This is a genomic window from Nocardia sp. NPDC050710, from assembly GCF_040654375.1.
Taxonomy (GTDB): Bacteria; Actinomycetota; Actinomycetes; order Mycobacteriales; family Mycobacteriaceae; genus Nocardia.
The window spans coordinates 57672-115342 of record NZ_JBFAHV010000018.1; the positions used below are offsets into that span (position 1 = coordinate 57672).

Below are 57671 nucleotides of genomic sequence, written 5' to 3' on the forward strand. Positions count from 1 at the left end.
CACACCCAGTTTGGGTGCCATCTGCAACAAGGGAAGGTAGACGCCCGGTCAACCTGAATTCCGCGGCCGCCGATCGCGCCGGGTCCGTTGTTCGTCGCTGATGCCTGTGAGCTGTCAGCCCAAGGGGTGACTGGTGAGGTCGCATATTCAACTGTTGCTGGCGCCGTCGACGTATCGATCGGGGTACGGCCGACGGCGTCCAGGGGAGCGGTCGAATTCTGGCCGATCCTTTCGGACTTCCCGGTGAGGTGGGGCAAGATCGCCGATGTGAGCCGCTACAGGGACAGTGGCTACGTGGCCTCGCCGCGGCGCTGCAGGTGCTGGGCATCGAACGCGGAGCCATGACCGCCGCCATCACCTGCCTGGTTGAGCAGATCCGTTCGACGGGGTGGCGCGCGCGCTGGAGTGGCTCGACAACCTCACCGACGAGCAGCATCGTCTGCGGATCGTCCAACGTCGGCGGAATCGGATCACCGAGAACCTGATTGCCGTTCGCGTTCGACGACTTATTCAGGTACCGGGCCCGAGCAGACCCTCGTTGAACGCGACCCGTTGCCACCGTGGCAGGTCATCTCAGCGGCCACCGGTTGGCTAGAACACAGTCGCTGGCGAGGGCGACCGAGACAACTGCCAGCGTCCGACTGTTGAAGCGGGCTGTTGCACGTGTCTACATGGGCAACGACCCGCGTGTTTACGCGGTCTTCGGCAGACTGGTCAGTGCTTTGATCGCGTCGCCGAGCGAGATGGGGTGATCGAGCTCCAGCGCCGCGAGACCCATCTCGAGTAGCTGTCGCATCAGCATGGATTGCGTGATGCCGCGAGCAGTCGCGGCATCCTTGATGCGCTTGTCCAGCTCTAGAGGCATCTTCAGCGAGCGAGACACCATGATGCCCTCAGGGCCTGGTGTCGGCGGCAGCTCAACTTCTTCGTCGCTGTACTGGAGGCGAGCGGCGAGAGCGGCCATGTCTTCGGGGGTGTCGGGCCAAACGTTTGTGCTCATCGCGTCTTCTCCCACTTGCTGAATTCCTGCAGTTGATCCGGCGTCATCTGCTGAACGGCTACGATCTGGTGGTCGAAGCCGGACAGTGCCCGGAGGGTCACGATCAGTGCCCGCCCTTCGTCGGTGCGACCCCAGATGGTCAACGCTGACAGGCCGGTCACAGGGTCGACGGCACGTCGGGGCCATCGACGCTCGGCGTAAAGCACCTCGATCACCTCGTGGCGCTCAACCCCAGCCAGTGCCAGGACGGTGAAAACGCCGAACCACCACTCGTAACTCACACCTCTGATCATACCTGTTGGGTACCACGCGGGTGGTACCCAACAGTCCGGACGACATCTGCCAGTGGCGCTAGCTCCCCGGGCAGCACTTCGTTGGGCTGAGCTGGCCCCAGTTCTACCAGGACCGCTCGCGATTTGTGGCGTGACTATCGGGGGTTCGCGTGGAGTCGGACGAGTCGTGGAGTTCCGCGAAATCTGGAACGACAACTCGCAGGTCCTCACTGGAACTGTAAGAGTCCTCCTGGCGCACGAGCGCTGACACACGCTTTTACGTCTAGGGCCGGATCGGGTGGGGTGATCAGGGTGGCGCCGAGTAGGTCGCGTAGCAGCGCCAGCGCCTCCTCGTCACTGGATTGGGGTGCGGGTTCTTGATCGTTGTGGCCGAGCTGATCGTCGTCGGGGTGATGGGGTGGGTCGTGTTCGAAGCGTGAGAGGGGTGGGCGTGAGAGTGATGAGTGATCAACCGCGCGGTTGTAGTCGGCGGTTTCGGCGTCGAGGTCGGCCAGAGTTGCGTAGCCGCTGATTTCGGAGGCGCTGTAGTTGGCGTTGATCAGGTCGACGAATGCCCAGAAGTCGGTCTGTTCGGCGTTGTGTCGTGTACGCCTGGCGGCTCGGCGATCGTCGGCGTCTGCGGTGATCTGTGGTAGTTGCCGCGGTGAGCGGCCGGTGCGGGATGCCCAGCCGTACCCGCGGTCGACGAGGTTGTTGTCTTCGAGTTTGCGCAGTGCCCGGTGCACGGTGCTGAGGCTGACCCGGGCGGCGGCCGCGAGCTGGTCGACCTTCACTGATTCTCCCGGGCCTGGCTCGATCGCGCGAAGGATCTCATAGCACCACCACGCTGCGAATCCCAGTGTGCTCCATACTGGATCGATGGGGTCGGGGTGGGCGGCGTAGGCTTCCCACTCTGCGGCATGTATTTCCCGCCCGTCCAGCCGTGGTGTCACCAGGCAGTATCGATCACCGGAATGGTCGCGGGCATTCCACGGCGCCAGAAACCGGATCGGACTGCCTTCGTCCTGTAGTCTCTGGAACTTTCGCAGCATCTTCAGCAGTGTGCCTTCACCGATGAGACCACCGGCCACACTGAGCCATCGTCCGCCGTTCGCGACTGATCGACCATCACCGAGCGAGATCCCGTAGGCCACCGACGTCACTGTCACCAGCGCCGACCACAACTCCGACTCACGAAAGTGACCGCTGAGCAGAACCCATTTTCTCGCCGCCGCAAGTTTCCAGCGAATGCCCCTAATCCCCCCTGTGTGCTTTTGTTCGGGTTTATGGGTGGATCGAGACGATTGTTGTCCGTCGGTGGTGAGTCGCTTCTTGGCGTGGGTGTATGCGCGGTCCCAATCGATGCTGAGTCGCTGCTTGCTGTCTCGGCGGTGGGCATAGCCCTGCCAGAACCCTGCCCAGTCGGGATCGTCCTTGGTGGCCCTGATACGGCTCAACCTCCACCCACGCACCGCGTGCTGCTCGAGCACACTGAGCCGCGCGTGGCTCGGGGTCCACGGTTTCCCCGCGGGGTCGACGAGATCAGGAGCATGTCCCGTGGCGAGAAACAGCGGCACCCACGGCCGCAGCGGCGCACCACTGGTGCAGGCAGCGGGCAGGCAGTCGTCCTCCGACGGGCCGGGCTCGAAGTCCGCACATGCGGTGAGCTCATCGCCGTTATGAACGGCCGGATCGGCGGTGCTCAGCCAACGCTGCGGGTCGATCAACGCCACCAACCGGGCGATCAGTCCCGGTGCCGACCGGGTCGTGAACACTTCGGCGGCGTCGGCGACACTCATCCCGACCAGGCGTCGGAAACCGCCGGACTTGCACCTCGCTCCCGGTGGAGTGATGCACCCCTTGTCGGGATTCATCATCGGCGCTGGGTCGAAGGTCACCAAGCGCTGCTTCAACAATTGCAGTAGCGGCTCGAGCCGATCCCTCCGAAACGTCTCACCGTGGGCCAGGGGGACCAGCACATGCATGCCGCCACGGGAGGACCGGTCGACAACAGCGACGCCACCACACTGATGGATCCAACCGAGGGCCTGGCTGACATCGTGCTCGACCGCAGCGGCCGCGGCGGCTTGCGCGGCGGGCGAGTCGTCGACCGGGCGCGGGTCGAAGTCGAGAACCAGTAGCGCGGTGCGCCGATCCTTCGCATAGATCGGCACCGCCGCCGGCACTTCCGGCAATGTCTTGCGGCTGAGCCGCGACCAGTTGTCGTACTTCCCGGTCTCGACGACATACAGGCGCATCGACTGACGCGCTGCGATGAAGGCTACAAGAGCACTCCACACCAATTGCGGGGCGTCGATAGGCCCGGCGCGATGGGCCTCGGCGAGCGACGGCAAGTCATTGGCAATCGGAACGCTCGTGGTAGCACGCAACGCCGGAGTGCCGAAGCTTGTGTCAGTGCCGGGCTGACCTGCAAAAAGGTGTGAAACGTATCCAGTAGCCGCGTGGCTTACTGGACCCACTTTTGGGTGTGCGCTATCGTGGGACGTGGCATTTGATGGCTGTCCTTTCGGCGGAGAGGACAGCGAGGGAGATGAGGTACGAACTCATCGACCACCACTTAGCAACAAGCCCCTCGACTTCCCAGGTCGAGGGGTCTTTTTTCTCTATGTGGCCCCGTCGCTGTCCCGCTGTTTAGTTGAAGTCAATCCCAGATCGTCAATCCGGGTTCGGCTCAGTGCCGTCCGTGGCTACTACCTCCTGGGGCATCGAAATTCGTCGTCGTGGTGCATGAGGTCAGGAGACCTTGGCCAAGACCTGCGTGTAATCCTCCGTAGGCCTTGTCAACTCCGTCTTCTCTATCAACTCGCCCTGACCGAGCGCGCCTTCAGCCTGGATCGACGCGGCGACCATGGCGAGCCTCTGAAGGACTCTGGGGTCAACCATTGCGACGATCTCCCGCTCGGTCAGTACCTCGATCAGGTCTGGCGATCCGGCCAGGTAGCAGACCAGATCGTTGACAACGGTGTTGTCATGGATATTCGGGCGACCAGTGGTGCGTCTTAGGTGCGCGACGATGCTCTTGTGAAGACGCAAGCGCTGTCTGTCGCCCTTGTACTCCATACCCATAGCGATTGACCTCCTGCTGCGGCTCTCGGCATCAACCTGGATCAGTCTGATGCCGAGACCCATCTTGGTCCAAGTTGGACCAGGATGCCGGGAGCGACACGCGAAGGTGGTCCAACTTCGCTGAATCTCAGTCGCGGGGTTCATGGAATGCACCTCACTGATCACAGCGAGCTCGGCGAACCAGACCGAAATGTGATCGGCCCTCCCACGAGACTGTGGTGCGGCCGTTGAGATGTGCGCGCGCTGGGCACCGCATCTCCGGCACAACAACGGTTTTGAATCCGTGGCGGGGATCGGTGTCTGAGGCCGCCTCGGGGATCGTCGGTTGATCTCGTGGACTCGGATGCCAAGCTGGTCTGCGGCGGTGCCTGCTGCGAACGCACGCCCAGGGACGGGGGTTCGGGAGACATGCAGGTATCGATGCTGCGGTTGGTTCGCGAGATCCGGTGCCACGCGTAATTCGTGTGCCAGTTCGAGCTGGCTGGCTCCGCGACGCGGAGTACCAATGATTCTGGCCACGACGAATATTGGTCTGTCGCGGCGGGTGGTCACGGCGAGCAGCCCTCGCACGCGTCTACGCTGGTAGGTGGTCAAATGCGCCCCCTATTCAGTTGGCCCAGTCCTATCCGGTTCCGTTTTTCGCTGGCGACGACGCCCTCGGTCCGTGACCCTGCGGTGCAGGTGGTTGCCGGGGTTGCCGAGTTCGACGGATGTGCGCCGCCCAGCATTCCGCGCGTGTGTCGATAGCTGGCCCCGCGTTGGAGTGTCCGATCGGCGGTGTTGCTGGTGGATCTCGCGATTGGGCTATCGAGTAGTAAGCATTCAAGGTGGTTGCGGCAGCGTCAACCGTTTGGATGCGTACATCTGGGGTGCGTTTTGCCTGGGAGGCACCCGGTTTGGGTGTCTGTTTGTCATCGTGCTGCTTCCAGTGCCGTGGAGGGGCGAGCACAGGTGTGGAGGCGGCGGAGATGGTCATGGCTGTGTGCCGATCTGGTACGGGCGCGATAGAGGGTATAGACGGTGAAGGGTCCAGGTGGGATGTGGTCGCGGTTTTGGCGGGCGCGGTAGCGGTCCCATCGGACGGTTTGTGCGTTCCAGATCGCGACGCTTCGGTTCTCGATCACTCGTTGTGGCGGGTCGGTGTGCCACAGGCGGTCGAATTGTGGTGAGCGTGCGCAGGTGTCGACGATTTCGCGGAATCGGACGGGGTCGGCGAGTGGGCGCATGATGCGAAGTTCGAAGAGCAGGACGTGAGCGCGGTCGAATCGGTCTTCGATGATGCGTGTCGATTCGTCGAGTAGCAGGCGTTCGATGAGGTTGAGGGGTCGTGCGGTGTCCGGTTCGGGTTTCAGCATGGGCAGGGTCCGGCACCATTCGTCGTTGGCAGCGGGAAGGTCGCGGTAGGGCAGCCCGTGTAGTGCGGCCGGCCCGCGGGAGTTCTCGAGGTAGTCGCGGTCGTCGTCGGTGATTTGCGGCCAGTCCGCAGTGGTGATCGGATGGAATTCGGGTGCGGCGAGTGCGGCGAGTACTTCGGCAACGTATCCGTCGACGTGGATGTTTCGGATGATCTTTTCGACTGATTCTTTCGAGGGTGTGCGTTGGTGGTTCTCCCATTTTTCGACGGCGGCTGGGTGTGCGTAGACGGCGGCTCCGAATTGCGTGCGGGTCATCTCTGCCTTGTCGCGAATCCAGCGAATGTAGTCGCCGATCCTCGATGGTTCCGGGCCGGTGTTGAGTGGAGGTGTGGCATATCGGTTTCTTGGCATCGGTTCCTCCTGCTGACGTTGCCATTGTTCAATTCCTCCCAGCACATCGCAGAATGTGACCTGAGCCGGTGGTTCGATGGTCCTGGTGGCGCGTAGCGCATTCCGGCGGACCCGTTGGTAGTCCCTTCGTTTCGTTGCCGCGGGGGCTGCGCGTTTGCGGCCCCTGGGGCCCGTAACTGACCCACTGTAGTGGGGGTTCAAGGGAATGGAGGCACCCAATCTGGGTGCCTGGTCAGCACACGCTTGACGCATCTACGGTGCGTGGACCGAGCCTGGGCTCTTGCAGCGCAAGGGCCGCTACCCCGGAGGCAGCGGGATCGACTTTCGTTGTCAGCGAAGGTATTTGCGTGTGCCATCCCAGCAGGCAGGGTTGGTCGGCCACTTCGGATTGGATAGTGGCGAGGTGCAGTTCGGGCGCTGGCGATAGAGGCGGCGGGCAGTCGGGACTTCGGCGACAGATGATCACCGCGGCGGGCGCCGGCTCGGCGTGACCGATGCGGCGCTTTCGACTGCTGCTGTGGGCGGGAGCCGGGCGTGGCGACGCTCGCGTTGCGAATCTTTTGCGATCGGCGTAACTGTTGTGAGGGCACCCAGGCGGGTGCCATTTTGGGAATTCGGGCACCCATGTGGGGTGGGGTATGTCCGGAGTTCATCCGAATAGGGTGGGTGGTGGCCGGAATTCATACAATTTGGGTGGATGGCAGGCGTTGACACCACACTGTTTGCTACCGAAGACTGCTAGTCAGTTCCAATCACTAATGCGGATCGGATGGTAGTTCACCGGTTTCGCGGCTGAATGTGCGGGGCTGATCGACCGGGGGCGGTGGGGAAGTCCACGCGGTGGGGCTTGCGTGAGCACTGTGTGTTCTGCGCGAGATCCGGGGCGTTATTCCTCACGTACCTGTCTTCGTCGGGATCGAAGGCAGTTCGACACGAACTAATGACGTGATTCGGCCTGCCCTGAATTTCTGGTGCGCGAAAGTCGCGTATCGGTTCTGAAAGGAACACGTTCTCATGGACATCCTCAGCCTGCTCTACACCGGAAGCTCGATCGCATCGAATGCGGTGTCGGTGGTGGTCAACGTCCTCAGTGTCCTGCGCTCGTTCGGCGTGCCGATCTGAGCCTGAGACCCAGGGCCCGGGCGCAATGGCGCGTCCGGCCCGCCCCGGTCGTCGCGTGGTGGTCGGCAGCTGGTCGGCAGCAGGTGTGCGGCGGCATTGCTGGGGTGATCGCCCCTTCCATTGATCCGGCGGGCGCTTGTCGGTGCGCGCCATTCGAACTTCGGTGAGGAATCTTTCCGTGCGAGATCTGTATGCCAGTTTCCAGCCGGTGCGCCAATTGCGGTGCGCGGCTCGTTGTTTCGCCGATGCCGAGGGTCGCGGCGGCCGGTCGGTGGGGGTGTGGTCGCGATGAGCAGGCATCGCCGAAGCCGTCGCAGTGCTCATGTGGGCGCTTGGGGTGCGGTGGCGGTGACCGCCGCGGCCGTGGTCGCGGCCGGGTCGGGTGCGGCTGCTGCCGAGGACGGCGCGGTCCCTCTGGCGGGGTGCCCGGGCCTTCTGGTGATCGGGGTGCAGGGCACCAGTGAGAGCTCACCGACGGCGAGCCCCACGCTCGATACCGGGATGCTGGGCACGATGTTCGGCCCGATGCTGTCTCGCGGGGTCGATATCGACCGGGTTTATATCGGGTATTCGGCGAGTTTCGGTGGCGCGGTGGGCACAGGGCCGGGGGTGCAGCCGTACGCGGATTCGACCGCGCAGGCGCGTGCTCGGCTGGATGCGACGGCCGCCGAGGCGATCGCGCAGTGTCCCGGCACGCAGTTGGCGGTCGCGGGCTTCAGCCAGGGCGCGGCTGTGGTGTCGGGCTTCGCACAGGATGTGGGCGCCGGACACGGTCCGGTGCCCGCGGACCGGATCGCGGGTGTGGCGCTGCTGAGTGATCCCACGCGCCCCTCCGGCGGCGAGCCCATTCCCGGACGTCCCGGGCAGGTGACACCGGATCCGGCGCCGGGCACCGACGGGACCACGACCTCGCAGGTGCGGTTGGCGCCCGTTCCGCCCAGCGGTGGAATCGCCGACACCGGAACCCATTTCGATGCGCTGGAGGGCCGCGTCGGGGAGTTCTGCGCGCCGCACGATCTGGCCTGTGATGCACCGGACAATGCCGCGGCACTGCAGGTGGCCGCCGGGGTGGCGGCGCAGGCGGATCTGCGTGATCCGATCACAGCGGTGGGTTCGCTGGCAGTGGCATGGCAGGCTGCCGCGAGCGAGGCCGGCAACGAGGTGATCCTCGCCGATGTCACCGTCGAGGCGGGCCAGGTCAATTACGTTCCGGGCAAGACGGTTTCGCAGCGGCTGGCCGAGGCCGCCGACCCGACGGCGGCCGATCCCGGGCCGCAGCAGGCTCAGGCGGCCGCGGACAAGACCGGTCAGGTGGTGGCCGCGATCGCGGCGGATCCGCTCGGGCAGATCCCGCGGCTGGTCGGCCAGATCGGTGCCGCGATCGGGGCGGAACTCGCGGCCAACGCCGACCTGTTCAACCCGGCGACGTTGATGCACTACGCGTCAGCAATCACCAGCCACACCAGCTACGGAGCCAGCGGGCAAACCGCGAACGCGGCCGACTGGTTCGCGGCGGTGTCACACGATCTGTCAGGGGAACGTCGATGAGCGCGCCCGGGTCCGACGATTCCACACACGACGAGCGGCTCATGTCCGCCAGCGATGCCGGTAGCGCCGATACGGGGCTCGCGCCGTCAGCGACGGCGGGTGGTGGGCGGTACGGGCTGATAACGGCCACGGCGTGCTCGGCGACATTTCTCTCGATTCTCGACGCCGCGGTCGTCAACTTGGCGTTCGGGCCGATCGCGGCGGAGCTTCCGGCGTCGGCGGGTGTGCTGACCTGGATCGTCAGCGCGTACGCGGTCACCTTCGCCGCCTGGTTGGCGGTGGCGGGCAGGCTGTCGGATGCGTTGGGGCATCGGGGTGTTCTGGTGGCGGGGATCGTCGGGTTTGCTGTCGCGTCCGGGGTGTGCGCGACTGCTCCCAGCGCCGGTGTGCTCATCGGCGCCCGCGCGGTGCAGGGAGTGGCGGCGGCGCTGCTGTTGCCTGCGGCCTTGGGGGCGTTGCTGGCGGCGACGCCGGCGCAGCGGCGCGGGAGTGCGATCGGTGCGTGGGCGGCGACCGGTGCGCTGGCCGCGGCTATCGGCCCGGCTGTCGGGGCGTTGCTGGTGCAGGCGTGGGGGTGGCGTGCGATCTTCGCGTTGAACCTGCCGGTGTGCGCGGTGCTGTTCACGATGGCGCTGGTGGCGGTCCCTGGCCGTGGCCGAGCTCGAGGCGAGGTGCCGGATCTGTGGGGGGCGGTGCTGCTTTCGGGCGGGATCGCCGCGGTGGTCGCGGCGGTGTCGGAGGGCCGGTCCTGGCCGGGGCCGCTGACGTGGATGATCCTGCTGATCGGGCTGTTCGCCATCGGGGTCGTGATTCTGCGCAGCTTTGTTCATCCGCAGCCCGCGGTCGAGGTGGAGTTGTGGCGGCAGCGTCGGTTCGCTGCGGCCAGTGCAGTCGCGTTCTTCCTAGGCGTGGGATTGTTCGGCTATTTGCTCAGCGTGCCTTTGCTTTTCACCGGCCCGTGGGGACTGTCGCTGCTCGGTGCGGCCGGGTGCGTCGGCTCGGCCGGGCTGGCAGCGATGGTCGCGGCGACGGTCGCGGGGCAGGTGGTCACCGAAGCCAACGCACGCTGGTGCTGTGCGGGCGGGATGCTGGCGATTACTGCCGGGTTCGGTGTGCTGTCGAGCGAGGTGTTCGGCGCGGGACGCGCGTGGGGAGCGTGGGCGGTCGTGGCGTTGCTGCTGGGCGCGGGGATGGGTTGTGCGATCACGGCGTTGTCGGTGATCACCGCGCAAGCCGCCGGAGCCAACGGGTACGTGGCGGCATTCGGCGCGAACACCACCGCTCGCCAGATCGGCGGCGCGGTCGGAATCGCCATTCTGGCGGCGGTATTGACCTCCTCGGTTTTCCTGGGCGACTTCCATGTGCTGTTTGCGATCCTGACCGGCGCGGCGCTGGTCGGCGCGGTGCTGGCAGCGGCATTGCTCGGCGAGGGCCGAGCGGCGGCTGCGGTGGCGGGCGCGCCGGATGAGCGGAGCGCTTCATGGTGAGTTGTGCCGCCACGAGCGGCCACCGGGCGGTGACGCGATGAGCGCAGCGCAGCGCACAAAGCGGGCGGGCGACACCGGCGCCAGGGTGAGCGTCGACCGGTCACAACAGGGAACGAAGGTGATGACTCACCGCGATAGCGGTACTGGGCAACGGGATTCGATGACGATGACGCTGCCGACGAACCACTGCGTGGTGAGGATCATCCACGGTCACCTGCTCTCTGCATGGAACGCGAACCCGGCGCCGGTGCGCGCCCGACAGTCGCCGAACCGGGGCGCGGTGGGGGTGTGGTGATGTCGGCGTCGCTGCAGGACCGGCTGGTGCGCACTGGCGACGGAATCCGGTTGGCGCATCTGGTGAGCGAGATGGCCGGGTCACGGCATCGACTCACACCGCAGCGCACCGCAAATGCGGCCGCGCCGCGTGCGAGCGCGCCGCACCCAGGTCTCGACCGTTCGTCACCGGTGCCCGCACCGCCGAAAGCAGCGGTCGAGGCCCCCGCATCCAACAACCATCACAGAGCACCGGGGGACCGATGAATCATCACGACAACCACTTCCACGGCCCAGGCTCGTACGGGGCAGGGCCCGCCGGTCGCCGGTGGGAGATGTACGGGCTGCCCGTCACCGGTTCGGCGGCCGATATTCGTGCGGCCGAGCAGATACTGGCCGACATCGAGCGCCGCGAATGGCGGCGCCCGGTACACGAGGGTCACCCTGCCCCGAATCTGGCGGGCACCGGTTTCGTGTTGACCCAGCTGGAGCGCGAGGTCACCGACCCGGCATCGGAATACCTGCTGTTGCGCACTGTGCTCGACGCGGTGAAAGCGATCGCACGCGCCCGCCGCGGCTGCGGCGAGCTGGCCCGTTCGCTACTGATCGGTGACCGGGTGCTGGCACCGTTGAACGCGGTATGCGCCGAGCTGCGCGCTCGCACCCAGCCACTGCCGCCCGATGACGGGGCGGAGGCGCGGTAGATGTCCACCGAGCCTGATTCCGTCGCAATCACTGCCGCGATCGCTGCCGCACGCGCGGTCGCCGATCCCGGACCCCGCCACGCCGGCCTGGTCATCGTCATGTATCGCGGCAGCCGCGTGGTAGCGGTGCTGCACCGATCGGTCGACCAGATCGACCTCGCTACAGCCGCCATAACCGCCGAAGGCGCCGACGCCGCGGTGCTGATCGTGGTCGGATCTGCCCGGGTGATCGGCCCGGTCCTGGCGCGGCTGCCCAGAGTCACCGAGCAGCTGCGCCAGGCCCAGGTGAGAGTCGCGGCCGCGGTGCAATGCCGCACGCTCGCCGACGGCTGCGCATTGGTGGACCTGTCGGACAACAATCCCCGCGACGGCATCGTCGCGCGGTCACAGACCAGGCAGCCTCCCCCGCATCGGCCACGCATCTCCGGGTTGCTCGGGCTGGCACGCATACGCGGTGGTGGTCGAGAGCGCGACGGGTCGGGAGACGGCAATGGATAAACCGCCGAGGACACCCCTGGCGGTGCGAGGGCGGGCGGATACGTGCCGAGCAATCGTGGAAGCCACCAGCGCTCTCACCGTGCTGCTGCCGACGTGGATCGCGGGATTGATTCTCGGTGCTGCGCCGATCGCAGAACCACCAGAGGCCGCCAGCAGCGTGCTGGTGCTACCGGTGGCTGGCGAGCCCGCCTCGACGGCGGTGTGTCCGCACCCTGACCAAGCACAGTGCCTGGCGTGGCTGGCCACGCGACTGGTCCTGGCAACCGATGGTGGTGGCGTGCAATGACTCCGGATGTAGCGATCCTGCTCGGGCTGGCGGCTGTGGCCCTGGCCGTCAACACCGCTATCGGCCTCACCGCCCCCCGCCCACGACCCAGTAAACCCGGTGGCGGGTCACCGCAGGGGGCCGCCGAGTTCGCGGCCGAGCAGGAGCGCTGATGCAGGCGATGATGCTCGAATCCGTCCTCACCGCGTGCATCGCGCTGGCAACCGTGGCCGCCAACGTCGGCGTCGTCATCGCTGGGCATCGGCCCCGCTGCATCCAGACACCATGCCCCAGCTGCCCGCCACGGCGGTGCGGTCGAGCCACGACCGCCTCGCGGGTAGGGCCTCCGAGCGCGGGAGGCCGGTGATGGTCATGATCGATCCAGCCACCACAACTCCCGAACCCGAACACCAGCCCGACCGCGTCAAGGAGCACCGCAGCTCACCGAGCCCCTGGGTGCTGGTGGAAACCTCCGGTGGACCAGGGAACCGATGGGTAGTCGCGGAAGGTGCGCAGCCGCGCCGCCACACCCGTCTCGAACGGACCCACCTCGCGGGCAGTAGCACAGTCGCCCAACACCTTCCGACCGCGATCGAGGCGGCGGTGACCAGCGCCGAGCCTCAGGTGCACACGGCGTATCCGCCCTCGGGTACCCGAATGCGGATCATGGTGGTGCCGGTGCTGGGGCCTGCCGACACGGTGCAAGCGGTGCAGATCTGGGCGGGCCCCCGCGCGCAGCCGGTGCCACCGCGGCCAGCGGTGGGCACGCTGCTGTGGACCACCCCCCGCAATGGAGTGGGTCTCACGTCCCCGGCGCTCGAGCGAATGCTCGACAGCGAGATGACCACCGCTACCTCCCGAACCTTGCCCGATCTGATGCGCCATTTCGAGCACATCGACGACCGGGCCGGGCTGCTGCGGCTCTTCGATGAATCCGTGCCGCCAGGGCTGTGGTCCGCGATGGCAGTGACCAGCGGGATCACCACCCGGGCGCGGCGGGCGTTGTTCATCTGCGCGCGCAGCACCGGTGTCGGTCGGGACCGGATGGTCAGCGCCGTCGTCACCGATGTCAGCGCGGGGCGGTCGGTGCCCGAACCGGCGATGGTGACCCGGCTGATACGCACGCTGCCGGTGCGTAGTCAGCACGCGATCGCACTGATCGATCTCAACACCGGGCTCGTGCACGAATGGGTGAACCCCGGTCCCGCGCCGCTGGATCGGTGGATGAGCGAGCTGCCAGCGGTGCACCCGGAGGATCTGCCCGACCTGGCCGGCACCCGTGCGCGGCTGCTCGGTGGCGCCCAGCATGCTCGCAGCAGCTGGCGGGTGCGGTTCGACCCCGACGCGGCGTGGACGGCGATCCACTCGAATTGGACGGTGCTGACCCGCGACAGCGCACCTCAGGCGATGCTCGACCTTCGTGTCGCTGTCCCGGCCAAGCGGGCCACGCCCCGCGACACCACCGTGGCCCCACCGCGTGAACCCGGCCCGCGATGACCAGTTCTGTAGTGCGCGCACCGCCGCAACACCGGCCCTCATCGCCGCGGCACACACCCTCGTGGTCTCCAAGAGTGTTGTCGCACAACAGTAATGGGGCAGCGGTGAAGGGCCTGAGGGCAAGGCTTTGCAGTTTCTTATCCGAATTCGATCACGAGCTGGAGTGGGTATCGACAGCGCGGCAAGTGAGGCACGATCACCATGGACACCGACCTGAAGGTCGCGATCATCGGTGCCGGTTTCGGTGGGCTCGGCATGGGTGTCGCACTCGCCAAGCAGGGCATCGACGAGTTCGTCATCTTCGATGAGGCAGACGAGCTCGGCGGCGTGTGGCGGGACAACACCTATCCGGGGTGTCGCTGCGATGTTCCGTCGCACTGGTATTCGTTCTCGTTCGCTCCCTACCGCGACCCGGTGGTGCGCTACCCGGATCAGTCTGCGATTCTGGCGTACCTGCAGCAGGTGGTCGACACCTTCGAGCTGCGTCCGCACCTGCGGTTGAGCACCACCATCGTCGAGGCTTCCTACCTCGACAGCAGCGGAACGTGGCGGTTGAGCACCGCGGCTGGTGAGCAGATCACCGCCGAGACCGTCGTTTTCGCTGTGGGCATGCTGCACAGGCCGCAGATCCCGGCGATCACGGGACTGGACAGTTTCCGAGGGCGGGCATTCCATTCCGCACGCTGGGACCACAGCGCCGAGCTGACCGGTCGCGACGTCGCGGTCATCGGCACCGGGGCCAGCGCGGCGCAGATCGTGCCCCAGATCGCCGCGACCGCACGCCGGGTCATGGTGTATCAACGCACCCCGACCTGGGTACTGCCGAAACCGCGCACGGATTTCGGCCCGGTGACACGGTGGGCGTTGACCCACATCCCCGGAATGCACGCCCTCTACCGTTGGGGCCTGTATCGCGGCGCGGATGCGGTGCTGGCACCGGTCATGGTGCGCGGCTGGTCGGCGCGACCGGCCGAATGGATAGCGCGGGCCCACTTGTACCGGCATATCCGCGACCAGGCATTGCGTGCGGTGCTGACCCCTGCCCATCGCATCGGGGCCAAAAGGATCCTGCTGTCGAACGACTATTACCCGGCGCTGAGCCGTGACAACGTCGAGCTGATCACCGCCCCGATCCACGCCGTTACCGAGCACGGCATCCGCACGGGCGATGGGATCCACCGCCGCGCCGATGTGCTGGTGTGGGCCACCGGTTTCCGCGCCAGTGAGTACCTCGTCCCGATCCGGGTTCGGGGGCGCGGCGGTCGGATGCTGCACCGGGAGTGGGCCGCCGGTGCCGAGGCGTTCTTGGGTACTGCGGTGCGGGGTTTCCCGAACATGTTCATCATCGCCGGGCCGAGCACCTTCAATTCGGGTGGCTCCAACATCGCGATCAAGGAAGCCCAAATCCGTTACGTCGTGGCAGCGATGCGGTGGCGTGAGCGATCCGGCGCGGCCGCGATCGAGGTCAGCGCGCAGGCGATGGACGCCTATCGGCGGTGGCTGAACCAGGCGCTGGCCCGCACCGTGTGGCCTGCGGGCGGACCCAGCTGGTACAAGAACGGCGCTGGCCGACTCATCAGTCCGTGGCCTTCGACCACAGCGGCCTTCGATCGCGCGGCCCGCCGCGATCCGTCCCTGGCGTTCGTGCCTGTCGCGGCCGCCGACCCTCCGCGTCGCAAGGCTGTCGCGCTGCCCGCTGCCCGCGAGACCCCCGACAGCGACCCGGTGCGCTGCCAGCGCGCCGCGTCCTGACAGGAGCTGCCGTAAAGCGCTTATCCAACAACGTATTTCAACTCACACCCGCGACTGGCTGCCGCAACCCCGAAACCGATCGTTACCGAATCGAGAATCACCATGACCACCACCGCCCACGATGGCCGATCTCTGCTCGCCTCGCTCCATACCACGGCCCGGCGCCCCGCTAGTGCCGCGCTGCGGCGCGCCCTGGGTGGCGACAACATCCCCGAACAACTGCGTGTACGCGAGGTTGTCGTCGGGCTGCACGACCTTCCAATGCCTGGGCGGTCGGCCGCCGACACCGCCTACCACGGGTATCAGTTGTTGCCCGAACTCGTGGCGGGGCTGGGTGGTTCAGCGCGCGCGATCGCCCGGGATATCCGGTTGCTGGCCGCGGTCTACGACGGAACCGCCTGCTATGCGCCCAGAGTGCTGCCGTTCTTGTCCCATTTCAACTTGGCTATCGAGACCGTCGAGCGCCTCGGCACCGGCACCGCATACCAGCAGCGGTGTCTCGATGAGCTCGACCGCGTTGACGCCGTCGGTGTGCTGGCCGCCACCGAACTCGGTGTCGGCACCAACATCCTCGACCTGGAAACCTTGGCGGTGTGGGACCCGCACGAGCGTGAGCTGACCCTGCACAGCCCGACCCCGCAGTCGGTGAAGCTGATGCCGAACTGCGCTGATCCTCGCGTCCCCAAGATCGTTGTCGTGGTAGCCCGCCTCAAAGCACAGGGCCGGGACGAGGGCGTGTGGCCGATCCTGGTGCGGCTGCGCGACAGCACCGGCCGTCTCGCCGAGGGCGTCGAGATGGTGACGCTGCCCGTCGACGGCTGCGGCCCGGAAATGGACCACGCAGCGTTCCGATTCGACGGTCTGCGGGTGCCCGCTGACGCGCTGCTGTGTGGACAGCTGGCTCGATTCGACGACGAGGGCCGGTTCGAGTGCGCGCTGAATCTGCACGCACGCTTCCACGCCGCCATCGGATCCTTGAACTCCGGGCGCGCCCTCTTTGCGGGCGCCGCGGCCGCCAGCGCCCGCGCCGGCTGGACCATCACGACCCGATACGCGATGCAGCGCCTCACTTCCGGGCAAATTCTGCTCGCCGACCGCGACGGCGTGCAGCGTGCCCTCGTCTCGGCGGCCGCGCGGCTGCACGCGGTTACGGCCCTGTCCAACCTCACCCGTACACGACTTGCCCAACACGACCCCACTGCGGCGGCGCTGTCGATGCTGGCCAAGCCACTGGCCTCGGAGGTCGCTCACGATGTGCTCGAAACCTGCCGCCGGTTGTGCGGTGCCCAGGGCATTTTGGGAGTCAACTGGATTTGCGACTACGTTCGGCGGGTCTCCGGGATCATCGTCGCCGAGGGCATCAACCCATCGTTGTGGGCGGCGGCGGGGCGGTTGCCGAAGCTGGTCGCCCAGGGGCGCGCCCCGCAGCACATGGACATCTCGGCGCTGCGCGTCCTCGATAACCCTCGGGCGCTGCCGTGGTGGAATCAGATGCTTTTCGGCCGCGAGCAGGCAATCGCTGCCGCCACAAAAGCCGCAACGCTGACCGGAGTGAAGGCCATCGGAGGCGACTCGGCGGCCACCGAACTCAGCACGGCAACCGCCGATCGGCTCGCCGCCGACGCACTCGCCAACTGCGCTTACGAGACCGCCGACCCGCGCGCACGAGCGATCCTGGCCGATCTGGCCGCGGTGTTCGCGTTGGAACGTATCGACGCACACGCACTGTGGTACACCGCCGCTCATCAGCTCTCGGCTGAACTTGCCGCGGACATCGATCACCAGCTCACGACCCGTTACGAACGTCTGGCCGAGAATCTGCCCACCATGGTCGATGCCTTCGACGTCCTGCGGCTGCCATGCCCGATCGACAGCGACGACTACGTCCAGGCCTGGATCGAGCTGTGGAAATGGGGCGAGAAGTTCCCTCCATCCACCGTCACGGAGACCCGATGACATCCCACCCGGACGCACGATTTCCCGTGCGCAGACACTCGATCCCCCGACACCGCTTCACCCTCGACCAGCGACACACCACCAGCGGCGACGAACGTAACCAGGATCACCGAACGTACTGGCGCGCAGTCGAAGACCGATGTTTGTCGGCATGCTCTGGGTTCTGGTCGGCCAGAGGGCAGCAGTGACAGCGACGTGGCGTGGGCTGTTTCCACTGTTGCTGGTCGTCGCAACGCTGGCCGGGTGTTCTTACACACGCAGCGCAACACCGACGCCCCCCAGCACAGCGTCAGCGGGCCCGGTGATGACATTCGGCGTGAAAGTTCCCGCAGGGGACGCGCAGAAGCTCCAGGTTGCCGACCAGGTGCGGACGGTGGATCCATGCGGCCTGTTCGACCGTGATCGGCTCGCCACCTACGGCCAGATCGCCTATGTCGGGCCCGAGAACAGTGTCGATGACTGCTCGATCGGGGTCATGCCGTCGGGCCGCCCCCGGTTGCTGGCCAGGGCCACGATCGCGTTGGCGGGTACCCCGCCCAGCCCAGAGGAGACCGACACCCGCCAGATCGCAGGCGAGACAGTCGTCATCGACCACATCCGCAACCGCGACACCAGCTGTACCTACAAGGTGCCGCTGCGGTTGCCGGCATCCGCGCCCACGAACAACGTGGCGATCCCCGATGTTGTCGAGGTCCCGGCGGTGCAGTATGCGATGGTTCAGGGATTCGGCTTTCCGACCTCCGCACTCAACTGCCAAGTCGCCACCGAGACCACCGCCGCCGTGATCTCCGCGCTGCGGGACAACCGAATCCCCCGCCGTGATCGGTCCGCGATCCAGGTGCCATTGACCAACCGCAGCCCGTGCGAGCTGACGGCCAAACTCCCTATCGGCTATGCGATTTCGAGTTTCGACGCCCAAACTCAGCCCTACACCTGCAGTTTCAAGGTCGACGGACTCGATGCGGGCCGCTACGGCACCACGATCACTGCCGATTTCCAGTTACGCGACGCGGCCCATGTCCTCGAGCCCCGGTTCGGGCAGCGGCTGGTCAGCGTCGAGGGGTACCCGGCGATCCGCGAAGAGACCTCGACGGAATCCTGCCTTGTGACTTTCCCCGTCGGCCCTGTCGTCGACTCCTACCTGCCCGGTACCCCCGCCAGCCAGTCCGAGATCGACGGCGCCCGCCACCAAGTGGTCGTTCGTCTGTACGCCAGTACCTGCCCAGTGGCTGATCGTCTGGCATCGATCGCCGCGGAATTGTTCGGAGCCAACCGATGACCCGGGCGGCCCTGACTCGTGCGATAGCCGTCGTCTTCAGCGCCACGGTGGTGATGCTTCTGGTGGCGGGTTGCGGTCAGGACATCGACGGCACTGCTGTGGCCACCGGGCGAGGCTACCGCGCGAACGTGACTCCGCAGCGTGCGCAGGACAGGCTGAGCGAACAGGATCAGGTGCGGCGTCTGGATCCATGCGGGTTCATCGATTCCGGTGCCATCAACGCGATTGGGCGACCCTGGTATGTCGGTGCGGCCCTGTCCCAAGACGAATGCGAGGTCCGATGGGACCGCAACACGACGCCCAACAGGATCGGATATATGACGATCGGGCTGTCGGTGACCGCCGACGGGACCGGGTCCAAATCAACGATTTCCGGGCGCACTGCCTACGAAAGCGACCACCTAGGAATGTGTTCGATACTGCTGCACTACGCAGGTGAGCGTGGATTCCACTACACCCTCCACGGGAGCGACGACGTCTCGAGCTGCCCCGAGCTGCGCACCATCGTGACGGCTTCGGCGCCCCTGCTCAGCACCAGGCCCATGCGGGAAGCATCGACGACGATGCCGAAAACCAAGGCATGGACGCTGGATCCGTGCGATGCCCTCAACGCTGCATATCCCTCCGATCAACGGTTCTACATGGTCGGTCTCGACCCGTTCTCGTGCGATTTCTGGCTCGGTACACGCGCCAACCCCGACGACTCCAACCGCAACACCATCACCTACTTCAATATCCAGCAAACCCAAGCCGCCTTCGTCCCGGACGGCGACCGGCGGTTGCAGATCGCCGGAATCAACGCAACCGAGCACACCGGATCCGGGAACTCGTGCACGATCACCGCATACGTCGGCGTGAGCAACCCGTTCCCCACCATCAACCACCGAGGAGACCCCGAACCCTGGATCGAAGTCCTCGAAGTCAGAAGCCACCAGGGCTGCGACGCTGCCCGCCGCCTCGCCGCGGATACGGTCAAGGCATACCAACGCGACTGACACCAAGGAAGGTTGATGCACCCACCCTGCTCCCACACGATGAGGACGGAGCGCAGTCGGCTCACCTGAGCCGACCCACGAAAGGCGGGACAGGCGCGACGAACTCGGCTCGACCCGCCGACTGCCAGGCGCCCGGGAGGATATGGCTACCACGTCTGCCAGGGCGCACAGCATGTCATCCAGCGCGATTTCCAAGATCCCCTGCCGATGACCGCGTTGAAAGTGAGTCGAGTTTCGCGCAGCCGCATCATCCCGGAAATCACGACAACTGAAGCGCGCAAAGAGTTAGCGCGCAGGGTGAAACCGTCACTGTGCGATATACGACGAATGCCTATCTCCGCTGACGGGTTCACCAGAATTCCGATTTGGCTGAGTCTCTTGCGGCGGTTTCGGCCAATTGCGTTGACTCGATGCTGCCCCCTCGGGGGGGTAAGGGGGCAGCATCGTTGCGGGATCCCTGGGTATTCCTCCACGGTCCGTGACCGGTGGGGAGGGTTCCCGCTCTCCACAGCAGAAAGGGGGGATTCTGCTGTGGTCAACGATCGCATCGCGGAATTGGCGTTGTCAATAAATGAGCGTCACCCGGATTGGGTGAATTCCTTGTTCCGTGTTCGATGCCGCGCGAAGGCACCCAGTCGGGGTGCCTTAAGGAACTATTGCGGGCCTATCGCTTTGCTTGCGAGAGACTATTTTCGCCAGCTGATCGAGGATCGTTGCAGTCCAGGCTATCTGGGCCTAGAGTTGCTGATGCGCCCTCTTTCGATGGGTTTCCCAGACCATGCTGGTGGCGGGTCTGGATGTAGCGTCGCTGGATGACTGGCCTTGGGGCCCATTATCGCGGTTCCGAATCGAATGCTTACATCCGGCACCCGCAGGGCCACGGTGTCAATTCCCTCCCGCAGGCCGGAGATGGACATCAGCGTCGATTCGGTATGGAAATCCGTTGGATGTCAACGGTCTTCATCGAAACGAGGGTCGGGAATGAATGAATCCGATAACAGTCCACAGCGGCGAGCGTGGCCCCTGCAAGCGGTGACGCCCGAGACCGACTGGGTGCGAGCGGAACTGCATGTGCGGGCCGCAGCGGTGGCGAGTTTGTCGGAGGCGGAGTTCATCCGGCGGCTGCGCACAGCCGGGATCGCGATGTGGGCGAGGGAATACACCGCGGACGGGTCGGCTAGTGGATTTGTCATCGAGACGCCGATCGGATCCGGCCGGACCCGCTGCGACGGCGAGATCGCCCCGGACCTGGCCTTGGGTGTGTTGCGGGAGCAATGGGAGCGCGGAGATCTCGCCCACACACAGGCGTTCGGTGAATGGAGAGGTCTGCACAGTCCCGGAGTCTTCGACCGCGATCGAATTCTGTTGTCGCACCCGGCGATGTGGTCGCGGATGTTCAGCGACGCGGGACGGTTCAACCAGGATCTACGGTCGGCTCCCGTACGTGCGGATAGCGAGTGGGGCTGGGCCGCTGCGCGATTGGCTGGCGCCTTCGCGGCGTGGTCGCTGCGAGTCGAGCCGCAGGCGGTGGGTCCGTTCGCGGCCGCCGCGCATGAGCTCGGCCGCTCGGCGCGGTCGTTGACCGCCGGAGCCGACGCCCTGGTGATCCGGCGGCGTCTGGTCCGCGCGAACCTCAGCCGCGTAGCGTTCGGCTTGGCGCAGCTCGACCACGACGACGCCGGCGATCCTGCCGACAGGTCGTTGTTGCTGGTGATCCAGCTGAGCGCCGGAGTGATCGCGATCGGCAAAGCCCATCGTCGCCGGGGCGAACTGAGTCGAGCGCAGGCCCTCGCGGAGGTTGGTGCGTCACTGCACGTGGTGTGCCGGGAACTGCACGCACGCACCCATACGTCGCCACCCGACCACGGTGCAGGTGGTCGCTGATGGTTCCGGCGCGCAAACACGGGGCGGTGACCTCGCGGCATCGACGGCCAGGCTCGCGGCGGCCGCTGCGCAGGCCCTCTCGCGCATGCCGCCGTGGTGTTGACCGCCAACACCTGCCGCAGGTCCCCGCCACTCAGAACGGCGGAGCGCTCGAACACCAACCGGCGCAGCACACGCCGGACCGGTCAGTACCGAACACAGCGAAAGAGGCATCTATGAATATACGACGGAGACCGATGTTGGCGTTCGCGGCGCTGCCGGTGATGGCGGTGCTGGTGGCCACCCCCGCAGCGCACGCCGATCAGCCGGGCTTGGAGTCGCCGGGTCAAGGCCACAGTCAGCCGGGATTGAGCACCAGCCCGCCGCCGCCTGCCGCATCGGCACCGGTGGACGTGCCAACGGTGGTGGACCTGATCCCGAATCCGCCGCGGCCCCAACCCAGTCAGCAGACCAAGCCCCAGCGCCTGGTTCAGCCTGCGGCACCGCAGCCGGAGGCCGAGCAGGAGCTGGAGGGACCCGAAGAGTCTGCCCCGGCGGGGCAATCGGTCGAGCAGGCCCCGGTCCCGCCGACGCGGACATTGCGTGTCGGCACAGAAACGGTGACCGTGCCCGACTGGGTGCCCCCGGAAGCGCAGGCGGTGGCGCAGGATCTGGCGGACAAGGCGGAGTGGTGGGCGGCCGCTGGCTTCGACGCGGTGGGCTTCTCGACCGATGAGTCCGACCGCAAGGCTGCGGCGACGATGGCCGGCGGGGTGGCCGGAATGGCGGTGGGCGCCAACGCGGGCGGCTTCGTCGGTGGAGTCGGCGGATGCTTCGCGGGTATGGCGGTTGGTGGCGTCGCGGGTGGAGTTATCGGCGGCGCTGTGTCGGGCGGACTGGCGGCGCCATTGGGTGCGTTCGTCGGTGGTCTCGGCGGCTGTGTGGCGGGTGCGGTGGTGGTGGGGGTGCCGTTGCTGGTTGCTGGTGGCGCGGTCGGCGCGACCGCTGGCGCGGCGGCGGGTGCGGCGTTGGGTGCCGGCACGAACCTGCCTGATGGCGAGCAGCCAGGGGAAGAACCAGACGCGCAGCAACCAGGTGGTGATCAGCACGCCGACGAGATCACCAGCGAGGGGGCAGCGGAGGAGACCCAGCCTGTAGCCGAGGAATGCTCGTGATGACCCGGGCCGCGCGAACGGTGGTGACGGTGTTGGCCGCCGCCACCGCCGCGGCCACCGTGATGACGCCGACAGCCGCGGTCGCCGCCCCGGGGCAGTCGGACTGCCCGGCGTTGTTGGCCATCGGGGTGCAAGGCCCCGGCCAGGCTGCCGCCGATGCCGCGAACACGACGGACTCGGGCTTGCTCGGTGAGGTGTTGCGGCCGCTGGCGGTCGGCATCGAGGAAGGCTCCGTGGACCGTGTGTATGTGCGCTTCCAACCTGAGCTGGCCGGGGTGAGCACGAGCAGCGGTTCAACACCCTATGACCAGAGCGTCGAGCGTGGTCTGGCCGCGCTGAATCAAACCGCGTCGGAGTTCCTGGCGCGCTGTCGATCCAGCAGTGTGGCGGTGGCCGGGTATTCCCATGGCGCACAGGTGGCGTCACTGTTCGCCCAGCAGGTCGGCCGCGGCGGCGGGATCGCGGCAGATCGGGTGGCGGCGGTGGCCCTGTTCGGCGACCCCACCCGTGCCCCGAACACCCCCGCGCTGCCGGGGGCTTCAGGCCAGGCTGTCCCGGACCCCGCGCCGGGCACCGCCGGAGAGGCGGTCAAGCAGCTCGTGGGGTTGGTTCAGCAACCGAACACCGGTGGCGGGATCTCCCCGAACCGCAACTCCACCACCGACTTCGGCCGTCTCGCGCGGCGGGTCGCGAGCTTCTGCGTGGCCGGGGATCTAGCGTGCGACACCCCCGAGAAGGCGCCGATTCTGACAGTGGTCTCCAACATCGTCGGCGCAGCCAACGACTCCGGCGGTGATCCGTTACGGGCACTGGCCTCGGTCTCCCAGGCGCTGGCGTTCACCGCCATCAAAACCGTCACCAACGTCGTCAACAACGACGTCAGCGGCAATTCCCTTGCCTCTTTGTCCCTTTCGTCACGCACGTCGCTGTCGGAGCGGCTCGCCGAGGCCAGCGACCCCCGCACCCCGTTGGACATCAACAACGTCCTCAAGGCCGTCATGAAGATCGGCACGATCGCGCTCAACGCGGTGGTCACGGTCGCCAAAGCGGTGATCACCCCGACGAACCTGGCCGAAATCGCCGCGGCCGGTCTGGCGAATCCCGCCGCCGGTCTCGCTGTGCTGGGTCAAAAACTGGTGGGCGCATTGCCGCAACTGGTGCCACCGGCGACCGCGTCGCGGTTGGTGGGCCAGGCCTTCCAGTCGGTGGTGTCGACCGTGACCGACAATTCCGGCCTGATCGACACCGCGACGTGGGTGCGCTACAGCGACGCGATCGCACGCCGCGGCTCCTATGTCTCGGACCCGGTCACCACGGGCGGGCAGTCGGCGGTGCGGTTCACCACCGACTGGTTCAGCGCCATCGCCCGCGACCTCGCCACCGCCACACCGGCGCCGTCGAGTCCGGCGAATCCCCCCGCCTCGAACACCCCGAGCCCATCGAACACGGGGTCTTCCACGACGACGGCACCGCCCCCGACCGCGACCCGATGACCGCTGCCCCGGGGCACCGCACAAGGGGAAGGAGAAGCGTTGAGCGACAACAGTAATCGCGACGTCGCACACGCCGACGTCGAGCTGCCGCCACCGGTCTGGGACGAGGACAGCTGGCAGGCGCTGACCGGATTCGAGACCCCCACCGGCGACCCAGACGCCGAGACAGGCCCCGAACCACACGGGTATGCCCTGTGGCTCGCGCACCCAGAGCCATCCGCCCCCGCCAATGACGTGTCTGGCGCTGGCGCGGGGGAAGCGCCGAAAGTTAGCCGGGCGCGGATGTTTGGGGCACGGTTGATCCTCGCGATCACGTGCGTGGCGATCATTGGGGGGCTGATCGGCCTGGCGGTGTGGCTGGTTCCGACCACGCAGTCCTCACCGCCTGCTCGGGTACCGGTCGCGGCGCCACCACCAAGCTCGGCGACGATCTCGACCTCGGTGCCTGCCACCGACCCGAGCTGGTGCCGGACCGAGAACGGCCCACAACGGATCAGCGGCAACGGAAAAGGATCGCCCGCGTCCGCGCCCGAGGTAATCCTCGCACTCGAATACGCCTACTACGTCGACCGCGCCGCCGACGCGGTGCGGCGGCTGCTCGCCCCGGACGGCCGATTCGGCGCCGACGCCGAGATCCAAGCCGGAATCGACGCAGTCCCCGCCGGGACCAAGCACTGTGTGTCGATCACCGCCGCAGGCATCGACCGGTGGGCGGTCGTCCTCACCGAGAAACGCCCCGACGGCTCGACGGTTGTCCACGCCCAGACCATCTCGACCACCCAGCGTGAGGACCGTGCGCTGATCGTCGCGGTCGAGACCGCATGAGAACCCGGCGATGAGCACCGTGACCGATACCGCCCACCGCGCGGACCACCCCCACCGCCCGGTGCCCATCCGCCCCCACAGAACGGCGACGCGGGGGGTCGTCGCCCCCGCGCCCGAGCAGCGTGCCCCGATCTGGGATCGTCCGGTCCCGGTACCCCGTCCCGGCGCCATCGACGCCCGCCCTCCGCTGCTGTGGTTGCTGGGCGCACACGGCGGAGCGGGCACGACAAGCCTGGAACGGCTGCTCGCCCCCGCCGCGGACTGCCATCGGCGCTGGCCGGCCCCGATCGGCGAGGAGTCCCCGTATGTGCTGCTCGTGGCCCGCGAGACCGCCATCGGACTCGCCGCCGCCGATGCACTGCTGCGCCAGCACCATGCCGGACTGGCCGGAGACAGCCTCGTCGTGGGCTTGGTAACCGTCGCCGCACGACCCGGTCGCCTGGCCGCCGAGATCCGCCGCGACCGCGACCTCTACAGCGGGCTGGTCGAGCACCTGTGGCGCGTCGACTGGCACGAGGCGTGGATGCTCACCACCCACGCGGAGCTGCCCGTATGGAACCCGGGCGACGCCGACCCGGACAAGAACAGTCGCGGCGACGAACTCGCCACGGCGCCAACAGATGTGCGCCACATCGGCCGAGATCTGGTCGAGGTAATCACCACTCTGCACAACACCCGCCACAGGAGCAAAGGAGAAAGATCATGAGCTGGCTACTCGCGGCGGCCGAACACACAATCGTGCTCGCGCAAACCGAGAACTACACCCCGGAAGCACCGCCCGGGGTCGAGGGCCTGAAGAAATTGGTCCGCTACTTGACGTGGTTCGTCCTGCTGTCGGGGGTGGCCGCGATCATCTTCGCCGGCGGCAAGTTCGCCTGGGAGAAATGGCAAGGCGGGATGCTCGAGAGCCCCAAGATGGTCGTCGGCGCGCTCATCGGCGGCATCGTCGCCACCAGCGCCGGAACGATCATGAACGAGATCATCAGGCCATAGTCGGCGCGCACCCATGCTCGAAACGATGCTCGCCTACAAGGAGCTGCCGGCCGAGGTCACCGAGCCGCTACAGCAGCTGTTCCGGTGGCTGCTGTGGCTGGTGGAGACCGGATTGATCGCGCGGCTGGCCTGGGTGGGCGGCCGCGCGGGCTGGGAATACTTCCGCCCGCCCCCGGGCCCGCCCGCCGCCCCCGCAGACGCGGTGCGGACGTTGGCGTCGTGGATCTTCGCCAGCGTCGCCTGGCCTTTGGCCGGTTCCCTGCTCATGAATCTGGCCTTCTGAACTCCCCGCGACACGAAAGGCGCTGGCAATGACAACGATTCGACATCCCTTGATAATTGTTCGTGCGGTCGCGGCAGTGGCAACCGCCGCTGCCGTGCTGGTGATGGGCCTGGCATGCGGCGGCGAAGAAGACATCCCGCACTCCGCACCCCCTCACGCTGCCGACCTGACAGCGGTCCCGGCGGGTGTGCGCTGGCAGGTCTATCAGGGTGTGCTGGTGCCGGGCGGCGAGGACGGCCCGGCCACGACCGGTTCGGCCGCGGCGACAGGTTTCCGGCAGACTCCGCCGGGCGCGGCATTGGCGGCCATCGTGCACACCATTCGGATGTCGCTGGCCCCCGATGCGGATTGGGTCGATATCGCCCGCTATGAGCTGGCCTTCGGGCCGGGCAAGGACGAGTGGGTGACCTCGCGCGGGCTGCTGTCGATCCAATCACCCGCCGATCCAGCCCAAGCGCCGCGCGTGCGCGGCTACACCATCACCGACTACAGCCCAACCCGCGCGGGTGTCGACATCTACACCAGCTTCCCGGACCAGTCGATCGCGGTGAACACCGCCACGGTGGTGTGGCTGGCCGGGGACTGGTGGCTGCAACTGCCCGATCCGACGTCGACCGACCCGGTCGTGCGCGTCGCGGCGACCATGGACGCCGCAGTGAAACTTGAGGCATCCCAATGACTTCCGGACCCTCGCAGGCACCGAGGCAGGACCGCGGCCGCGCCGGGATCGGGACGGTTGTGTCGGCCGCACTGCTCGTCGCAATCCTGCTCGGTGGCTCCATCGCGTTCGCGATCAACCGGACCAGCGACAACCAGGTCGCCCCGACGGCGCCGTCGACGGTGCCGGTCCCCACCTCTTCGGTGCCTGGCGGCGGGCAGGACGGCTTCGGCGTTCCGGAGGTCGACTTGTTCGGTCGCCGTGTGGACATTCCGACGAACCCTCACGGTCACCTGCGTGAGCAGCGTTCCCCGCAGAAGCGGGCCGGTGACAGCGACTGGCTCACTGCCACCCCGGCGGGGCTGCGTGAGGCGGGTGGCTGGCAGCGCGTCCACGGCGTGGTGGTGCCCTTCTCGACGTCGGATGGGCCGACCCGGCTGCACGACGGTGTCCCCGGCGGCTACGCCCGCACCCCGCAAGGCGCGGCGCTGGCCGCGGCGATGACGGTGTACCAGGTGGCCGCCCGCCCGGGCGATCGCGCGGTGCTGCGGGATCGGCTGGTGCTCACCGCCGCCGACCAGGCGCGATTCGACGAGGGCATCAAGACCGGCAAACTCCCACCCCAGCAACCGGAATGGGTCACCCGCACCTTGCTCGCCTACGACGCCTTCCGCATCGACAGCTACGCCGAGGACCTGGCGGTGGTGAAACTGGCTCTACGCGAGCAGGAATCCACGCAGACCCGGTCGTGGGTGACCGCAACGGTGCCCATGGTGTGGTCGGGCGGGGACTGGCGGTTGCGCGGCAGCGGAACCCAGCTGCCCAGTGCCGTCACCTTCGACCTGGCGGGGTGGACGACATGGTCATGATCCTGCTGCGGCGGCTGCTCGCGCTGGTCGCGGTAACGGTCGCGCTCATGCTCGGCGCCGGGGCCGCCGCACTCGCGCAACCCACCCAAACACCCACCCCCATAACCCCCGACCCGGGAACATCCACCAGCTACGGTTTCGACCAGACCTGCAACGACATCCATGACGGCCTGTCGCAGATCCCAGTGATCGGCGGGGCTGCAGGCGATTTCAGCTCCGCGGTCTGTAAAGCCGGCAATGCCGCCTCACATCCGGGCAGCGCCGCCGAAGCCACCAAATCGAAGCTGTGGGACTCCGCATTCGGGAAAGTCACCGAGACCCTCCTGGACGGTCTGGGTGATGCATTGTCGCTGAGCATGCTGTGGGTCCGACTGCCCAACGACCAACTGCTGAGCAGCGCAGGCCCCGACGCGGATCCCGAGCACACCCTGTGGGGGCGCGTGGATTCCTATACACGGCAACTGCAAACGTGGGTGCTGGCATTCTCGATCGTGATCTCGGCGTTGCGGATCGGGATCGCCCGGGCACAGGCCGCCGCCGAGCACGCTGAAGAGGCGTTCAAAATGCTGGCCCGCAGCACGATGACCACCTGGGTGGCCGGAACAGCGATCCTGGCCGGGGCCCGGATGACCGACAGACTGTCAGCGTGGATCATCGACGACGCCACCGACGGCAACGCCCGCGGTGCTGCCGAATTGCTGGTCAACACTCACCGTTTCGGGGTGTATGGGCCCGGGTTCATTTTCCTGGTCACCATCGTCGGGATCCTCGGCGCGCTGGCGATGACGGTGCTGACGATCATCCGGCAAGCGCTGCTGGTCGTCGCTGTCGGTGTCTACCCGTTGACCGCGGCGGCGTCGGGCACCACCGGCGGTAGACAGGCCTATCAGAAGCTCGGTGCCTGGATCATCGCGTTCCTGCTGTTCAAGCCCGTGGCGGCGCTGGTCTACATGATCGCTTTTGTCACCGCCGATCAAACCAACAGCGAGGCCAGCCAAGGGGAGGCCAGCAGCTTCGACAGCGCTCATCGTGCCCTGATCGGGGTCGTGCTGCTGTGCAGCGTGGCGTTCGTGCTCCCGGCACTGGTGCGCCTGGTGGTTCCGGCGCTGTCCGTCATCGGCTCCGGCGGTAGCGGTGCCGGCGCCGCAGGTATCGCGGGCGGTGCTGCGGTCACACTGTTCACCGCGGGCAAGGCGTTGCTGGCCCGGGGCGCGGCATCCGGCGGCGCTGGATCAGCGGGATACGTCTCCGTTAGGAGCCCAACACCCCCGACCCCGCCACCGCCCGGCCGTCCCGAGACGGGCGGCGCCCCGAAGTCATTGCCCCCCGGCCCCTCCAGCGGGCCGAACGGTTCCGGTAGCGCACGGAAGCTACCGGCGGGCGCACAAGGCACAGGCAATGTCATCAGGAAAGCCGGGCGCGCGGGCGCAGCGAGCTACAGCACGGGGCAGACCGTCGACCGCGCCAGCCACGACGTCGCCGGCAACAGAGCCTTGCCTGCGGCACCATCTCGCAGCGACGGCCCGGACTTGGGCCGGCATCGGATCGACCGTTGACATGCGGAGCAGGACATCAGGTTTGGCTGGAAAGGAGTCGCGACGGTGACAGAATATTACGAACGCACCTACAGTGCCGGAACCCGACCCCGCGCCGAAGGCCTGTTCGGGCTGTCGTGGGTAGCGATGGTGACAGCGGGAGTCGTGATCGTCACCGTCGTCCTGGCACAGGCGATCGTCGGGCTGTTGGCGGCGGGGATCCTGCTCGGTGTCGGCACGGTGGTCACGGCTCCGCTGGTGATCCAGATCGGCGGCCGCACCGGGTATGTGCGGGCGTTGCTGTTGTGGCAGTGGTGGCGCGGAGCACGCCGCGGCGAACACCGGTATCGGTCGGGGTCGTTCTCGGCGATCCCGGGCGGTGCGACCACGTTACCGGGGTTGCTGGCACCGTCGCGGCTGTATCAGGGCCAAGCGGTGGACGGGCACAGCTTCGGGCTGATTCATCTGCCGAAGTTCGACGAGTACACCGTGGTGCTGCGCGCTTGGCCGCAAGGCGGGGAGGCCGTCGACCAGGAGTTGGTCGACCAATGGGTCGCCGCGTGGGGATCGTTTTTGGCATCGCTGGGCAGCGCACCGGACGTGAAAGCCATTGTGCCGGTGATCGATACGGTCCCCGAGACCGGCAACCGGTTGACCGCGGAAGTGTCGGCCATTGTCCGCCCGGGTGCCCCCGAGGTCGCTCAGCGGGTGATGTGGGAGTTGGCCGATCAGCTGGCCAGCCAACGTGTCCAGCTCGAGCCACGCGTGGCGATCACCTTCGAGGCGACCACCCCCGAGCGTCGCAAGATCCCCGCCGAACAGGCCCTCGAGATCGGGCGGCGGCTGCCGGGCATTCTCGCGGCGCTGGCCGAGGCCGGGGTCCGGGCCGAACCGATGACGGCCGCGCAGATCACCGCCGTCGTGCGCCGCGCCTATGACCCTGCCGCCCAAGCCGACCTCGAGGCCGCCGCCGCCGAACCCGGCGGTCACGGCGTGCCGTGGTCGATGGCCGGACCCCAAGATGAGCAGCAGCGCTACGACCGGCTGCTGCACTCCGGCGCGGTCAGCATCACCTGGGAGATGACACAAGCGCCACCAGGCGTGCTGACCGAGCGGGTACTGCAGCGGCTGCTCGAACCCAACCCGGAGCTGCCGCGCAAACGGGTGGCGGTCATTTACCGCCCGCACTCGGCCGCGGAAGCCACCCGCATCGTCGACGACGACTGGCGCAACGCCCGCGTCGCCGAGCAACACACCAAAGGCGGCCTGGTTTCAGCGAGTGCCAGCATCCGCGTCGCGAACGCCGAACAGGCACGCCAAGAGCAGGCCCGAGGCCACGGGCTGACCCGCTACGGGATCCTGATCACCCTCACCGCGCCACGCGGAGAAGACATTCCACGCATCGAGGCACTCGTACAAGACCTGTCCACACAGGCGCGGCTGACCATCCGCCGCTGCAACACCTACCAATCGGCGGCATTCGCCGCATCGCTCGGAGTGGGAGTCATCTTGCCCGAACACGCCACGATCCCCGAAGCGTTGGAGGGCTAGTATGCCCAAGCGATCCGACTCACCCCGATCCCGGCCCGCTGCGGGGCGGCGCGGCCCGCGGACTCTGCCCGACGACAAGCGCGCCGCGCTGGAGCAACGGCACCGTGCGGGCGGGCTGCCGAGGATATGGGCGCGGGTGCTGCTGTCGCGCGATGATCGCCGCCGCCGCAACGTCGCTATGCTTACCCAGGCCGCCGTGCACGACGATTTCGACCGGCCCGCACTGCGATTGACCGACAACGGCTACGCCGGTCCCACCGGTGGGCGGGTCTCAGCGGTCGGGCGCCCCGCCGAGTGGCGCGCCACCACCGCCCAGGTGGTCGGGTTGTGGCCGTGGGCGGTCGGTGCTGGGGCGCCGCTGGTCGGGACACCGTTGGGTCCGCATCTGCGGACCGGCGCTCCGGTGTGCTTCGATCCGATGAATTGGTTCAACCGTGGCGGGTTCATCACCGCTCCCAGCCTGTTCGTGCTGGGGCTCAATGGATTCGGCAAATCCTCACTGGTGCGCCGCATCGTGCTCGGCGGTATCGCCCAAGGGATCACCCCGTTGATCCTGGCCGATGTGAAGCCGGACTATCGGCGGCTGGTGGAGCTGGTCGGCGGGCAGGTCATCGACCTCGGCTATGGCTACGGTCACCTCAACCCTCTCGACACCGGCGTCATGGGCGAGGTCCTGGCCCAGCTGCGGGACGCGGAAATGTTCGAGCGCGCCGAAACCCTGGCCCAAGAGCTGCGCGCCCGCCAGATCGCGCTGGTCTGCGCGCTGGTGGAGCTGGTACGCGGGCAGCGAGTGGCGGACTTCGAAGAAACCGTCATCGCGACTGCGCTGACCATGCTCTACGCCCCGATCGCCGTAGGCGGACGCGGGTTCACCGCTGACAATCAGCCGATCCTCGACGACCTGCTGGAGGTAATCGTCACCGGCGCAGACGAGCTGCGCCTGGACGCCGCCGCCGACACCGAGCAGCGGTATCAGGCGACGATCATTCCGCTGCGACAGTCGTTGCGGGCGTTGACGAAAGGTCCATTCGGCGAAATCTTCAACGGCCCGACGACCGTGGGGATCGACCTGAACTCCACCGCCGTGTGCATCGACGTCTCCCACATCCCCAAAGGCGACAAGAAGCTCAAGGCCGCGGTGATGCTGGCCTGCTGGGGCGCCGGGTTCTCCGCGGTGGAGGCACTGAACATGGCCACCGACGCCGGACTGGCGCCGCAACGCTACTTCCAGGTGGTGATGGACGAGCTGTGGCAGGTGCTCAGCTTGGGGGAGTTCATGGTCGAACGCGTCGATGAACTGACTCGACTGCAGCGCGGGATCGCGGTAGCACTGATCATGATCAGCCACACCATCAAGGACCTGCAGTCACTGGGCACCACGGCCGCGATCAGCCGCGCACTCGGGTTCCTCGAACGCGCCCGCGCCAAGATTCTCGGGGCTCTACCAGGTGAGGAGGTCAGCCGCCTCGACAGCATCATCCCGTTCACCGCCGTCGAACGCGCCATGGTCACCAACTGGTCCGCACCCCAAGCGCTCACCGGTGAGGCGATCCGTCCCGGGCAGGTGCGTCCCACGCCGCCGGGGACCGGGAAGTTCCTGCTCAAGATCGGCGAAGGCCGCCAACCCGGCATCCCGTTCTTGGTTGAGCTCACCGAGACCGAGCGCGCCACTGGAATCCACGACACCAATACCCGTTTCGCGGATTTCGACAACCCCGGTGATGCCGCATGACCACTGTGGGATCTCATGATTGAGTTCGTCTGTCTCAGCATTCGTTCGTCAATTGTTCGTTTCCGAACGATTGTGAGACTCCGGTGCCGTGTGTCGACGTCCTGGTCGTGCGCTGGCGGTGTTGGGTGTCCGCAATGACTGATGAAGGAAGAGCTCAACTTTGGGCCGGCTGCGCGGGAGTACTCCCGAATTCTGATGTCCGTGCAGTTTCGCGAGAGGTGCTGGGCGGGCCGCCGCTGGACCAGCAGAAAAGTTTCAGAAACGCATGTTCGGAGATGAGCAAGGATGACTGATCCCGTTAGTCCAAGGGAATTGATCGGATGGAAATCACGGTTGCTCGACCGTATACGAGACCTTGCCTTAGAACAGTGGCGGATCACGCGCGACAACGACCTGGATCCGCTTTGGCCGCAGAAGCGCGACCCGGCACTGGACCACTTGCGTGCACACCGCGACGACTTGAAAAGGGAGGAGCACGAATTGATAGTGCGCGCCAGGGCTTCCGGAGTCCGCGGCACCGATGTGGATGTGGCGGCAAACGTGTTTGTCCGGGGACACCAGCGTGCGCCGGTGCCGGAGGGAGAGGAGGCGGTTCGCGCGCAGCTGATCGACGCGATCGCCGCCGATATTTGGACTCTCGAGCACATGGCCGCCATCGCATGCGAGCGCCGATGGCGCTACCGCAACGACTCCCTGGCGCCCGACACGCAAGAGCAACATCGCCACGAACGCAACATGGCTGTGATCTGGGGGCGAGCGGCCGCCACCGCGTCGGTTGCCGGGCTCAGCGACCGCGAGCAAGCCGAACTTTGGGGCCGCGACCAACTGGGCTGGACGAACCTGTTCGAGGAAACCACCTACTTCTACGACGACCGCGAACTCGAAGCTCGCTGGCGCGCATATGCCGATCCTGGGGCAGCGAACGATGTCACGAATGCAACGGACGCCGTCGCGATAGATCTCGAACGGTCGGCCTATCCTGCTACGCGACCACCGTCGCCGCAGGCGCTCATGGACCGCGCCGCCGACGCGCTGAACGCGGAAATCCGTGCCCTCGGGTCTGAGGACGATTACCACGAGTACCGGATCGACTATTTTCTGGGCGCGATAATCCCCGCCGCTGAACGGGACGACCAGGCCCGCGAGGTCGTCGCCGACACCAGTGAACCAGACCGGCAGCTCGCAGCGGCTGGAGCAAGCGAATTGATCGAGGCATGCCGACTTGACAACAACTTGCCCTCAGACGCCAAGCTCGATTTGAGCGCCGTCCCGTCCGGCAGCGATGTCGCTGTGCCGGAGTCGCCAGTGGTCGAGCCATGACCACCTCTACTCGAATAGCTCACTGGCGTATCGGCTCTCGATGCCCGATGCCGCATCTATTTCCCACTTCACATCAGACGAACACCGCGCAACGTCCGGACTTTGCGACACCGGACAGAAAGCGAAAAACGGATGAGAAGCCAACGACGCCAAAACGATGAGAAAAACCATGATCCACGCACGTCACGACAGTCCGGTCCGACGGAAGTGGTTGGAACCTACAACCACGCCCGCCCCGCGGATGCGGATAGGAGAACACATTGAGACAACCAATTATCCGGAAAGGTCGTGACGGCTGTGGTCGGAAAGAGGGCGAGAACGGGAAGGGGGCACGATGACCTCACCTTCCGATGGAATGTCCGAGCCGCCAGTCACCTGTTCGGATTTCGTGCGCGCCGCGCTTGCGGGGGATGATCTTCCTCGACTATCCGCTGCCGGGGAGGTCCTGCGGTTGCAGTCGGTCGCAGCGTTGACATTGCGAGCGGCGGTGCAGGAGGCAAAGTACTACCAGCCCGAGCGCAGAGAGCAGTACCAATACGATCCGGATCCGAATTCCCATTGGAGCCATCCCGAACGGATGCATCGGTATGAGGAACGCCACGAGGAATATAACGATTGGTTGAAGGCGATCAGTCACCCGCAGTTATTCGATCGCGAACCACTGTCCGAACAACAGTATGCGACGATTCGCCACCAGGTCGAGGTAGAGAATCTGTTTTCTCGGTGGGCGGTGGCACGAGCGATTGCCGACCGCGACCCCGCATTATCGTCGGCTTGGGATGAGCGAATGCGCAGCAGCGGCGCGGATCTCGAGGCAATCGAGGCCGAGACAATGCGGCTGGTTGCCGCCGACCCGATCTGGCACGACCTACCCGCGAGCCATGCGGAAGTGACGGCGATCAACGACACCCGCGGAGCCCTTGACCACTACCAGCTTGGTCTGGCAACACCGGAATATCTCGCATTCGGACTCCGTGAGCCGGTGCCGGAACTGGTCGCGACGGCGGCTGAGATTGAAAACCGGACTGCAGCGTCCGCGGCAAATCTAATCAAGGCCGCATTTCCCGCCGACCCGGACATGACACGCGAAGCTGACGCCGACAGCGTCACACCAGAATCCGCGCAACTGTCCATCCAAGCGCCGGATACAGGCGTAGACCTGTGACCCCGCAATGGTTCAGGCCCGAGAACGCGTCGGCTGCTCAGGATCTCGGTGAGGTCCTCATGACTGACTGCGCCCTAGCGCGAATTCTGCACCACCACAGCGGCATTCAAGGGTGTCTTGCCAAACCAGAACGTCACCAGATCTTTCCTGTTTGCGTCGGGTCGGTTGCGTCCGGGGAGATCACGCGCCTATCGCGGGACGGGCTGAGAATCCAGCGATGCAAAACGGATAAGACACCAACACCTATGTGTGGGGACACGCCGATGTTCAACCGGGCTTGGTGAGAGGAGTTCCCGCGGTGACCAACCCAGAAGAACCGATCGTGACCGAGTCCGGTGACCGTCCGGTCGGGCTGTGGCAGCAGGTCGGGTTCCTGCTGGCCTCGATCGCGGTGCGCCGGACCGGTGTACGGGTCTACCACTTGGGTGAGAAGAAACGCGGGATGAGTGCAGAGGAGTTCGGCCAGCAGCTGCTGGAGATGGTGGCCGCTGCCGAGGAACGGCTGCGGTTGACCGACGTCGAAACCGCAGGGCGGGAGGAGATCTCCGATCGGCTCGTCGACGCCCTGGTGTGGCGTGGTGAATCCGATCTCGCCGCGCAGATGCTGCAACGACTGACACGGCATTTCGAAGATACGTACGGGGTGACCATTTCCCCCGGTGAGCATCCGGAGGACAGTGGCGTGTCGCTGCTGCCGGGGTATTCGGCGGGCGCGGTGCAGCTACAGGTCACCGCGTCAGCGGCGTGGAAGCGTCAGGAAGCGGCAGTCGTCGCGGCAATCGAGATTCTCGATGCCGCTGACCTGTCCGATCAGGATGCCCTCGCACAGGCAATCACGAACTGGCATGGTGACCGTCCCAACCCTTGGTTGGACGAGGCGACGCTGCGAGCTCGTCGCAGCGAGCTCGAAAGACAACTCACCGCAACCGGTGTCGATGACCGTGTCCGTGCGGATCTGTTGTTCGTTGTGGACTATCTCACCGCCCGGCCGGTGGGCGGGTACCTGCAGCAGACCAGTGTGATGGTCGACCCTGGCGACGAGGTGAAAGGCCGCATGCAGGTCTTGTTGGACGTATTCGCCAGGAACCCGAAGGCCGCGCGGGCGATGATGAGTGCAGAGACCGCGGTTCTGGTAGAAGCAGATCAGGAGGCTGTTCGGGAAGAGGGCCGCCAGATCCTTCGTGGGCATCAGCCTGCCTCGCCTTGGCCCGAATACATCGACCGAGACATGGTCGGTGACCGGTTGCACCGCTACGCGGAGGCGATGCAGCACGTGATCGACTACGCGCGCTATCTCGCCACTGATCCCGATGCCGAGATCTACATGCACGAGACCGGCGGTTCCTATGACGAGATCTTCGACATCCTCGATATTGTCCGCGACGAGCGGGCCCATTTCACCGCGATGGCGGAGCAACGCCCTGGCCTGGTAGAGATCGAGCGGCAGCAGCTGAAGGCGTTGCTGCGCGACTTCGATGTCGGTATATCGACCCAGCTGCCGGAACTGCTGTGGGCCGATGACCGTTCCAAGCGGGAAGCCGACTACCTGCGTGGGAGCCAACATGCGAGCACGTTGTCGCAGCATGTTGAGCAGCAGATGAAGGCCGTGCTCACAGCGGCCGGGGTCACCGGCCTAGACAAGGACCGGCTCCACGTGCCCTCGGGTTCCGTCGCCTTTGAGTTGAGCCGGATTCGCGACTGGATCTACATGGCTGGAACCAACACCGACGGCGACAGCGACGCTGGGAACCGAGAGCGGAGGAACAAGTCGGTGGCCGCGTGCGGCCAAGCACTCGTCACCGCCGGGGTGCCGCAACCGGCGCGGGCACAGGTCAAGGCGATCCTCGATGCTGGGTTCGCGGATGCGGAAAGGTTCAGCGGGTCCTTTCGAATCCGGATGCAGCGGTGGACAACCCGCAGTGCTCACACTTCCGCAAAGGAAACATCCCTCCCCGAAACCGCGGCGGCCACGGGAGCCCGCCCACTGATCGAGGCGGCCGGACTGGACTCGGTATCGATTGCAGCTGGTGAGCTCACCGACACCCAGATGCTACCGAATGCCGCAACAGGAACTGCGGCGACAGATGTCGGCATCGAGACGGGAGCAGACCTGTGACCTGCCCTCACCCTTTGCACCGTTGTGTCGCCATGGTGTTCGTCAGCGGAACCACAGTTCGGTGGCCTGCGGGAAGTGTCAACAGATCTGCGGTGGGCCTCGCAACGGCGTCGTGCTCCGAGGAAAGCGACAAACAGTGAGAAAGAAGACCGGAAGATCCATCACAAACGTCGGCGAAGCACCAGTCCGCGAAGGTCCGCGACCTGCAAGTGCGACGAGAACCTACAGCAGGTATAAGGAAATCGATGCCGTGGTGCGCGACGCGGCCATCGCCGCGGTGGTGGCGCTCGAGGGGCAAGGGCAGTCCGAATCGGCGGCTCGTCGCGCGGTCGCCGACCAGATCGGGGTGTCGGCCAGCGCCATTCGCGAGTGGATGCGCGCAGCCGAAGGCCGCCACCGCAAAGTCGCCTCGCCCTCGCAGCTGCGCCGCGAGCTGGCCGACACCCAAGCACGACTGGCGGTGTTCGAGCAACTCAACCGCGACCTCGTCGCCGCTCTGCACGCACGCCGCCACGGCAACCACACCGAACCCATTGTGCCGCGATGAGCACCCGCGCCAGCTTTGACCCCCCAACTGTGGTGGCGGAACTCGACCGTCTGCACGAAGTCGGCAAGCCCGGAACGCAACTATGAAGCCGGGCGCCCTCGCCGCAGCGACGATGATCGTGTGGCTGACCGCGATCAGCATGGTCGTCCTTCTCATGCTCGACGACAACAAATCCGACTGCACCCCAACCAGATCAGCGCCCGGCACACAGATCTCGCCAGGGTCGAAGGTCGCGCCGATGAAAACGGGCACCTACCGGATCACCTCAGGATTCGGCCCACGCGAGGGGGGTGAGTTCCACCGGGGCGTCGACATGGGCGCGGACGCGGGAACACCGATCTACGCCGCAGCCGACGGCGTCGTCGCCGCGGCCGGCGCCGCGGACGGCTTCGGTGCCTGGATCGTATTGGACCACAACATCGATGGGGAGGCGATGTCGACGGTGTACGGGCACATGTTTCCCAACGACATCACCGTCAGCGCAGGCGAGCACGTGTCCGCGGGCCAGCAGATCGCCTTGGTCGGATACAACGGCCAAACCGTGCCCGCGGGACCGGGTGGTGCGCATCTGCATTTCGAAACCTGGAGCGGTACCCGGCTGGGTGGAGGGCAGGCCCAGGATCCCGCGGCCTGGTTGGCCGGTGCCTCCGATCCCGCTGGCGGCCAGCGGGATTCGACTCCGAATCCGAGCACCCGCGTTACTACGAGTCAACACGATCCGGACGTCACCGTCTCGGAACCGGGTGCAGTATTGCCGCCGTTGCCACCGGAGAAGGGATCCGAGGAGCACCTGCAGGTCGACGCGGTACGCGTGGCGCGCACGATCGCGGTGCAGTTCCCCGAGATCGCCCGCATCGGGGGATGGCGGCAGACCGACAAGATCGCCGATCACCCGCAGGGCCGCGCCGTGGACGTCATGATCCCCGACTACACCAGCGGTGAGGGGAAAGCCCTGGGCGACAGAGTCGCCGATTACGTGATAGCCAACGCCCAGGCCCTGCGCGTGGAGTATGTGATCTGGCGCGGGGTGTACCGGCCCGTGAACGGCGAACCCGCGACTCTGGAGAGCGACGGGTGGGGCGATACCGCCAACCACATGGATCACGTCCACATCACCGTTACCGGCGGAGGCTATCCCGACGGGTCACCGGTAACCGGTACCAGCGGGCGGCCGGGCACCGGCTGTGCCACTGCGGCGACAGTCGATGACGACCTGGCAGCGGGTACGGTGCCGGCGGAGTACGAACAGTGGTATCGCAAGGCCGGGGCGCTGTGCCCGCAGATCAAAGCCTCGCTGCTGGCCGCGCAAGGCCACGCCGAATCCGGGTTCAACCCGAAGGCGAGTTCCGGAGTCGCCGACGGCATCTCCCAGTTCCGCCCCAGCACCGCCGCCGCCATCAACCCAGACGACGGACAGCCCTACGTGCTCGACTCCGACGGCAACGGCACCGCCAGTGTCTGGGATCCCGGCGACGCCATCATCGGCCAAGGCCGCTACATGTGCGCGATCGCTCACAAGATCGACACCTGGATCGATGAAGGCACTGTCCACGCTCTCAACGGCCGCACCGAGCTGTACCTCGCGGCCTACAACGCCGGCGAAGGCGCCGTCCTCAATTCCGGAGGATTCCCTACCGGCGCCACCGACTACCAGATACAAACCCGCCCCTACGTCGACAAAATCCTCTCCACCGCACCGCAATACAGCAGGAGCTTGGATTGAATCCCGGAAGGACCGTCCGAATGATTGCCGCCCACAACCATATCCGGCTCGCAACCGTCGCCGCGGCACAAGCCCGCGGCCGCCACCGGCGAGCGAGACACGCCCCGGACATCGGCAGGTCGTCAGGCTGCGAGACCGCTATCGATCAGTGCGTGTGGCCCGGCGGCGGGGGGCGACTCCGGTGAGGAGAACTCGCGCATTGCTCGTATTGGTCGGGTTCGTGGCGGCCGTCGTGGTGACAGCGACGCTGGTCGTCGGCGAGCGCACCGACCCCGCGCCCGCGACCCCGCAACATCAACCCGGCGACGCTGACCACGACTTGCGCGGCCCGCAACCCGAAGGCGCAGCCCCGCAACTGGCCGCCGAACAAGCACTTACCGCCATGTTCAGCTGGCAGCCAGCCGCCGACGCCACCTCCGGGGCCGCATTGACTCGCGCCAGAGCCTGGTTGACCGGGGAACTGGCTCGCGCCGCCAGCGGCGCGCCCGCGAGCGGCGTGCGGGAACCGCCTCAATGGTCAGCGTGGCGGCGCTCGGAAGATGTGATCTCCGCCAGCGCCCGCGCAGATGTGGTCAGCGACTGCCGCGCCGATCAGTGCACCGTCACCACCACTGTCACCCAAATCGTGCTGCACCGAGACGGAACCACCACCCCGTACCGAACCTTGACGATCTCCGCGTTCACCGCCAGCACCGAACACGGCTGGCGGTTGGCCGACTACCGGGTCACCGCATGACATCCGGCCAACCCCTATCCCACGTCGAACAACAAGCGCGGCAGGCAACTAACATCCAAGGGAAGCGATTGACAGCACACCAGCCCAGCAAGCATGCGAGCACTGGTGCGGCCGAACCAATCACGACATCGACTTCCAACGGTACTTCGGCCACACCGACGCATATGGAGGTGTCGATGCCGAGCTTGGGCCGTTTCCTGCGCCAGATCCGTGAATCCCTGCACAATCCACGCACCCGTCGCGCGCTGTCACGCGAAAAGGCCGCGCAGCGAGTCGGACTCAGCACCGCCTACCTGATCCAGATCGAAAAGGATCTGCGAGTCCCGACCCCACAAGCGTTGCAACTGCTTACCGCCGGCTACGGACTCACCGCCGCGCAGGCCCGCCACATCCGCGAACTGAGGGAACCACCGGTGCCCGTCCTCAGCGGTGACATCGTGCGGGCACGCATCCGGCAGAGTCCGGCGGTGCTGGACCGGCTCACCCGCCTCGATCACGCACAGGTCATCGCCGCCTACTTCGACCCGTTCTGGAACCTGCTGGCCGCCAACCACACCATGCACGACACCTTCCCCGCCCTGGCCGAGGCGGGCAACTTGCTGCTGTGGCACTTCAGCACCGACGCCCGCGAGCGGCTTCCCGATTGGGAACTCGAAACCGCACAGATGGTGGCCTTACTCAAACCCACCCTGGGCGTGCATCGTCGAGCGGCCGACGCACGGCAACTACTGACCCGGCTTCAGCACGACTACGATTTCCAGCGCATGTGGACTCGGTCCTGCGAGATCACCTACCACCGAGATCCCACGACACCGCTGCGCATCCGCACGGTCACTGACCATCTGCGGGCTATCAATGTCGAGGCCAGCACGGTGTCCGACGTGCACGGCTACGTCCGGCTCTATCAAGGTCTATCTCTTCCTGAAGGCGCGATGGGTCGGTGATCAGCGGATATCTCTCGCCTGTCGATGTTGGCGCACCCGCGGAATATCCTGCCCCAGCGGACCGGATGTTGGGGGAGATCGGCAATCAGTTCCGAGGGTTGTGTCAGCACGGAACCCCTCGCCGGAACCGCTCATGCAATGCCGCGACGCCCTCCTCGCTTTGTCCTGAATCCGATACCTCGTGGGTAAAGAGTCACGAAGGGTCGGGTTTGTGGTGATGCTTGGGCGCATCAGCACAAACTGCATCTGCTTCGCTGCTGGTCAGGCCGTAATTGTTCGGGTGTGATGGAGTCGAGGACCAACTTCGGTCTGTGGTAACCGATTCCGGTCGATCGCTCAGTCCCCCGTACAGGTCGGCGCTGCGTCCTCAACCATTTTTGTCGAGCCTGAGCAGGGAACCGGCGCAGACTCTGCCCGTTCGGGTTCGCTACCGCACAACTGGAACGGCGAGCGCCCAGTCGTTCGTGAGGGCCGCCGACCGGTGTCGCGGCCCCGGGAAATGTCTTGGAGATTTCGGTGAGCGAACCAGTCGACGAGATCACCCACTCGATGGGAGCCGGGATGGTCACCGGCATCCTCCGGTCCCAGGCCCTTTATCAAATGATCCTGACGACTGCCGCCGATTCACGCGCGGCGAACGAGAGCGAGCTGCGAAAAGCGTTGAACAGCACTCGGATCGCGGCGTCCCTCCTGGAGGCGGACCAGAAGACCGAGCGCCACAACGCAGACATGGCCGGCAAGCTCCGAGAACAGGACCGCCGCGACGAAGAACTGGTATGGAAACGCAATGCCAGCGTCGAAGCCAGCGCCCGCGGAACCGCACTGAACAGCGCCCGAATCGGAGAAATCCGGTTGCGCGGCCAGAAGATGCAGTTCGAGGCCCTGCTGGCCCTTTTCCAAGACCACCGCAAAAGGGTCGAGCATACAGCCAATGTCGACCTCACCCAGGCGCGCACACGGACAACGAAGACCGAAAAAGAAATCAAGATCGCTGATTTCAAAGAACGCCAAACCGCCCGCAAAACTGAGAGAAAACACACCCGGAAGAAGAATAAGGCCGAGCGTGATCTGCTGCAGGGCCGCAATAACCGGGAAGAGGCGAAAAACATTCTGGAATTGACACTGATCCAGAGGCGCATCGATCACTTGGATCGGGTAGCAGGACTTCAAGAAACCATCGCCCACGATCAAAACGCACGCAAGGCCGACTTCGCGGCGACGGGCGCATTCGCTGCAGCCGAAAGCACGGCCGATCAGGGTCAGAAAGAGCACGAACGAGCACAGCGATTCAAAGAGCGCTTGGCCGCCGACGCGGAGGTGGACCCGAACACTTTCGCGGCGCAAGCGCAGACCGGTGGGCCGACCGAGGCCCCGATTCCTGAGGTGGCCGAGACGGTCGCGGTGATCGCGGAGGAAGTCATCATCCGCGGCGCCCTGCATGACCTCGACACCGAGCAGACACCAGGTGAACCCGGCCCTGACGATGGACCAGGGATCGGAGAGACCATCGAATCAGCCATCCCGTCACCAGAGGCCGCCGCAGGCATAGACGTCACAGCATCAACCGGCCCTGACCTAGGAGCACCGAATATCGGACCGGGCGCCGACACCGGCCCCGGGGCGATGACATGAGCCGGTCAGGAAACGCAAACGGCATGAGCCGATCAATGGCGACCGACAAATGCGGGAGCACAAGACCACACGATCGGCAGCGGTGGGGGAGTGCACGCGGCCGACCGCCGGTCGGCCAGGACGTGGTGACCGAATCTGGTCGTCGGTATCCGGTGGCCGGTGCCCGTCATCTGATTGTTGAGAACCGTTGTCGGACAGCCCGACCGCGATCCGAACGCTCACGGGGTGGCGAGTCGTGGTGGTGCGTCTGCGGCTTCGCGGCCGGTACGTGGTCGATGACATCGAAGGACGACACCGCGTCAGTATTCGCGGCCTCCATGACGATTCCGTCACTGCGGCCGACCGCGGCACCGGTGCTCAGGACCGACGGCGGCGTCGCAGTGGTAGCCGAGTCGGAGCGGTCCAGGCCGGGTGATCGACGATGAGGGATCTGTTGCGGATCAAGGCTGGCTCGGTGGGGCTGGCGGCTCGGCCGGTTGGGGTACGCCAGCAGTTGGCGTATCTGTTCGTCGTGCTGGCGTTGCGTGGCGCGTACGCGAACCTGGACGAGCATCGGCGGACAATGGCCGATACCCCGCAGGAGGTTCGCGCCCAGATGCGAACCGACGCCGAGGGGCGGTTCGACATGGCGGTGCTCGACGGTGCACCTGAGTTGCTGGCTGAATTGTTCGAGCAGGCCGTGGTGTGGAGCGAGCAATCCCCACGGGCCGCTGCCTTCGTCCGGCAACTGGTCAGCCACTATCGCGACACCGAAGGTTTGCTCGTCGACGTCGAGTCCGGCACCGTCGAGATCGACAGCCGCTTCGCCGGTGACCTCGAGCAGAACCATCGTCTCTGGATCGCCGAGCGCGAGCGCAACCATCAAGCACGTGCCGCAGCTGGGGCCATATTGCGACGCCTCTGGCCGCAGGTGAGCGAGCGGGTCGATGAGGTGGTGTGGGTGCCGCTCGACCGCGGGCACCGCGACGCGGTCCGCGCCCGGTTGACCGCGCTCGGCGTGGATGAATCGGTCTGCAAGACAGTTGCTTTCGTCCTCGCCTATCTGAGCGGCAACACCGTCGATGTGAATTTTCTGGAGGAAGCACCAGTACTGGTCGATCCTGGCGAGGAAATCAAACCCGCGATCGACGGCGAGATCCGCTTTGTCCAGGATCCGGAGGACTCGTGGTTCGGCGACATACGTGATATGACCGAGCCCTCTCCGTGGTGGGAATCATCGACTGCGCTGCTGCGAGCCGACGATCGTGATCGGGCCGCGGCGGCCCGCGCGTCCGCGGTGCTGCGGTCCGGGCCGGTGTCAGCGCTGTGGCCCGACCACGTCGATCGACGACAATTGCAATATCTGCTGACTGAATATCGTGCCCACTTGAAGGATTTCGCCCAGACGGCACGGCTGCTGGTCGACAGGCCCGCAGCGCTCGCTGGACGCGACTGGGACTACCTGCACACGAGCGTGGTGTCACTGCGGCATCAACGAGAAGCTCTCGAGACCGGCGCGCGCGAGGGGCTGGGTTTACTCGACATCGAGCGGATCCGGCTTGGCCAGGTGCTGCACGAGTGCGACCTCGGTGACATCGACACCAACCACGCGGTCTTCGCTGGGGCGCTCTACCAGCGCGACTGGGACCATGCGCGGCTGTCCGAGCGCGGTGAGCGGTTCGCCGAGAACGCCGCCGAGGTGATCAACGATGCTCTGCGGGGGGCGGGCAAGAGTTTCCATCAGTTGAACCTGGACCACGACTGTCCCGACGAGTTCTCCGATATCGATGAGTGGTCGATTCTCGTTCGGCTCTCACGGATCACTCGCGGCGGCCCCGATCGGGAGAAGGACATACGCGAACTGGTCGTAGCGCTGGACACGTTCCTCACTGGGGCCGTTATGAACGAGCACACCCTCACTCTTCTGCGCCGCCAGATCAGTGCCTACCTGGAGTTGGCTCAGGCCCAACACGATCACATCACTGCCAATAGGGCGAAGTGGGATGAACGACTTGGCGCGGTGTGTGCTGCACGCGACGCCGGGGAACTCCGACTCGCCCCGTTCGGGACCGACGTGACCGCGCCACAGCCAACTCCGTCACGCGAACCGGCCAGCAGCGATCTGCGGTCGGTCATCGGCGCTGCGTTACCCGATGGGATTGTGCGCCAGGCTCGGCTCGACGTGCCCGTGCGTGCTGATGATGTCAGCGACACCCAATCCGGCCCCGAACCGGCTGCGCAGCTATGAGACGCCCCATCAGCCAAGCGCGTGCGTCAGAGGTTCCGTCGTGGTGCGGGAGAACAGCCGGTCGAGTGAGGTGCAGCAAGGTCGCTGAAAGCCGTTGGTGCACTGCGCGATCGGGGGCCTCGCGCAAGATCGGGCTCGGAATTTCTGTGGCGCTGGGCGAAGGAGTCACACCCCAGTTGCCGAGGGCACCTCGTGATGTGGGATCGAGGTGAGTGGCGGTGGACCAACGGCACAGTCCAGGTTTGGGATCGACGCGGACTGGCATGGTGCCGCGCGGAGCACGCCAACAGCTGGCCTACCTGTTCGTCGTTGTTGCACTGTACCGGGCAGCCGCTGAGCGCGACGCGCATAGAAAGAAGATGGAGAACACGCCGGAGAGCGAGCGGACTGCCCGGCAGCAGGCCGTCGAAAACACGCTGCTCACCGGTCACCGCGATCGGGGCCGCGAAGAAACGGCTGACCGGCTGCGGCATGCGCTGCTGTGGAAGGACACCTCCACGGTGGCCGCGAGAGCTGTGGAGCACCTCGTTGCCCATTACCACCTCGTAGAGGGGCTGATCATCGACATCGAGGCGCGCACCGTCGAGATCGACCCCACCTTCGACGCAGCCGCGCAGCAGAGGCGGCGTGGTTTGATGGTGGAGCACAACCATCACAGCCGAGCCATCGGTGCGGCGCTGGCAGTGCTGACAAAGTCGGCGACTCCGCTGCCGCACAGTGTGGCATCCGCGCTGGTGGTGCCAGCTACACGCACCGATCGCGTCGCCCTCGATGCGGAACTGCGTGCGCTCGGGGTGAGCGAATCCGACAGTAGAACTGCGATTTTCGTGCTCGCCTACCTCAGCGGAAATACTGGTGACCTCGACTGTGTCGATGAGGTACCTGTCCTGATCGACCCGGGCGAGGACGTCAAGCCCGAGGTGGCGCGCCATCTCGCGGGCCTTCTGAGCGGTGATCGACTGGCCCACCGCGAGTTTGACAGCGGCTGGTGGGAGAGCGCGAGGAAGCTGCTGAATCCGAATGACCGGGCGCTGGCCGACACTGCGCGCAGCGAGACTCTCGCACACCGGGGGCTACCGATTCCCGTGCTGTGGGCCGGGCACATCGATCGTCGACAGCTGACCTCGCTGGTGTGGGACTACCGCGATCGAATCCGCTCCGCTGTCGATGCTGCTGAGATGATTGCTACCGTCCCTGCACTCGATCCCCGGGACTGGGGCATGCTCGCGGGCCTGGTCGACGTGCTCGCGGAGCGACGCATCGCGATCGAGGCTGTCTTCAGCGACGACGCCAACACACTGCTCGACATCGAAAACACGCGGCTTCGTCACGTCCTGGACAGCCTCGACCTCGGCGACACCCGCGTCGATCGCCTGCTGTTTGTCGGTGAGCTGGCGCTGCGCGATACGGACCTGTCGCGCCGAAATGGGCGCGGTGACCGGATAGCTGCGGTCGGTGCCGCCGCGATCACCGGGGCCGTGCACACCGTCAGGACACCCGCGCACCCGCAGGACCTGTCGTACGCCGGGACCGAGGCGCTGGGCAGGCTGGATCAGCATTCAACCTATGTGCGGCTGTCGGCGATCGCCAGCGGGCACGTGCCACTCTCGCAGGGCGCGACAGAGCTGACCGACGACATCGAGAATTTCCTGGGCGGGACAGCGCCGGACTCAGCGGCTTTCGTGGTGCGAAGTGAGGTCGAACTATGGCTGGATTCGGCCGCCAGCCAGGGTCAGGAGATCATCTCGCGCAAGGCGGCATGGACCCAACGCATCACCGGAGCCCGCGCCACAGGTGACAACGGCACTCTCGCACCACGCGAGCTCGGCACGCCACAGCTCACTGCCGCTGAACACTCAGACCACACCACCTCGCTGATCGTCGACGCACTTCCCGCCGATATCGACCGCACGACACACAGCCCTGCCCGCGTCCACTCCGGCGTCGAGCCGCCGACCGGTCCCGGCGTGGAAGCGACGGCGCAACTGTGAGCGCACCAAAATTCCCCGACCACCGACGAGTGAGCACAGGGCGGTGTCGGACATCGCGATACCTCATTGGGTTCTCGCCGGTCAGCACCGAACGCGCCGAAAAGCTCACTTGTGCGTCGGTAGGCGAGGTACCGAAGACGGAAGGCGATATCCGGTGAGCCCGGCGCGTGAGTCGCGGCGGCGCAGCACCTCGGGCATGGGTCCGGAGTTGGCGCGGCTGCTCGTGGGATTGGCGGTGATCGGAGTCGGGTTGGGCGCGTGGGCAGCGCTGAGTCTGGGCACCATAGCTGCCGGGCAGCCGGTGAACTGGAATCCCACGGCGGCGCTGCTGGAAGTGGTGTTCGGCAGCCGGGCTTGGCCGTGGCAGTCCACACCGATAGCGGTCCTCGAGATCGCCGGTGTTGTCGGGGTGTGGATGCGATGGCGGCGTCGTGGCGGCAGGCCGTCGGTGGATTCGGCCGCCCGCACCATGCAACGCCCTCGCGAGTTGCGGGTGGCGCGCGTGGCCGACAACGCCGCCCAGGCGCCTCGACTGCTCAAGGACGCCGCCCCCGAGATCCAGCAGATGAAAGGCCCGCTGCTCGGCTACACCGTCGCCGGCAACCTCGCCCTACACGTGCCTGCTGAACTTGGAGTGTTTGTCGAAGCCGGTACCCGTACGGGCAAGACTATGGCCTGGGCCATCCCCGCGGTACTGGCCGGGTGGGGGCCGGTGGTGGCGACCTCGAATCGCCCCGACCTGTACCGGCACACCTGTGGGGGGCGGCGATCGCGTGGGCGGGTGTGGTTGTCGGACCCTCAAGGAGTGACCGGCACGGTGGAAATCGGGTTCTGGGTCAACCTGTTGCGTTATGTCGAGACTTTGTCGGCGGCGCGGAAGCTGGCTTCGTTCTTCGTCTCGGCGTCGAAAGAGAAGGACGCGCGGGTGGATTCGTATTTCGATGGCGGCGCGCAAGATCTGCTGGCGACCTACATGCTGGCTGCTGCTTGTGCCGGTGGGGACCTGTTGCATGTCGCGGACTGGTTGGGCTCCGACCAGGACCAGACCCCGGCGTTGGTCCTGCGCAAGGCTGGCAAACATCGTGCGGCCCAACGCATCACCGAATACCAAGCCCTCTACGCACGCCAGCGTGACGGCCTCTACGACATGGCGCGCCGATTTTTGAATGTGCTCTCCGATGAGGTGTACGCCTCGATGGTCATCCCACCACGACGGCGCACTATCAGCGCCCACGAATCTGCTGACGAGGTGGTCGTCACCGTCACCGTGCAGGACAAGGTGATGCATCATCTGCACGAGTTCGATCCCCGCGCGTTCGTCGCCTCCAATGACACCCTCTACGCGTTGAGTATGGAAGGACCGGACTCGGCGGCCCCGCTCACCGCTGCGTTGGTCGGGCAACTGCTGGAAGCCTCCCTCGCGGCGGCGCGGGCACGTCCGGATGGGCGATTGAAGGTGCCGTTGCTGGCGGTGCTCGACGAGGCCGCGAATACCTGCCCGATCGCGAGTCTGCCCAACTACTACACTTACGCCGGCGGTCACGGCGTGATCTTGATGACCCTCGTGCAAGTGTTGGAACAGGGCGAGGATCTCTGGGGTGCCAATGGTCTGAAAACTATTCGCGCCCAGGCGATAGAGGTCTACGGCGGCGGTATCGGTGAGATCGAATTCCTCCAGCAGTGGTCCCGGATCGCCGACGAACACGATGTCGCCGACCACTCCTACAGCATCGGTGCGGGCGGACGTAACCGCACCGTGAACTGGCGCGCCGAAGCGATCCTGAGCGTCGCAGACCTCGCGGCACTACCCAAATCCCGGGCACTGGTCCGGCTCCCCGGCCATAAACCGATCCTCGTGCGCAAGGTGGCATGGCCCGACACCGAGTATGCCGACCAGATCCGAGAATCTCTTGCCGAATTCGATGACGACGATCAACCTCCAGAGATATTGGTGGGCAAAGGATTTCAGCTATGAACGCGCCAGCTTCACCGTCCTCGCCAACTCCGGCTCCACCACCGAAGTTCGCCGACTTCGTCACCTTCGCCGAGAAATGGCTCCTGCCCGTCGTGAGCGTGCGGTTGGCCGAGAACCGCCGCGAAGGCACCAATACCTGGTGCACGCAATGGTGGAGCCACCGTGCGGTCGCGGTGCGGATCGCGCACCTACACCGGGGATTCGAAGCTGCGCGCGTCCGTAAGGACGGCGGTGCGGTGAATCTATATCTGCTCAATCACGTCGACGCTCATTTCCGGCGAATTCTCGACGCCGTCAACGGACCCCTGCACGCTTGCACTCGCGCCCACCATGTCGCGCTGGCCTCTTTGCCGTTCGACCCGGTGCCTCTCGGGTGGTTCGGCCCTGAACTGAGCTCCCGCTCCAAAGCCCGGCCCGCCGAACCCGAGGGAGAGCAGGAGAAAACACCGCCGTTGCGGTTCGGCACCTTCATCGATTTCGTCGAACAATGGTTGCTGCCGGTGACCTCGGTGCGTCTGGTCGGTAAGAACCGTGAGCAGACCTACACCTGGTGCCGTCAATGGTGGCGCCACCGCGGGGTGTCCCTACGCTTCGCCGCACTGCACGCTGTGTTCGAGGCGTCCCGGGTCAGCAAGGACGGTCTCGCGATGAGCAGTCTGTTCATCTCCCACATCGACCCTGAGATGCAATACGTCCTCGACGCCGCGAACGGACCACTGCACCGTTGCACACCTGATGTCCATGTCGAGATGACCGGCCTGCCCTACGCCGAAGTTCCCCAGGCTTGGTTCGGCCTGCCGGGCACCGACACCCCTGTCGAAGACCTGGGATTCGGCCCCGACTTCCGCGCTCTGAATCCGCGACTTCGTCGTAGCTGACGGCGGCAAAGGTCGATGCAGGAATACGTCGCGCCGTGAAATCGAATGCGGGCAGAGCTGATTCGACCCGCGATCAACGGCCAGGCATTGTTCTTCGCCCAGCTCACCGACGAGGAGCGAGACAGCTCTCCTCGCGGGTGGCCCCCGGCAGCGGGAACCCGACGATGTCCTGACTGACGACCCCGGTATGGCGGGTCGAGCCGGTCGTTGTCGTCACTGCGTGCCGAACGGCGGGGTGCTCTCGGTACCCGTTTCGTCGGCGGCGCAGCAACCGATCCCACCCGGTGGTGGATTCCAGCATCTCCCGCCCGCGTCACGATCACAGCAACTCGGTTGCAGCGCTGGTACATCGGTCCATGCCGGGGCAAGATGGAACGACTCGTGGTCCCAGGTGCCGAACCACCAGTGATCCGAGCGAGCAGTCGCATATGGCGGAGGGGAGGTGCGGGTGCTGAGCATCCCGTCGTTCGAAGCGGCTGAGAACGCTGCGGCCCAGCACATGCGCGCCCTCGGATTCCCCGATGCCAAGGTCACACCCCGCGGAGCCGATGGCGGAATCGATGTGACCAGTTCCCGTGCCCTCGCTCAAGTCAAATGGCACACCACCCCTACTGGCCGCCCCGATATACAGAAGATCTACGGTGCACGCGGGCGCAGACATCACCTCGAAATGCTGTTCTTCTCAGCCACCGGGTACACAACCCAAGCAGTCGCGTATGCCAACGAAGTCGAAGTCGCACTCTTCACCATCGACCAAAACAACGGGCTCACACCGCGAAACAAGCCAGCCCAGGCCATGATGGCGCGGACGCGGAACGCGAGGAATCGCGAACGGTACGAGCAAGCGCTACTGCTCGCAATCTTCTCCTTACTGGTGATCCTCACCGTAATTCGCAAATTTCCGAAGCTCTCAGCACTTGCCGCGTCGGCGACAGGCTGGATTACAGGTATAGCCCTGCTTTTCCAGGGGAAGACCACCCCCGCAATGATTTGGATGGGCGTCGGGGTCATTGGCTTCCTCGGTGTCCTGATCATCCACCTTGCTTGGGATCCGCGCCGAGACACTTCCAGACCGCCAAGATACTGACCGGGCTCGACCAGCTTCAAGTCCGGGGCTGGCAGTCCCGGCGCCGCTTCGCAACGGTCATCTGCAAGGGCCCTGGCCTCTGGCACCACGCCCAGACGGGGTTTCGCGCTGGGGTTCGAGGGTTACTGGCAGGCTCGTATACGAATGATGTGTATTCCCGGCGTATTCCGGACGTTCCGGTTTGTACTGCGGGGCAGGCGGTTTGGTGCTTGGCTTGGCTGCCGATGGGGTTGGCGAGGTGGCTAGAGGTCTACTCCGTGCTCGTCTGTGGGATCGGGTGGTTGCTCGGCTGAAGGGTCCACGGAGGTGGCCGGATCGGGGCTGGGTGCTCGAGGGGGAGATTCGGGTTGGGGTTGTTCGGCGTCGCGGTGGCGGCGTTGGTATTGCTCAGCGGCTAGGGCTGTGAGTTGTTCTGTCAGGCTGGTGAGGTCGGTCTCGGGGTGGGTTGTGGGGGAGTGATGCTGGGGGGTGGTGCTGTCGCGGCGGGCGCGGGGTCTGGCGAGGATTGCGTCCCATTCGTGCTTGGGTCCGGCGAGCAGTTCGGCGTCGCGGCGGGCGTCGTGTTCGTCTCGGCGAGCACGTTCGAGTTGGGTGACCAACGTCTGTTTGTCGGTTGTGAGTGTCGCCAGTGTGGCGTCGAGTTGCGCACGCTCGTTGCGCGAGGCGCTGGCTCGGGCGGCCCGCGCAGCGGCCATCTTTCGTGACACGTCACCGACTTGGTTCCGAATGGCTTGGACTTCGGCGGTGGCGTCGCGGGCGCGGGTGATGGCGTCGGCCGCGGCGATATCGTCGTTGCGCTGCCGTTGGGCCGTTGGCGGCGATGACGAGGCAGCGGCATCGAGTTCACCGGCCAGAGCCAGGTGCTGGGTTAGTTCTGTGATGTGCTGGGCTAGTTCGGCATCGCTGAGTTGATGTGGCGTCGGCGCGGTGACGGTTGCCGGGTCGGCGGCGGGGGCAGTGTCGGCGGTCTTGATGTCGGCGAGGTTGTGGTCTTCGACCCATTGCGCGATGACAACCTGAACGCTGAGTGGTGCGCGGCGCCAGTCGCGTCGCAGGAACGCGAGTGCTTCGGCGGGGGCTCGGGTCGCGGCGATGAAGGCGCATCGGTATTCGATGTAGTGGGCGGGGTCGTGGGGCGGTATTCCGGGCTGGCCTTCGTCGCGGCAGTCCGAGCACAGTCCGTCGGGGTGATCGAGGCGTCGGGCACGGGGATCGAAGGAGGGCCGGTCGCGGACCGGCAGATCGAGTTCACAACTGACGCATGGAAGGTTCATGAGTTTTGCGGGGGGGAAGGCGGGGCCTTCACCGCTTCCATATTCGGGATCGCGGTAGGTGCGTTCGTCTCCAAGAGGGTCGATGACGTCGCCAAGGCTGATGCGGTGTAGCTGGTCTTCACCGGGGTGGAGTGCGTCGTCGGTGCTGGAACCGTGCAGCTGGTTCTGACGGTCGGCGGCGACGCGCCCGCGCTGCTGTTGTTGGGCGGGGGTGCGGATCTCGGAGAGATCGACCCGCTGACGGTTATCGCGCGGCGGTTCCCATCGGGGAGTTTGTTCACGCCGGAACAGGCCGGGGTCGGTATCTGGGATGCAGGCTCGGATCACCGGTGCGAGGCGGGGGTTGAGCGTCGCGTCGTGGATGAGGCGGGCCTTGGCGACCGGAAATGCGTAGGCCCGCAGAGTCGCCGCGACGCGCCGGATGGTGGAGCGGTGGGTATCGGTGAGCGGCAGTTGCGCCAGCAGTGCGTATGCCTGGTCTGTGTCACCGGCAGCGAATCGTGCGTATACGGCACGGATCTGGTCGGCGAGCGCGGCGACGGCTAAATCGTGGCCGTTGTCGGCGGGTGCGGTGTCGGGTTCCGAAGCGTCGTCGGTGTGGTCAGCCATGGTGTGCTCCGGTGGGGTGGTGAGGAGTTCGGCGACGTCGTCGGGGATCGGGCTTTCCTCGGGCTCGAACGCGGGATCGGGGGGTGGTTCGACATCGGTGGGAGCGGACTGGGTGGGTAGGTGGTGGGCGATGGCGTCGATGCGCCAGGCCAGAGCGGTGGCGAGCTGGTGGGGGCGTGGGCGGTCGCGGTCAGATCGGCGGCCGTCGAGCAGGAGTTCGCCTGCGAGGGTGAGGAGTTCGAGTGCGGTCCACGGTCGCCGTGGGGTGTTCTGGTCGTCGGCGCTGAGCGGGAGGGTGGTGGTGAGTGCGTGTTCGACGGCGGCGATGACGGTGGACCAGGCGGGGTCGGCGATGATGCGGGCGGCGGTGTGTTCGCCGAGCACGATGGCCAGGTCCGGCGTCCACGACGGTCGCAGTCCGCCCTCGGGGCCTGCGGTGGTGGTGAGGGCGCCGGGTTCGAGGTCCAGGCGGGACCAGAGGGCGGCGGCGGGCATGTCGTCGGGGAGTGGGCGGTGCGCGGCGGCGTCGGTGAGCAGGGTGGTGACGTCGATGCCGGCACGGTGGGCGGTGTCGAGGCGTTCGGCCAGGATTGGCCAGAACGGGTCATCGGTGATGCGGTCGTCGAGTTGTTTGACCGCGGCGGCCCAGTGGGTGGCGGCGAGGTTGGTATCACCGATGGCTTCCCGAGCGCGCAGGGCGAGGTGGTGGTGGTAGCGGCGTTCGGCGGTGGTGTGCCGGGCCGGCCCGGCCGGGCGCAGGTCCCCGGTGGCGACGTGGGTGGCCGCGCGCCACACCGCCAGGTCGGCGAGTAGTTCGGGATCGGCGCCGACCAGAGGTCGCGCCCACACCGGCGCGGTGGACACGGTGACGCTGTGGGCGGTGTCGCGCAGTTGTCGGGCGAGGTCGGCGACGATGCGTGCGAGCGCGGCGAGATAGTCGCCGAATTCTGGATGCTCGGCCAGCCCCGTGGGGATGCCGGGCAGCCACGGTAGCGATCCTGGGGGTGTTGAGTGTTCACCGGTGGTGTCGAGCCGCCAGTCCAGGACCGCGGCGATGTTGTCGGCGGTGGCGAGCTCACGCCCGGCGATGGCCTCGCGCAGCGCGGTGATCGGGTCGCGTCCGGACAGGGCGAGGGTGGCCAGGTGCTGGCGCAGTACTGGCCATCCGGCGCCGGAAGTCAGTGTCGGGAGCAGGGTTTCGGCGTCGACGTCCAGCGCTGCCATGGCGTCGGTGCCGAGAGCGTGTTCGGTGGCGACGGCGACGGCTTCGAGGTAGACATCGACGGCGCGCCCGATCCGCATCAGGGGGTCGAGGGCGTTGCGGAGTTCGGTGTGAGCGGAAGCGGCGGTGCGGTCGCGGCCGAGGACGGCGATGAGGATGTCGGTGGCTGTTCGGGGTAGCACCGCGTGCTCGGTCCAAAACGATTCCTCCGGCGCACCGTCGAGAGCGGTGGTCACATACAGGTGGTTGGCGAGCCAGCCGCGTGTGATGGCGACGTAGAGCTGGTAGCGGCTTTCATGACCGGTCACCACAGTGTGGGAGGTGCCGACGGTGACTCCCTGCACGGAGCCGATCGTCGCCGCATAACCCAGGCGAGTGTGCTCGGCGACGTAGTCGGCGGGCAGATGCACGGCCGCACCGTGTCGTCGGCGCGGAAGCTGGCGCAGCGCAGTGATCGAGCCGTCGGCGTGCACGGCGGTGACTGTCCACTGGTAGCCGTTACGGACGAAGTCGTTGGTGCCGACGGACAGTCGCCGGTTGTTGAGGGTGGTGCGGATCGTGTCACCGGCCGAGGCGTGCTGGCCGTCGCCGAGTTCGACCTGGGGGCCGGGATCCTCGACGTCGGTGAGGCGGTACTCGCGGGCGAGGGTGTTGAGTTCATCGACCACGGAGTGGGTCGCGGCGAGCATGATGGTGTCGCGTCCGTCGGTGTAGTCGGCGAGCCATGCGTGGAAGGCCTTGTCGACCACCGAGGCGGGACTGCCGATGTGGATGCGGTCGCGGTCGAGGTAATAGCCCAGCCCGGCCGGGTCTCCTTCGCGGATGGCCAGGCTCGCCGCAGCTTCGGCCTGGTCGGTGAAGCGCACGACGTGGGTGAGGGTCAACGCGTCGGTACCGGCGGCGTGGATCATGTCGCGGGCTGCGCCACCGGCATCGATCGACTGCAGCTGCCATCGGTCGCCGAGCAGGCGCACGGTGGCGCCGCGTTCGAGCAGGAAAATCAGCACCCGCAGCCGCGACAGGTCCGGGATCTGGACGTGCTCGTCGATGATCACCAGGGTGGTGTCGTCGATATCGAGGATCCACTGCGGCAACGACGGTGGCGGTGCGTCGGAGTCGAACATCACCGACTCCGCGGTGGGTGTGTGCCGGTCGAGCACATCGAGGAGTTTGTCGACGGTATTGACTGGGGCAGAGATCTCCTCGCCCAACTCACCGGCGGCTTTCGCGGTCGGTGCCAGCCCGCACACGGTGCCGCCGGAGGACAGCCACGCATCGGCCAGCACCATCATGGCGGTGGTTTTGCCGGTTCCGGCGGGGGCGTCAGTGATCTGGATACCGAGCCCGGAGGTCGCGAACGCCCGGATGACTGCTTCTTGTCCTTCGTTGAGTTGGCGGTCACGGTTGTCGGGGTGGGTGTTGTAGGCGGTGATCGCGGCATCCACGACCGGAGCCGGCACGGTGCGTCCTCGGGATGCGGCGATCATCGAGATCAGCTGCGCCTCAGTGGCGATGGTCTCCGGAGAGGTGTAGAGCTGGCTGTCCGCGGTGGTGAACGCGCTGGCGCCGTCGGCACGGCGAAACAATTCTGGGGGCGTGCGCAGTGCGGGTTCGGCGCGGCGGTCGGGGTCACCGCGCGCCACCGACCGGGTCGGGGCCAACGCCTCCGCCGCGACCGCCTCGACAACCCACGCCCACTGGTTGGGATGCACAAGACCGCGAATGACGCGTTCGGCCTCGCTGCGCACGTGGGTGCGCTGCCAAACCGAACGTTCAGCAGAAATCGTGGCGATCACCTGATCCGCGCACCGGGCGATCCAACTCAGGTCGATGCGTGGTCGCATCGGGCGCACCGGCTTCATGACCAGCGCCAGCATCGCCATGACCGCGTCGCGACTGCCCAGAGCCTCTACGGCCTGCTCGAACCACATGCCGCGCTGCTCGGCCAGTGAACGCGGCGCGTGTTTGCGCGGGCGAGTCTCCAGGGTCGCCCGCTGCATCAGCCCATACATTTCCCGCGTGGTGGGATCGCGCCCCAACTGTCGCTGGAACTCGACACTCAGCGCGCCCAGCCGCGCGGTGATCGCGGCGTCGCGTTGGGAGAAGTAATCGATCAACGCGAGATCGACACCGATGAGCTCCCGGATCGGGCGCTTGCTCGGATCGGTGCCAGGCCGCTCCGCGAAATGCCACCCGAGCAGGTCTTCCACATGATGCTCGAGACGGGTGTTGTAGATCTCGCTCGCCGTGACCGCGACCCGATAGAACATCGACCCGTCCAAGGTGCGCCACTGCCCGTCAGCTGCGCGGACTCGGTTGGCGACGACGATGTGGGTATGGAAATCCGGGTCACCGCTTCTCGAGTCCCGATGCTCGAATTGGACCGCGATCATCCCCTCGACATCGACTTGGCGGACACCGTTGCGCCCGACCCGGGTATAAGTAGCGTGAGTTTCGATGTAGTCCACGGCATCTCGGACCGCCCTGCGGTCGGCTTCGGCGAGCAGTTCCGCAATCGGCAGCGGCGCCAGCGCACGCACGACCGACACACTCTTTGGACCCGAAAAGCACCAGCCAAAGGCTGCGACCGCGGTTGTCTGGTTTCGACTGTTGCGGGCCACCCACCCCGATAACTCGCGTTCGTTGAGCGGGTCGCGCCCCAGTTCGTATCGGAACATGCCCAACGCGACCGCGGTGCGGATGCGTGCGCGAACCTCGTCGGGAACAGGGTCGCTGGCAGCCAGACCCCGGTCGGTGTTGTACTCGGCGAAAGCCCGTGCGCATTGTTGGCGAAACGCGGTCTCACCGTTGTAGATCCGGTACGGGCGACCGAGGCGGCTTGCCTTCTCGGCGGCGCGCTCGGCCACCTCTCGTGAGGCACCGGCCGCGATTTCCAGGGCAACGATCTCGCCGGTGATCGCCGCTGCCTGCGGATGGATACCCAACCCGAACAACGCGTGCATCTGTTCCTCGGTGACGATGTCGCCGACGTTCACACGCGAGGCATCGACCTCCCGGACTCGGATAGTCTCTCGGTCCTGATCAACTTGCGGGGCTGGATCGACCTTGATCTCGCCATCGACCTCTGGGGGATCGGAGTGCTGATCTCGCTCGGATTTCCGGTCGCGGTAGGTGATCGTCAGTCCAGGCAGCCCTGAACCGAGCCATGTTCCTGGTGTCTCACCGCGTGCGGAGTAGTAGTCGGCCAGCGCGGAGCGGCCCCGTTCGGAGGCGTCGTGCGCTGCGACCTGCCGGGTGTAGTACTTGTAGCCATCGCCTGCGGTGACCTTGTGCAGGGTCGCCGTCACCACTCCATGACACGACGCTGAACATGTTGTCCGCCAGCCACTTTGGTGATGCAAGCCGCATATAGGCAAACCAGCAGCATTCGCTCGTTACCGGTGCGTTATCCCAGATGCAAGAGGTCTGCACGTGGAAGCGGGGGAAATGAGGGGAGGTGGGGCGGGAGGGGAGAGAGTGGGAGGTGCGGGGGGAAGTCGATGAACAGAAGACGAGAAGAGGTGAGGGTAATCGTGGAGGGCACGGGCGACGCAGTGGTCGTTCGCCGCCGATGGGGTGCCAGAAAGTCAGACACGGCGCGAAAAGCCGTCCCCGGGCAGCGGCCCGCGCGCCCGCGCGGATACATCGCGGGCGCGCGGGCGGCGTGCGTGGCGTCAGCGTCGTTCGGAGGAGACGGAGGGCACCGTCGAACGCACGATGCCGGGGTCGGTGTTCACGGGCGTGATC

General features: G+C 66.2%; 43 protein-coding genes. 37 read left to right on the forward strand and 6 right to left on the reverse strand.

All coding sequences use genetic code 11. The annotated features are described in order from the left end of the window. Window positions 1-691 precede the first annotated feature (691 nt). From AB0H61_RS26300 to AB0H61_RS26320, 5 genes are all read right to left on the reverse strand, one after another. A complete protein-coding gene (locus AB0H61_RS26300) occupies window positions 692-1000 on the reverse strand; it encodes a CopG family transcriptional regulator (protein WP_357309413.1) in 309 nt (102 codons plus the stop codon). After that, entirely contained in the window at window positions 997-1281 is a 285-nt protein-coding gene (locus AB0H61_RS26305; protein WP_357309416.1) for a hypothetical protein, read from the reverse strand. Before AB0H61_RS26305 ends, AB0H61_RS26300 begins: the two co-directional genes overlap by 4 nt. A gap of 218 nt (window positions 1282-1499) precedes the next feature. After that, window positions 1500-3530: a winged helix-turn-helix domain-containing protein gene (locus tag AB0H61_RS26310; RefSeq protein WP_357309419.1), complete on the reverse strand. Its 2031-nt coding sequence runs from the start codon at window positions 3528-3530 to the stop codon at window positions 1500-1502. A gap of 496 nt (window positions 3531-4026) precedes the next feature. Next, a complete protein-coding gene (locus AB0H61_RS26315; RefSeq protein ID WP_357309421.1) occupies window positions 4027-4359 on the reverse strand; it encodes a hypothetical protein in 333 nt (110 codons plus the stop codon). A gap of 911 nt (window positions 4360-5270) precedes the next feature. Next, complete coding sequence (locus AB0H61_RS26320) at window positions 5271-6125, reverse strand: helix-turn-helix transcriptional regulator (protein WP_357309424.1); 855 nt, start codon at window positions 6123-6125, stop codon at window positions 5271-5273. 1410 nt (window positions 6126-7535) lie between these two features. On the opposite strand from AB0H61_RS26320, the gene AB0H61_RS26325 reads away from it, so the two are divergent. From AB0H61_RS26325 to AB0H61_RS26505, 37 genes are all read left to right on the forward strand, one after another. Beyond that, window positions 7536-8795 (forward strand): cutinase family protein, encoded by a 1260-nt coding sequence (locus AB0H61_RS26325; RefSeq protein WP_357309427.1) that lies wholly within the window; start codon window positions 7536-7538, stop codon window positions 8793-8795. Further along, window positions 8792-10282, forward strand: a complete 1491-nt coding sequence (locus AB0H61_RS26330; protein ID WP_357309430.1) for an MFS transporter — start codon at window positions 8792-8794, stop codon at window positions 10280-10282. The genes AB0H61_RS26325 and AB0H61_RS26330 overlap by 4 nt, the downstream gene beginning before the upstream one ends. Window positions 10283-10319: 37 nt before the next feature. Further along, entirely contained in the window at window positions 10320-10577 is a 258-nt protein-coding gene (locus AB0H61_RS26335; RefSeq protein WP_357309432.1) for a hypothetical protein, read from the forward strand. 241 nt (window positions 10578-10818) lie between these two features. Continuing rightward, window positions 10819-11259, forward strand: coding sequence for a hypothetical protein (locus AB0H61_RS26340; protein WP_357309435.1), 441 nt, complete (start codon window positions 10819-10821; stop codon window positions 11257-11259). Next, the gene (locus tag AB0H61_RS26345) at window positions 11260-11757 is read left to right on the forward strand and encodes a hypothetical protein (RefSeq protein WP_357309438.1); all 498 of its coding nucleotides are present in this window, start codon (window positions 11260-11262) and stop codon (window positions 11755-11757) included. It begins immediately after the preceding gene. A gap of 55 nt (window positions 11758-11812) precedes the next feature. Next, window positions 11813-12043 carry a hypothetical protein gene (locus AB0H61_RS26350; protein WP_357309441.1) on the forward strand — a complete coding sequence of 77 codons (231 nt, stop codon included), beginning with the start codon at window positions 11813-11815 and terminating at the stop codon, window positions 12041-12043. Next, window positions 12040-12195 (forward strand): hypothetical protein, encoded by a 156-nt coding sequence (locus AB0H61_RS26355; RefSeq protein ID WP_357309444.1) that lies wholly within the window; start codon window positions 12040-12042, stop codon window positions 12193-12195. The genes AB0H61_RS26350 and AB0H61_RS26355 overlap by 4 nt, the downstream gene beginning before the upstream one ends. Before the next feature lie 199 nt (window positions 12196-12394). Beyond that, window positions 12395-13519, forward strand: a complete 1125-nt coding sequence (locus tag AB0H61_RS26360) for a GAF domain-containing protein (protein WP_357309445.1) — start codon at window positions 12395-12397, stop codon at window positions 13517-13519. A 201-nt stretch (window positions 13520-13720) separates the two neighbouring features. Then, window positions 13721-15271 (forward strand): NAD(P)/FAD-dependent oxidoreductase, encoded by a 1551-nt coding sequence (locus AB0H61_RS26365; protein ID WP_357309448.1) that lies wholly within the window; start codon window positions 13721-13723, stop codon window positions 15269-15271. A 102-nt stretch (window positions 15272-15373) separates the two neighbouring features. Further along, window positions 15374-17227 (forward strand): acyl-CoA dehydrogenase family protein, encoded by a 1854-nt coding sequence (locus AB0H61_RS26370; protein WP_357309450.1) that lies wholly within the window; start codon window positions 15374-15376, stop codon window positions 17225-17227. 316 nt (window positions 17228-17543) lie between these two features. Further along, window positions 17544-18506, forward strand: a complete 963-nt coding sequence (locus AB0H61_RS26375; RefSeq protein ID WP_357309453.1) for a hypothetical protein — start codon at window positions 17544-17546, stop codon at window positions 18504-18506. Further along, complete coding sequence (locus AB0H61_RS26380; RefSeq protein ID WP_357309456.1) at window positions 18503-19501, forward strand: hypothetical protein; 999 nt, start codon at window positions 18503-18505, stop codon at window positions 19499-19501. Before AB0H61_RS26375 ends, AB0H61_RS26380 begins: the two co-directional genes overlap by 4 nt. 981 nt (window positions 19502-20482) lie before the next feature. Continuing rightward, the gene (locus tag AB0H61_RS26385) at window positions 20483-21385 is read left to right on the forward strand and encodes a hypothetical protein (protein WP_357309459.1); all 903 of its coding nucleotides are present in this window, start codon (window positions 20483-20485) and stop codon (window positions 21383-21385) included. Between the two features lie 236 nt (window positions 21386-21621). Beyond that, a complete protein-coding gene (locus AB0H61_RS26390; RefSeq protein WP_357309461.1) occupies window positions 21622-22539 on the forward strand; it encodes a hypothetical protein in 918 nt (305 codons plus the stop codon). Further along, window positions 22539-24032 (forward strand): cutinase family protein, encoded by a 1494-nt coding sequence (locus tag AB0H61_RS26395; protein ID WP_357309464.1) that lies wholly within the window; start codon window positions 22539-22541, stop codon window positions 24030-24032. The genes AB0H61_RS26390 and AB0H61_RS26395 overlap by 1 nt, the downstream gene beginning before the upstream one ends. Before the next feature lie 39 nt (window positions 24033-24071). Further along, a complete protein-coding gene (locus tag AB0H61_RS26400) occupies window positions 24072-24857 on the forward strand; it encodes a hypothetical protein (protein ID WP_357309466.1) in 786 nt (261 codons plus the stop codon). Between the two features lie 10 nt (window positions 24858-24867). After that, window positions 24868-25563, forward strand: coding sequence for a hypothetical protein (locus AB0H61_RS26405; RefSeq protein WP_357309469.1), 696 nt, complete (start codon window positions 24868-24870; stop codon window positions 25561-25563). Further along, window positions 25560-25850 (forward strand): hypothetical protein, encoded by a 291-nt coding sequence (locus AB0H61_RS26410; protein WP_357309472.1) that lies wholly within the window; start codon window positions 25560-25562, stop codon window positions 25848-25850. The genes AB0H61_RS26405 and AB0H61_RS26410 overlap by 4 nt, the downstream gene beginning before the upstream one ends. A 13-nt stretch (window positions 25851-25863) precedes the next feature. Continuing rightward, complete coding sequence (locus tag AB0H61_RS26415) at window positions 25864-26133, forward strand: hypothetical protein (protein ID WP_357309475.1); 270 nt, start codon at window positions 25864-25866, stop codon at window positions 26131-26133. Between the two features lie 76 nt (window positions 26134-26209). After that, complete coding sequence (locus tag AB0H61_RS26420) at window positions 26210-26812, forward strand: hypothetical protein (protein ID WP_357309476.1); 603 nt, start codon at window positions 26210-26212, stop codon at window positions 26810-26812. Next, complete coding sequence (locus AB0H61_RS26425; protein WP_357309479.1) at window positions 26809-27660, forward strand: hypothetical protein; 852 nt, start codon at window positions 26809-26811, stop codon at window positions 27658-27660. The genes AB0H61_RS26420 and AB0H61_RS26425 overlap by 4 nt, the downstream gene beginning before the upstream one ends. Beyond that, window positions 27651-29216: a hypothetical protein gene (locus AB0H61_RS26430; protein ID WP_357309482.1), complete on the forward strand. Its 1566-nt coding sequence runs from the start codon at window positions 27651-27653 to the stop codon at window positions 29214-29216. The genes AB0H61_RS26425 and AB0H61_RS26430 overlap by 10 nt, the downstream gene beginning before the upstream one ends. Window positions 29217-29261: 45 nt before the next feature. Further along, window positions 29262-30746, forward strand: a complete 1485-nt coding sequence (locus AB0H61_RS26435; RefSeq protein WP_357309484.1) for an SCO6880 family protein — start codon at window positions 29262-29264, stop codon at window positions 30744-30746. Window position 30747: 1 nt separating this feature from the next. Then, window positions 30748-32478 carry a hypothetical protein gene (locus AB0H61_RS26440; RefSeq protein WP_357309487.1) on the forward strand — a complete coding sequence of 577 codons (1731 nt, stop codon included), beginning with the start codon at window positions 30748-30750 and terminating at the stop codon, window positions 32476-32478. Window positions 32479-32763: 285 nt separating this feature from the next. After that, the gene (locus tag AB0H61_RS26445) at window positions 32764-33798 is read left to right on the forward strand and encodes a hypothetical protein (RefSeq protein ID WP_357309490.1); all 1035 of its coding nucleotides are present in this window, start codon (window positions 32764-32766) and stop codon (window positions 33796-33798) included. A gap of 334 nt (window positions 33799-34132) precedes the next feature. Then, window positions 34133-34963, forward strand: coding sequence for a hypothetical protein (locus AB0H61_RS26450; RefSeq protein ID WP_357309493.1), 831 nt, complete (start codon window positions 34133-34135; stop codon window positions 34961-34963). A gap of 298 nt (window positions 34964-35261) precedes the next feature. Next, window positions 35262-37079, forward strand: coding sequence for a hypothetical protein (locus AB0H61_RS26455; RefSeq protein WP_357309496.1), 1818 nt, complete (start codon window positions 35262-35264; stop codon window positions 37077-37079). Between the two features lie 250 nt (window positions 37080-37329). Beyond that, complete coding sequence (locus AB0H61_RS26460; RefSeq protein ID WP_357309499.1) at window positions 37330-37626, forward strand: transposase; 297 nt, start codon at window positions 37330-37332, stop codon at window positions 37624-37626. 82 nt (window positions 37627-37708) lie between these two features. After that, entirely contained in the window at window positions 37709-39349 is a 1641-nt protein-coding gene (locus AB0H61_RS26465) for a peptidoglycan DD-metalloendopeptidase family protein (protein ID WP_357309502.1), read from the forward strand. 181 nt (window positions 39350-39530) lie between these two features. Then, on the forward strand, window positions 39531-40085 hold the full coding sequence (locus AB0H61_RS26470) for a hypothetical protein (protein WP_357309504.1): 555 nt from the start codon (window positions 39531-39533) through the stop codon (window positions 40083-40085). Between the two features lie 176 nt (window positions 40086-40261). Then, window positions 40262-41029 carry a helix-turn-helix domain-containing protein gene (locus AB0H61_RS26475; protein ID WP_357309507.1) on the forward strand — a complete coding sequence of 256 codons (768 nt, stop codon included), beginning with the start codon at window positions 40262-40264 and terminating at the stop codon, window positions 41027-41029. Window positions 41030-41533: 504 nt separating this feature from the next. After that, window positions 41534-42661 (forward strand): hypothetical protein, encoded by a 1128-nt coding sequence (locus AB0H61_RS26480; RefSeq protein ID WP_357309510.1) that lies wholly within the window; start codon window positions 41534-41536, stop codon window positions 42659-42661. Window positions 42662-43082: 421 nt separating this feature from the next. Next, window positions 43083-44888, forward strand: a complete 1806-nt coding sequence (locus AB0H61_RS26485; protein WP_357309513.1) for a hypothetical protein — start codon at window positions 43083-43085, stop codon at window positions 44886-44888. A gap of 263 nt (window positions 44889-45151) precedes the next feature. Next, the gene (locus AB0H61_RS26490; protein ID WP_357309516.1) at window positions 45152-46879 is read left to right on the forward strand and encodes a hypothetical protein; all 1728 of its coding nucleotides are present in this window, start codon (window positions 45152-45154) and stop codon (window positions 46877-46879) included. Between the two features lie 154 nt (window positions 46880-47033). Continuing rightward, window positions 47034-48854, forward strand: a complete 1821-nt coding sequence (locus AB0H61_RS26495; RefSeq protein ID WP_357309518.1) for a TraM recognition domain-containing protein — start codon at window positions 47034-47036, stop codon at window positions 48852-48854. Further along, window positions 48851-49732 carry a DUF4913 domain-containing protein gene (locus AB0H61_RS26500; RefSeq protein ID WP_357309521.1) on the forward strand — a complete coding sequence of 294 codons (882 nt, stop codon included), beginning with the start codon at window positions 48851-48853 and terminating at the stop codon, window positions 49730-49732. The genes AB0H61_RS26495 and AB0H61_RS26500 overlap by 4 nt, the downstream gene beginning before the upstream one ends. A 448-nt stretch (window positions 49733-50180) precedes the next feature. Continuing rightward, window positions 50181-50819: a restriction endonuclease gene (locus tag AB0H61_RS26505; protein ID WP_357309524.1), complete on the forward strand. Its 639-nt coding sequence runs from the start codon at window positions 50181-50183 to the stop codon at window positions 50817-50819. Between the two features lie 242 nt (window positions 50820-51061). On the opposite strand, the gene mobF is transcribed toward AB0H61_RS26505, so the two are convergent. Then, on the reverse strand, window positions 51062-57232 hold the full coding sequence (gene mobF / locus AB0H61_RS26510; protein WP_357309526.1) for a MobF family relaxase: 6171 nt from the start codon (window positions 57230-57232) through the stop codon (window positions 51062-51064). Between the last annotated feature and the right edge of the window lie 439 nt (window positions 57233-57671).

What these genes read in the sequence shown, in the direction of transcription:
- AB0H61_RS26300 (WP_357309413.1), bottom strand. Translation starts at nt 1,000, where the DNA reads ATGAGCACAAACGTTTGGCCCGACACCCCCGAAGACATGGCCGCTCTC.
- AB0H61_RS26310 (WP_357309419.1), bottom strand. Translation starts at nt 3,530, where the DNA reads ATGCGCCTGTATGTCGTCGAGACCGGGAAGTACGACAACTGGTCGCGG.
- AB0H61_RS26315 (WP_357309421.1), bottom strand. Translation starts at nt 4,359, where the DNA reads ATGGGTATGGAGTACAAGGGCGACAGACAGCGCTTGCGTCTTCACAAG.
- AB0H61_RS26320 (WP_357309424.1), bottom strand. Translation starts at nt 6,125, where the DNA reads ATGCCAAGAAACCGATATGCCACACCTCCACTCAACACCGGCCCGGAA.
- AB0H61_RS26325 (WP_357309427.1), top strand. Translation starts at nt 7,536, where the DNA reads ATGAGCAGGCATCGCCGAAGCCGTCGCAGTGCTCATGTGGGCGCTTGG.
- AB0H61_RS26330 (WP_357309430.1), top strand. Translation starts at nt 8,792, where the DNA reads ATGAGCGCGCCCGGGTCCGACGATTCCACACACGACGAGCGGCTCATG.
- AB0H61_RS26335 (WP_357309432.1), top strand. Translation starts at nt 10,320, where the DNA reads ATGAGCGCAGCGCAGCGCACAAAGCGGGCGGGCGACACCGGCGCCAGG.
- AB0H61_RS26340 (WP_357309435.1), top strand. Translation starts at nt 10,819, where the DNA reads ATGAATCATCACGACAACCACTTCCACGGCCCAGGCTCGTACGGGGCA.
- AB0H61_RS26345 (WP_357309438.1), top strand. Translation starts at nt 11,260, where the DNA reads ATGTCCACCGAGCCTGATTCCGTCGCAATCACTGCCGCGATCGCTGCC.
- AB0H61_RS26355 (WP_357309444.1), top strand. Translation starts at nt 12,040, where the DNA reads ATGACTCCGGATGTAGCGATCCTGCTCGGGCTGGCGGCTGTGGCCCTG.
- AB0H61_RS26360 (WP_357309445.1), top strand. Translation starts at nt 12,395, where the DNA reads ATGATCGATCCAGCCACCACAACTCCCGAACCCGAACACCAGCCCGAC.
- AB0H61_RS26365 (WP_357309448.1), top strand. Translation starts at nt 13,721, where the DNA reads ATGGACACCGACCTGAAGGTCGCGATCATCGGTGCCGGTTTCGGTGGG.
- AB0H61_RS26370 (WP_357309450.1), top strand. Translation starts at nt 15,374, where the DNA reads ATGACCACCACCGCCCACGATGGCCGATCTCTGCTCGCCTCGCTCCAT.
- AB0H61_RS26380 (WP_357309456.1), top strand. Translation starts at nt 18,503, where the DNA reads ATGACCCGGGCGGCCCTGACTCGTGCGATAGCCGTCGTCTTCAGCGCC.
- AB0H61_RS26385 (WP_357309459.1), top strand. Translation starts at nt 20,483, where the DNA reads ATGAATGAATCCGATAACAGTCCACAGCGGCGAGCGTGGCCCCTGCAA.
- AB0H61_RS26390 (WP_357309461.1), top strand. Translation starts at nt 21,622, where the DNA reads ATGTTGGCGTTCGCGGCGCTGCCGGTGATGGCGGTGCTGGTGGCCACC.
- AB0H61_RS26395 (WP_357309464.1), top strand. Translation starts at nt 22,539, where the DNA reads ATGACCCGGGCCGCGCGAACGGTGGTGACGGTGTTGGCCGCCGCCACC.
- AB0H61_RS26405 (WP_357309469.1), top strand. Translation starts at nt 24,868, where the DNA reads ATGAGCACCGTGACCGATACCGCCCACCGCGCGGACCACCCCCACCGC.
- AB0H61_RS26410 (WP_357309472.1), top strand. Translation starts at nt 25,560, where the DNA reads ATGAGCTGGCTACTCGCGGCGGCCGAACACACAATCGTGCTCGCGCAA.
- AB0H61_RS26415 (WP_357309475.1), top strand. Translation starts at nt 25,864, where the DNA reads ATGCTCGAAACGATGCTCGCCTACAAGGAGCTGCCGGCCGAGGTCACC.
- AB0H61_RS26425 (WP_357309479.1), top strand. Translation starts at nt 26,809, where the DNA reads ATGACTTCCGGACCCTCGCAGGCACCGAGGCAGGACCGCGGCCGCGCC.
- AB0H61_RS26430 (WP_357309482.1), top strand. Translation starts at nt 27,651, where the DNA reads ATGGTCATGATCCTGCTGCGGCGGCTGCTCGCGCTGGTCGCGGTAACG.
- AB0H61_RS26440 (WP_357309487.1), top strand. Translation starts at nt 30,748, where the DNA reads ATGCCCAAGCGATCCGACTCACCCCGATCCCGGCCCGCTGCGGGGCGG.
- AB0H61_RS26445 (WP_357309490.1), top strand. Translation starts at nt 32,764, where the DNA reads ATGACTGATCCCGTTAGTCCAAGGGAATTGATCGGATGGAAATCACGG.
- AB0H61_RS26450 (WP_357309493.1), top strand. Translation starts at nt 34,133, where the DNA reads ATGACCTCACCTTCCGATGGAATGTCCGAGCCGCCAGTCACCTGTTCG.
- AB0H61_RS26465 (WP_357309502.1), top strand. Translation starts at nt 37,709, where the DNA reads ATGAAGCCGGGCGCCCTCGCCGCAGCGACGATGATCGTGTGGCTGACC.
- AB0H61_RS26475 (WP_357309507.1), top strand. Translation starts at nt 40,262, where the DNA reads ATGCCGAGCTTGGGCCGTTTCCTGCGCCAGATCCGTGAATCCCTGCAC.
- AB0H61_RS26485 (WP_357309513.1), top strand. Translation starts at nt 43,083, where the DNA reads ATGAGGGATCTGTTGCGGATCAAGGCTGGCTCGGTGGGGCTGGCGGCT.
- AB0H61_RS26490 (WP_357309516.1), top strand. Translation starts at nt 45,152, where the DNA reads ATGGTGCCGCGCGGAGCACGCCAACAGCTGGCCTACCTGTTCGTCGTT.
- AB0H61_RS26500 (WP_357309521.1), top strand. Translation starts at nt 48,851, where the DNA reads ATGAACGCGCCAGCTTCACCGTCCTCGCCAACTCCGGCTCCACCACCG.